Raw genomic sequence first — 55,596 nt, 5'->3', positions numbered from 1 at the left:
CCGCGGCGGCGTCGTCCCCGACCGGCAGTCCGCTGCGGTAGTCGTTCTGGTAGATGACCTCCGCTCCCTCCAGACCGGCGGCGGCGAAGAGCTCCAGCGCCTCGGGGAGGGTCTGCTCCGGTGTGCCGAGGGTGTGGCCAATGATGCGCACTACAGGTCCTTTCCGGTTCGGGAGGGGTCGGCCCAGTCGGCGGGGCCGACCAACGGGGGCGGGTTGTGGACGCGGGACCGGTCGACCAGCTCGATCAGCAGGCCCCAGGGCGCCCGGAGATAGGTCCACCGGTTGCCCGCAACCAGCGGGCTGTCGGGGCCGACCTCCTTGGTTCCGCCCAGAACGTCGGCGCCGTGCGACCGGAGATGCTCGACGGCCGCGTCGACGTCGTCCACGGTGAAGCACAGGTGGTGGCCACCGGGATCGCAGTGGCGCGGGTAGTCGCGGCGCTGGTCCGTGCTCCACCACTGGAACAGCTCCACGTTGAGGTTGGGCGGCATGCGCAGCATGGAGAGTTCCAGGCGCGCGTCGGCCGGGACCTCGAAGTGTTCGGGCATGAAGTGGGCGTCGGGCCCGCGCGTCGAGCGGTAGAGCTCCTCGGCGCCCAGCGCGTCGACGAAGAAGGCAACTGCTTCGCCCAGGTCGGGCACCGTGAAGGCGACATGGTCGACGTATTGAAATCCTGCGGGCCGGCTCATCGGGGCACCTCCGCGGTCGAGTCACGGATCAGCAGGTCGGGGGCGAGCACGACATGTGCCGTCTCCCCGTCCTTGAGGAGTTTCTCGGCGAGGTCGATGGCGATCACTCCCATGTCGGCGATGGGCTGGCGGATGGTGGTCAGCCGGGGATTGAACCGGGCGCCGAACTCCAGGCCGTCGAAGCCCATCACCGACACCTCGCTCGGGACGGACACACCTCGCACGCCCAGAGCGGAGATGAGGTCGAACGCGACCATGTCGTTGGCCGCGATGACCGCTGTCGGACGCTCCTCGGCCGTCATCCGCACGAGACGCTCGGCGGCCCGCTCACCCACGTCGGGCCCGGTACCCGCGTCCAGGATCATCGCCGGCATGTCCAGCTCCGCGGCCAGCCCCTCGTAGGCGGCCAAGCGGTCCCTGGACGTGTACGCCCCGGAGATACCGGACACGTAGGCGATGCGCCGGTGTCCCAGGCCCCGCAAGTGGTCCACGGCGAGGGCGATCCCTTCGGCGCTGTCCACCGTCACGGTCGGCACCTGTGCCTGCTCGACCCGGTCGACGACCACGACCTTGCTGCCGAGCGCGACGTTCTGCAGCTCGTCGAGGTCCACGCTGGTCGACGGTGCGACGATCCCGAAGGGCGCGTACATCTCCTGCAGGGATGTCAGATACGCATTGGTCTGGGCGACCTCGCCGCCGGTCACGCACAACACCAACTGATAGCCCCGGTCGGCCGCCGCGGCGGCCATGGTCCTCGCCAGCTCGCCGTAAAAGGGGTTGGTGATGTCCGGGACGATCAGCGGGACGAGCTTGCTCGCACGGCGGCGCAGTGCCTGGGCCAGCGGGTTCACCCGGTAACCGAGGCTCTCCGCCACCTCCAGGACATGTTTGCGGGTCGCCGCGTTCACGGCTTCCGGCCGGGAGAATGCGCGGGAAACCGTGGAGCGATGGACACCCGCTCGGGCGGCGACGTCGTCGATACTCACCTCAGCCAAGGCTGACCTCCGTGGACGCGATGGGGGACCGCTGGTACGCGGCCCAGATGAGGCTCATTGTGTCGGCGAGGTCGGCCAGGGTGGGCAGCCCGGCGAAGCCGTCCGTCCAGGTGTCGGCCACGCGTCGGACGAACACGTCGTACAGCGGGTCGCTGTCCACGTCGATGGTGCTCGACTCGGTGACACCGTCCGCGGCGTGGGTGAACGAGACGTCGCCGGAGGTGCCCACATCGACGTATCCCTCGTCGCCGGCGCTGGTGAAGGAGCAGTACCGCTTGGCGGGACTCGCCGGGAAGGCATAGCCGACCTCGATGATCGCCTCGCTGCCGTCATCACCCGCGAGCACCAGGGTGGCGTGGTCCTCGACGCCCTCGCCGTGCAGGCTCGCGGACAGGCTGGCCGCCACAAGTTCCACGCGCCGGGCGCGACTTCGCTGCAGGAACAGGTCGACGAAGTGCGGCGCCAGGTTCACCAGACACCCCCCGCCTGAGCGGGCGGGGTCGAGCATCCAGGAGCAGCCTGCCGCGTGATAGCGCTCCGGCGGGCCGGCCACGAAGCTCGACCGTAGGTAGGTCGGTGCGCCGACCAGGGACAAGGCGTGATCCACGGGGCCGCCACGCTGAACGAATGGGACGGTCGCCGCGACCCCGGCCGAAGCGGCGGCGTCCCGAATCCGCTCCACGTCCTCGGAGCTCAGGCCGCCCGGCTTCTCGACCACGATGGGGGTGCCGCGCTCGACCAGGGACAGACAGGTGTTCACCATGCGGTCGTGCGGCCCGAAAACGTAGGCCAGGTCCAATGGTCCGGCGTCCAGAGCCGCCTCGACGTCGCCGTACACGGACGCGTCGAGACGTCGGGCCATGTCCGTGATCCGGTCGGGCTCCTCGTCCTGGACCAGCACGACATCGTGAGTGTCCGCCCAGGCACTGACATACAGAGGTACGTGCCAGTGGCGGGCGCCTAGAACTGCTGTGAGCGGACGTCTCACGACGCGCCTCCCAACTTCGGTATGGGGCAACTACTGCCGATCTTCCTCTCCGAAGCCGCGACTGCAATCGATTGCTGAGATCGGTTGCATTACCGAAACAGAGGGTCCTAGGCTCTGTCAACACCCCCCAGCCCACCGATTTCCCTTGAGGTGACCGATGCGCAAGCTGCGCACCCTGAATGCCGTGGACGAGACCGGGACGGTGCTGATCGTGCGCCTTCCCACCGCCGAGGCGTCGTACGAAGTGGCCTGCGAGGCCATCGCGGGAGGCATACGCGCGGTCGAGGTGACACTCACGACGCCGGGCGCCCTGGACGTGATCCGCCGACTGAGTTCGGAGTACCCCGAGGCCGAGATCGGCGCCGGCAGCGTGCTCGACGCGACGTCGGCGTACGCGAGCATTCAGGCCGGCGCGCGTTTCCTGGTCAGCCCCCACGTCGACCTCGGCATGCTGGAGACCGCCGGCCGTTACCAGGCGGTCAGCATCTGCGGAGCCGCGACCCCCACGGAGATCGTCCAGGCAGCCACGGCAGGAGCCGACCTCGTCAAGCTGTTCCCCTCCTCGGTCCTCAACCGCGACTACGCCCGTGCGGTACTCGAACCACTCGGCCACATCCCCCTGGTCCCGGCCGGGGGCGTGTCCCCGGACAACGTGACGGAGTGGTTCGACGCCGGAGTCGCGGCGGTCGGCGTCGGAAGTTTCATCACCAAGGTGGCACAGCGGGAAAGCACCGAGCGGCACCCGGTCCGTGCGGCGGCCCGGACATTCCTCGAGGCGGTGGCCGATGCCCGCGCCTGACCCGCTGCCCCCCACCCCCGGGACACCACCGGTATTCGTCGCCATCGGACCTGCGGGATCGGGAAAGTCTCATGTCGCCCGACAGCTCGCTCAACGGCTCCGCGCGGTCTATCTAGACAAGGACTCTCTGGCTGGCGACCTCGTGGACGCCGCGCTCGAACTGGCCGGCCGGCGGGCCGGAGGCCGTGAGGACGACCCGACGTACATCGAACGGTTGATGCCGGCCGAGTACGCGGCCCTGTTCGCCACGGCGGCGGACAACCTGCGGCTGGGCCTCCCTGTCGTCCTGGACGCACCCTTCGCCGCGTACCTCGCCAGCCCCGGCTTCTTGACCGCCTCGGCCGACCGAGCTTCTTGGCCCACGGGGACACCCATCGTCGTGGTCGAGGTACGGGCCTCCGCGGAGACCGTGCGCACGCGACTGACGCAACGAGACCTGCCCCGCGACCGGGCCAAGCTTGCCGACTGGTCGGCATTCTGGCAACGACTGGGAACCCAGGGCTGCGCCTGGACCGGCGCTCGGCACATCATCGTGGACAACGACGCCGAACCGGACCTCGACGCTGTTGTGGGGCTCGCGGGCGTTACCAGGCAGGTGCCCCTTCACGCCTTCTGAGCTTGATCTTTGACCTCGGGCGTCGCCCGAGGTCAAAGATCAAGCCAAGGCCGTGACCCCAACTCCCTTAGTGACGGCGACCGGGGCACACTCTTCGACTTGGACTGGGGTGCATGGGGAGAGTTCGCCGTACCGACCTGGGACAGCAAGGGTCATACGTTGGAAACCACCGCCCTCGCCGCGCCCCTCTCGCTCCGGACCGACCTGCGCCCTGCCTTCGACGCCATCTACACCGGTCTGCACCGTGCGGCGCTGAACAGGCGTTACGACTGGTTTGAGAGGACAGGACATCCGGGTTACGTGATCTGGTGGGTCTCCGATGGCGTGATACCCACCTGGCTCGACGGGGTTACCAGGCTGGAGCACCTCCACGACCACGGCTCCGCGCCGCACGTCTTCCCTTCCACCACTCGTTCGCCCCGGATGGAACTCCGACCAGGATCACAGGTATCGGGCCGAAGAGCGACCAGGTTCGCTGACAAGGAAGCCTGAACGACTGGATTTGCTGTCAAACGCCTCGATTAAGTGCTCCTGGTCCCGCTGTGGGCCTGCGGAACCCCCCTGGGCCTCGTGCAGTTCCTCCGCCACCGAACCGCAGTCCCGTTCGACGACGAGGATCCGCTCCTGGCCCACGAGATCGCGTCCAGAGCAGCCGTGTACATCGACAACGCCCGTCGCTACACCCACGAGCGTTCCACGGCGCTCACGCTCCAGCGCAGCTTGCTCCAGCATCAGGTGCCCGAACAGTCCGCCGTCGAGACCGCCTGTCGCTACCTGCCCTGCGGATCCCGGGCAGGTGTGGGCGGCGACTGGTACGACGTGATTCCGCTGTCCGGTGCCCGCGTCGCACTCGTGGTGGGTGACGTTGTCGGCCGCGGCCTCCACGCCTCTGCCACCATGGGCCGCCTGCGGACGGCCGTCCGTACTCTCGCAGACATCGACCTGATGCCCGACGAACTGCTCACCCACCTCGATGACGTGGTCATCCAGATGCAGCGTGAGCAGGAACGGGGTGCGGACGAGTTCAGAGCCGCCTGCCTGTACGCGGTCTACGACCCGGTCTCCCGCCTGTGCTCCCTGGCCAGCGCCGGACACGTTCCACCGGCCGTCGTCACTCCCCTGGACTCCGGCGGCCGCAGCCCAGCCCTCCGGGCGGTCGGCTTCACCGAACTGTCAATCGGCCCGCCTCTGGGCCTGGGCGGCCTCCCCTTTGAAACAGCCCAATTCCAACTGCCGGAAGGCAGTCTCCTGGTCCTGTACACCGACGGCCTCATCCAAAGCCGCGCTCGCGACGTGGACACCGCACTCACGCTGCTGCGCAACGTCCTTGCCCGAGCACCCGCTTCGTTGGAGGCGGCCTGCGAGGACCTGCTGTCCGCGCTGCTGCCCGGCCGCCCCACCGATGACATCGCTCTTCTCGTGGCGCGAACCCGAGCGCTTGACGCCAGGCATGTCGCCACATTGGATCTCCCCTCCGACCCGGCGATCGTCGCCAGCGCCCGCACCTACGCATCCGACCAACTCGCCGCCTGGGGCCTGGAAGAACTGTCCTTCACCACGGAGCTCATGGTCAGCGAACTGGTGACCAACGCCATCCGCTACGGCAAAGCCCCCATACAGCTGCGGATGATCCTCCAATCCACTCTGACGTGCGAAGTCTCCGACGCCAGCAGCACCGCCCCGCACCTGCGCCATGCCAGGGTCTTCGACGAAGGCGGCCGCGGCCTGCTACTGGTCGCCCAGCTCGCCGAGCGCTGGGGCGCACGGCACAGCGGTGAGGGCAAGGTCATCTGGGCCGAACAGGCCCTCCCGGGCAGAGGCAGCTCCGAACTCAGACCTGCGACGGCGGACTTGAGACCGTAGATAGACGAGTTCACCCGGGGCCGGCTCGGGGCTCGCGGAGCACGCTCAGTCGATGAGGGCGGACTGACCTTTCGGCTCCTGTCCTTCGCGTCGCAGTCTCGAAGGTGACGTGTCGAACCACCGACGTACCGCACGAGTGAGGCTGGACTGTTCCTGCATCCCCAGGCTGGCCGCGATCTGCGAGAAGGGCAGGTCGGTCGTCGTGATCAAGTCCAGGGCCTGACTCCTGCGTACACGATCGACGACGCCGGAGAAGGTCGTGCCCTCCTTGGACAGGGACCGCTGCAGTGAACGCGGGTGGAGACTCAGCAGGCGCGCGACTTTCGACAGGTCCGGACCGCTGGATCCGAGCTGCTCGCTGAGAATCGCCGCGACCAGGTCCGACATCGGCACGTGCTGGTGGCCGAAGTGCGTTTCGAGATGGTCCATCGCGATGTCGTGAAGCAGCTCATCGCCGCCGCTGACCGGTGTCGAGAACAGTTGGCTCGGGACGCGCAGGACCGCGCTCGGACAGTCGAATCTGACCTCGGCCCCGAAGTACTTCCGGTAGGAGCTTTCCTGTGCCAGGCGAGCGTGTGGAAGCAGGACCGAACGAAGTCCGTAGGGTGCGTCGCCGTGGATCAGCGTCAGGACTCGGTGGACGATCCCGATGCCGTAGTCGATCGCCTGTGGTGATGCGTTGATGCCCGTGGTTGTGTAGCGAAGGCCGACCACACCGGGACTTCCCAGCGGATCGTCGGTTTCCTCGAGTGAGAGGGCCGGGCTGTAGACGAACAGGTACCGGCTCGCGCACTCGACGGCCTCGCCGATCGTGCGTGAGTTCTCCATGGCGATCGCCAGCGGTCCCAGCACATGCAGATCCTGCTGCGCCGCCATCCTCAACCCGAGGTCCGGAAGCGCGAATCGGCCGGCTGTCTCCTCGAGAACGCGCTCCACCAGTCGGAGACTGACGAACGAGTTGCCCTCGGCGATCCTCGCCTCGTCGCAGCCATATGCCGCGAGGAGTTCGGGGCCCGAGTCGCCGATCTCGGTGACGAGCGCGGACAGCCCCTGCAGGGCAGAGCACCGGACAGGAAGATCGGTGTCACGCAAGGACAAATCCTTGTCGCCTCAGGGCAAGTACCGGAATGTTTCGACGAAGCAAACTACGAGTCACGACCGAGAGGACAGCTTCTACCGAGCTGGAGCCGAAGTGACTGTCGCCCCATCCATGCTAAGCCCCGCCGGCCTACTGACACCCGAAGAGCTGGACGTCCGCTGGAGACTCGCCGTCCGCGACCGCCTTGCCTCCATGGACCTGCAGCCCACAGGGCCGGTCAAGCGCTTCGGATCTGTTGAGGAGCTGGACCTCGGAGACCTTCTCATCACCGACTGGGTGTGCCCGCAGGTCGAAGGGACCCGAGGCAGAAACGCAGTGCGTCAGGACGATGACGCGCTGCTGCTCCTCGCCGCCAAGGCCGGCCAACAGATCATCGAGACTTCTGACGAGACCGTCATCCTGCGACCAGGAACGGTTCTCATCATGAGCACCCGCACCACCGGGCGGTTCGTCATCCCGGATCACCTGGCCAAACGAACGGTCCGGGTGCCCATGAGCGCCCTGTCCCCGTTCGACGCGGGGGGCGGCGCACCCGGTTGCCTGCTCCTGGACACGGCTCAGAACCCTTTGGCCAACCTCCTCCACGGCTTCCTCATGAGCATGGACCGTCACATCGGGCAGATGTCCGCGGCGCAGGTCGAGGGAGCGCGCAACGCCCTCCTCGTCCTCATCGCCGGCATGATCCGTGCGAGTCGATCCCACATCGGCGACGACGACTTCCTGCAGTTGTTCCGACGGCGGCTGGAGGACTGGATCATCGACCATCTCGCCGGTGGACCGATCAGAGTCGCCGACCTCGCTGCCGCCCACAGCGTTTCTCCGAGGACGGTCCACCGGGCCTTCGCGTCGACCGGGGACACCGTCGGGACGGTCATCCGCATGCACCGCCTGGCAGCGGCCAGAGGCGACCTAGTGAACACGAACCTCTCCATTGCCGCGATCGCGCACCGGTGGGGCTTCTGCGATGCCAGCCACCTCGGACGGGAGTTCCGTCGAGAGTTCTCGCTGTCGCCCGGCGACTACCGGGAAACCCACGGATGCGCCTGACCGACTCCTCGTAGGCCGTGGCACACCCGTACCACCCCGCGGCGCGATCCTTCTATGAGCCCTCACAGGCATTCATGGATTCTGGGCCCGGCACCACTACTCGCGAGTGTCGGATCGCTCCGAGTGAACCTCCGCACGACCGACGGACCATCGCAAGCGAATCGGAAGGTCACATGAATCGAGAAGACATCGAGTTCAAGGGCGAGTTCGGCGTCACTCTCCGGGGCTGGTTCTATCCGGCCAGGAACACCAGCACGCCGGCACCGGTCGTGGTCCTGGCGCACGGGCTGTCATGCGTCAAGGAGATGCACCTCGACGAGTATGCCGTGGTCTTCGCCGAAGCCGGCCTCAACGTGCTCGTCTACGATCACCGGAACTTCGGCGACAGTGAGGGAACTCCTCGCCAGGAAGTCGACCCGGTCCTGCAGTACCGGGATTTCCGGAACGCGATCACCTACGCCACCACCCGCCCCGAGGTGGACGCGTCGAAGATCGGCATCTGGGGCTCCAGCTTCTCCGGTGGACACGTCCTCATGGTCGCGGCGATCGACAAGAGGGTGAAGGCCGTCGTCTCCCAGGTGCCGTTCATCACGGGGCCGCGCACCCTGAGCCGGTCGATCCGGCCGGACTTCATCCCAGTCTTCCGTGCGATCCAGGAGGGCGACCGACTCAACCGGTTCACCGGCGGAGAGCCCGCTATGGTCCCGGTCGTCGCGGCCGACCCTACGGCGCAGTCCGCGATGCCCGCGGCCGACGCCTACGAGTGGTTCAGCAAGACGTCGGCGGACCGGGCGCCCAACTGGAAGAACGAGCTGACGGCTCGAAGCATGGAAATGGTGACCGAGTACGCCCCGGGTACCTTCATCAGCCGCATCGCGCCGACCCCGCTCCTGATGATCGTGGCTGACAACGACAGGGTGGCACCGTTCGAGTTGGCCCTCGACGCGTACGAGGAGGCCCGGGAGCCGAAGCAGATCATCGTCAAGCAGGGCGGTCACTTCGACTTCTACAGCGGCCCCGGCTTCGACGAGCTCTCCGCAGCCGCACGGGACCACTTCGTCAAGCACCTCCGGGGCTGAGCCCCCCTCCTGAGCCGCGTCGACGAGCCGCACCTTCCGTCACCGATCCACTCATCAAGGAGCCGCAATGCCGTACTGGGAGATCTTCACCCCCGAGAACGCCTTCACCCCGGAGGACAAGGAACAACTGTCCGAGAGGATCACCTCGCTCTACACGGACTACGCCTTTGTTCTGCCGAAGTTCTTTGTCGTCGTCCTGTTCAAGGAAATGCCGGCGAACACCATGTACGTCGGTGGTAAGGCAAACAACAACTTCATACGGATCCGCACGGACCACATCGCCCGGCAGATGGACGACCCCGAGATGCGGTTCCTGTGCATGGAGATCATCGAGGAGAAGCTGGCGCCGTTGGTCAAGGAGCGCGGCTACGACTGGGAGGTCCACATCGACGAGACCCCCATGGACCTCTGGCGCACGCAGGGTCTCGTACCGCCGCCGCCGGAGTCGGACATCGAGAAGCTCTGGGTCAGGGAGAACCGGCCCGTCCCCTATGAGCAGCCGGCCGGCTGATTCCCACTTCGCCTGCCGACGTGCGCAATGCCGCGTCGGCCGGCAACACCGCAACCGGAGGTACCTCGTGACCGCTGACACCCACTCCTCGCCGGCCGCACCCATCCGCGCCACGGGCTTCGTCGGTCGCTGGCCGAACATCCCGGCCGGGGAGTTCCCCGGCGTACCGAACGGCACCTTCTCGCCCACCACGGCCACGCTCGTGAGCGGCGCCACCGAGGTGGTCCTGATCGACGCGCTCTACCTCAAGGACGACGTCCGCGACCTCGGTGACCTGATCGAGCGCACCGGCAGCGAATACACGATCGACGGTGGGGGCACGACGCTCCTCACCGTCGGCTGACCGGTCCGATCCCACCTGCAGAAAGGAAAGCTGATCATGAGCGGACTTCTCGACGGACGGGTCGCCGTCGTCACCGGCGCGGGGAAGGGCATCGGGCAGGCCATCGCCGAACGCCTCGGCGCCGAGGGGGCGACTGTCGTCGTCTCCGACATCGACCAGGCCGCGGCCGAGAAGGTGGCGGCCGGCATCCCGGGTGCCACTCACCAGGTCTGCGACGTGCGCGACGAGCAGCAGGTCGCCGCGCTCGTCGACGCGACGGTCGAGCGGCACGGCGGGCTGCACATCATGGTGCCCAACGCCGGCGTCGGAGCTCCGTGCCCACTGCTGCAGATAGACCTCGCCGCCTGGCGGGAGGCCACCTCGGTCAACCTTGACGGTGTCTTCCTGGGCATCCGCTACGCGGCACCGGCGATCATCGCCTCTGGCGGCGGCTCGATCGTCACCCTTGGCTCGATCGCGGCGACCACCGGCTCGCCGCTGATGGCGCACTACGCCGCGGCCAAGGCGGGCGTGGTCAACCTGACCAAGACCGCCGCCACCGAGCTGCGCCCGCACGGCGTGCGGGTCAACGCACTGCTGCCGGGGTTCATCGGCACCGACTTCATGACCGCGGCGGCACCGCGCTTCGATGAGATCGCCAGCCTGCCCGCGGGTGGATTCGACTCCCTGATGCGGCAGAAGCAGGGACGCTACGGCACCCCGGCCGAGGTCGCCGAAGCCGTGCTGTTCCTCGCCAGCGAGCGGTCATCGTTCTGCACGGGCAGCGGGCTGGTGCTCGACGGCGGCCTCGACGCCTCCCTTCTGTAAGACCGATCCCGGCCCAGGACAGTACGACCTACCTGCCTTGATCCGTTTGGCAGGTTCCATTCAGAGCAACGTGGCGCTCGCATACCAGCGCTCGGCGCACTCGTTCCATGAGTCACCGAGCGTGCGTTCATAACGTGACTTCGCCTGCCGACGTGCGCAATGCCGCGTCGGCCGGCAACACCGCAACCGGAGGTACCTCGTGACCGCTGACACCCATTCCTCGCCGGCCGCACCCATCCGCGCCACGGGCTTCGTCGGTCGCTGGCCGAACATCCCGGCCGGGGAGTTCCCCGGCGTACCGAACGGCACCTTCTCGCCCACCACGGCCACGCTCGTGAGCGGCGCCACCGAGGTGGTCCTGATCGACGCGCTCTACCTCAAGGACGACGTCCGCGACCTCGGTGACCTGATCGAGCGCACCGGCAAGAAGCTCACGACGATCTACATCACCCACGATCACGCTGATCACTACCTGGGCTTCGGACCGCTCCTGGAGCGGTTCCCGGAGGCGAAGGCCGTGGCGCTGCCCCACGTGGTCGAGTCCATGAAGCAGACCATGGAGCAGCAGATCGGGGAGTGGCGCATGCTGTTCGGCGACACCTGCATCATGGCGGGGCCGCTTCCGGAGCCGCTCGAAGGCGAGACGCTGTACGTCGACGGATCTCCCCTGCGCATCATCGAGGTGAAGCAGGCCGACATCCATCCCACGAGCATCGTGCACATCCCCGAGATCGACGTCGTCGTGGCCGGTGACTCCATCTACAACGAGATCCACCCGATGCTCGGCCTGTCGACGCCCGATGAGTGGCAGGACTGGCTCGAGACCGTCGACACCGTGGAGAGCCTCCGCCCGCGCATGATCGTGTCCGGACACCGCAGGCCCGACGGCGACGACTACGCGGTCGAGACCATGATCGCCCAAACCCGCGCCTACATCCAGGACTTCGCGGCTGCCTGCGAGGTCGCGAAGGATGCCGAAGAGCTGGTGGCCACCATGGTGGAGAAGTACCCGCACCACGGCAACGTCTGGACGCTCCAGTTCTCCGCAGGCGCGGCGATCGCCAAGCGCGATGCTGCTGAGTGACCGAGCCTGTCACCCGAAGCCCGCACTGTTGCCTTTGCGTTGAAACGCGCCACACCACGATAGGTCACCTCACCATGAATTTCGCCTCGCTGCCCGACCGTCGCGCCGCATCCGCTCCGGACGGTCCCGCGGTTGCCGACGGGCGTCAGTCGCTCACCAATGCCCAGTTCCTGACCCGTGTCCGGGCTGCTGCTCGTCACCTTCAGGACCTTGGGGTCGGTACTGGCGATGTCGTGGCGCTCAAGCTGAGGAACCGCGTCGAGTTCGTGCTTCTGATGTTCGCGGCCTGGCGGCTCGGGGCGACCGTCACCCCGGTCAATCCGAGCCTGACCGAGGGTGAGGTCGCACGGCAGCTCGACGACTCGGGCGCACGCGTGCTGGTCGTCGAGGACGGCACGACCGCCGCAGGCGTCGCCACGCTTGCCGTCGACGACCTGTACGGAGAGGCGGTGGGGTCGGGTCCGACGCCGCAGCTGGACTCGACCGCGCTGGCACTCCTGATCTACACCAGCGGAACGACGGGCGTACCGAAGGGCGTGATGCTCGACCACTCCAACATCGACGCGATGGCTGCGATGGGGTGCCAGGCGATCGAGACCGGGCCGACCGACCGCTGCTTGCTGATCCTGCCGCTCTTCCACGTCAATGGCATCGTGGTCAGCGTGCTCACGCCGCTGGTCGCAGGCGGCAGTGTCTTCATCGCCGACCGGTTCGACCCCGAGACCTTCTTCGATCTCGTCGAGCGGGAGCGACCCACGTACTTCAGTGCCGTGCCCACGATCTACAACATGCTCGAGGCGCTGCCGGCCGACGTTCGACCCGACACGTCCTCGCTGCGTTACGGCACGTGCGGCGCAGCACCCGCCTCCGCCGAGTTGCCGATCCGATTCGAGGCTCGGTACGGCTTCCCCATCATCGAGGGTTACGGGCTGTCCGAAGGAACCTGCACTTCCACCGTCAACCCCGTCGCGGGTCCGCGCCGGGCAGGCACCGTGGGGGTTGCCGTCCCGGGGCAGGAGCTCCGGATCGTCGACGAGCAGGGCAATGAGCTGGCGACCGGCATGGATGGTGAGGTCATCGTGCGTGGCCCCAACGTCATGCGTGGTTATCTCGGTCGGCCGGAAGACACGGCGAAGACGATCGTGGACGGCTGGCTGCACACGGGCGACGTAGGCCACCTGGACGCGGACGGCTACCTGACCCTGGTCGGGCGATCGAAAGACGTGATCATCCGTGGTGGCGAGAACATCTATCCCAAGGAGATCGAGGACGTCCTCACGGCTGACCCGTCTGTCCTCGAGGCCGCCGTCATCGGTGTGCCTGACGACAAGTGGGGAGAGGTGGTAGTCGCCTACGTACAGCCGCGGCCTGGTATGACTGTCCACCCTGCGGCTCTGGAAGCGCTGACTGCGCAACACCTCAGCGGCTACAAGCGGCCGACGTCGTTCCTCGTGGTCGACGCCATCCCCAAGAACGCTGTCGGCAAGATCGACAAGCCCTCGTTGCGGGCCGCTCACGCCGCAGCCCTGTCATCCCATTGACCACCAGCAGATGCTCGGTCATCGAGGGCTCGCCATCTTCGAAGGTCGGGTGGCCCGCGGGGCGAGATTCCCTCCCGCCACCCGATCGTCTTCGAAGGTGCCGGCCGGAGGGGCCGGAGTGACGCTTCAGGGGCATGCTCGTGCGGATGGACGACCGCGAGGCAAGGGGCGAGCACCTGGCGAACGGTTCTATGTCCCGCGCCGCGTCCGACCGCCGCAACTCACCACGGCCTGCGCGACCGACGACCCTGCCTGCATCTTGGCAGCACACATTGGCCATCGCGACGCCCACGACGGGATGGCGCGGAGGCGGTCAGGAACCGGCTCACCCAGACTGAGCGCATGCGAGCCGGTGAGACCCCCGGCAGAACTTCGGCCACCGCCGACGCCCGATCGGACGAGCTGTCTCCCTATCCGGATCGATGGTGGGCCTGGGGGTGATCGCCCTCGCGCAGCCGATGGTGTCCTTGGACACCACGATCGCGAACATCGCTCTGCCCTCGGCCCAGCGGGGACTGGGGGCGTTCGATGACAGCCGCCAGCGAGTGATGACCGCATACACGCTCGCGTTCGGGAGTCTGCCTGCGGGCGGTCGGATCGCCGACCTGGTCGGACGCGAGCGGACCTTCCTGGTCGGCTTCGCGGCAGCGTCCGCCATGGCGGCGCCGCGACGGGCCCCGGCCTGCTCTTCGCGGCGCGTGCCTGCAGGGGGTGCCGAGCAGCAGGGGGTGCTTACCCGCCCGACCGGGTGACGCTCACAGCGGCCCCGCCGGCGATGCAGGTGCCCTACCGAGCCGCTCAGCGGTGGCTGGTTGCCCATCACGCGGGCCGCTTCGATGCCCTGGATGTTTCATCGAGGGCCTGGCCTTGAGGACGCCTGGTCTCTCGACAGCGGCAATCCAACGGCAGGCGTCCGGTGTCGCGGCCCGGCGGGATCGGCCGAGCCCCCGGTAGGCACCGTGCACGAGATCGTCACCTTTGTCGATCCGGGGCCGATATTTGAATGACGGCGAACAGCAACGGGCCTGGCTCTGTTCACGAGAACCCGGCCCTCGTGAACATAGCCAAACGGCTCCGACTCCCCGTCACGGACATGTAGCCTATGAGTCGTCGCAGTTCAGAGCCGGTTCACGAGCTCCTGTGGTCGGTAAAGTGGAGTACAAGCGCTCGCGCGACCAGAACGTCGTGAACCAGGCACTCTCGTACCTGTCGTGGCTGCACGATCACCACCACGAGTTCGAGAGCCTGGTCAGGGAGGCGTTCGGCGCTAGGGCGGCTGAGGAGATCGACTGGAGCAATCCCCGAATCGTCTGTATCGCCGGGTCGTTCACGCACCACGACACTGTCGCCATCGAGATGATCGGCCGCCGGATCGACCTGGTGGGCTACCGCGTGTTCGATGACGTGCTCACGCTCCAGCTCGTAGCTTCGGTTGCCGGCGCTGCTCTCCCGTCGCGGAGGAGAGCCCAGAACACGCCTCGCCCCTCCGGGCCGGGCTCAGCAAAGTCGGTGCAGCAGTACCTCGACGAATCCCCGCAGGGCCTGCAGGAACTGTATGCGAACCTCGACGAGGTTCTCCTCTCGCACAGCGACGTGCAGAAGGAGACCCAGCTCCACTACATCGCGTACAGGCGGATCAAGAATGTCGCCACGGTGCGCGTTCAGCCTCGCAACCGAGTGCTCGTAGTCAATCTGAAGCTGGACCCCGACACGGTGGAGATGCAGGACGGCTTCTTGCGGGATATCCGCGGGTTGGGGTGCCTAGGCATCCGGGACGGCGTCGAGGTACGGATTGGATCGCGTGAGGATCTCGATCGGGCGGGTGGTCTGATCCGGCAGAGCATCGAAGCCTCCTGATTCGTCCCACGGTCAAGGGCGGTTGCGTCACACGAACCTGGTGACGCAACCGCCCTTTCTTGCGTTCTGGCCCCAGTGACGGGGCTTCTCGCTCTCACTCCTCAGGTCCGGCGAGCTCGAAGTCGTCCTGCGTCAGAGCATTGTGGAGACGCTCATTTGCGATGTCGGCGTAGTGCTTGGAGAGTTCGACCCCTATGAACTGACGACCTTCTCGCAGGGCTGCGACGCCGGTCGTCCCAGAGCCAGCGAAGGGGTCCAGGACCGTTCCGCCCGGCGGGCAGATCTTCACCAGCTCCTGCATCACCTCCACCGGCTTCTGCGTGATGTGCACGCGGCCCTTCCGGGGCTGGCTCGCCGTGTAGAGACCGGGCAGGTAGACAGGGTTGCGGTTGGCGTCCACAGATCCCTTGGTTCCCCACACGATGTACTCGCACGACTGCTTGAGCCGGCCCTTCTGCGGCCGGGAGACCGGCTTGTGCCACGACGCGATTCCCCGCCATGTCCACCCGGCGGCCTGGAGCGCGTCCGTCGTCGTCGGCAACTGCCGCCAGTCGGTGAAGACGAGCGCGGTGCCGGACTCGACGGTCGCGCGGTAGGACTCAGTGAGCAGGAGGGTGAGCCAGAAGCCATACGAGCGCTGGTCTCGGTTCTCTCCGGGGAAGTTGGCGAGGTCGTGCTCGGCGTCGGCCGAGGTGTACTTCGCGCGCGCGGAGCGGCCGGTGCGCTCGCTGCTCGTTCGGCCGCCGCTGTTGTAGGGCGGGTCGGTGATCAGGGCATCGACGCTGTTGTCAGGGATGCCGGCGAGGGCGGTCAGCGCGTCGCCTCGGTACAGGGTGTACGGCATTGCGCGGTTCTCTCTTTCGGGGAGGCGGTCGTGCGCGCATTTCTCCGCTCACGAAGGGCTGCGCACATCGATATGGGTCGCTCCGCGGAACGGCAGAAGCAGCTACCGCGGGGAGCAATGCGCTGGAGGTTAACTCCAGATTCCGGCCGCACCCAATGAGTCGGATCTCTGTGCAGAAACCCGAAACCGCCCGAAGAACGGGCCGTTTGGCGCGGCCGGATTTCGTCCCTACAGTCTCGCCGTGTTCGCAGGACAGGACCTGCTCCCCCCTGCTGAGCTGTGCAGGTGCGTGCTGTTCCGTCCGAACGGCAGCGCGCCCGGCACCCCACCGACTGGCTTCCTAATCGGCGAAGGGGACTCCCCCATGTGGAGTGTGAGATTACGAGCGCGGCTGGCTGCCGCTTTCCAGTTAGGGTCCAGCGGCCGGGAGTTAGCAGCTCCCGGCCCTGGTTTCCCTGCTTCACCCAGGGATTGCGAATTCATATCCGGCGCGGTGTCGGTGGCCTTTTCGACGAGAACGCCTGCGCCGCGCTGCCCACGAGCAAGGAGCTGTCGATGCAGCATGCCCAGGCGCACCCCTCCCCAGGGCCAGATTTTCTGTCTCGCCACTTGGCGTTCGGGCAGCGCCCGTGAAGAAGATCGTTGCCATAGCAGGGGCCGTGGCGCTCGGCCCGACGTTGTTGATCGCACCGGTCGCCGTCGCTGTCGCTGGTTCCAGCAGCGCCCAGGCCTCCTGCTCCGCGAACGGTGCGCAGGCTGTGGACAGCGCGGCGGTCGCGAAACAGGTGAAGTCAATCCTGGAGGGGCACGGGAAGAAGTCCGTGTCCGTTGCGGGGCTGGACGAACCCGAGGAGCAGATACCGAACGCCGCGACGATCCAGGCCACCGGTGCCGCGATGAAGGTTCCGGCGCGGGGACAGGTCGTTGCCCTGGCCACGGCTCTGCAGGAGTCGCGGCTGCGGAATCTGGATTACGGCGATCGGGATTCGCTCGGCCTCTTCCAGCAGCGTCCGAGCCAGGGTTGGGGTACGGCCGCGGAGGTTCGTGATCCGGTGCACGCCTCGACGAAGTTCTACGAGGGCCTGCTCAAGGTCTCGGGCTGGCGCCCCTCCAGCCCGCCAGGTCGCACCTCTTTGACAATGCGGATACCGCCTCCGTATCGTCGACAGGGATGCGGATGCGGCCTCCGTTTTCCCTCACCACGCCCCACGACAACTATGGAGAAGTGATGTCAACTCTGGGAATCATCGGCAGCGGAAACATCGGGGCCGCGGTCGCGCGACTCGCGGTGGCGGCGGATATCGACGTCGTGATCGCCAACTCGCGCGGCCCGCAGAGCCTGACGGACCTTGTCGCAGAGCTGGGGCCACGAGCCGGCGCAGGCACCGTCGAGCAGGCCGCCGGCGCCGGGGAGATGATCCTGCTCACCATCCCGCTGGCCGCGTACAGTTCGCTGCCCGAAGGCCTCCTGCGGGGCAGGACCGTACTGGACACCGGCAACTACTACCCCCATCGCGACGGCCGCATCGCCGAACTCGACGCCGAAGAGGTAACCACGACCGAATGGGCCCAGCGGCTCCTGCCGGACACTCTGCTGGTCAAAGCCTTCAACAACATCCTCGCCCACCACATTCCGCTGCTCGCCCGGCCCGCCGGAGCCCCGGACCGCAGCGCGCTGCCCATCGTCGGCAATGACCTCGACGCGAAGGGCCGGGCAACCGAACTGATCGGCCGGCTCGGCTTCGACACCGTCGACGCCGGAAGGCTCGACGAGAGCTGGCGCTTCGAGCCCGAGGCCGGCGCCTACACCCGCATCTATTGCGCCGACCCCGGTGTGCCGGACGACCGCATACTCCAGGCCCCCGCCGCGCCACTCCCGGTCGACCAGTTGCGCGCCGTACTGGAGGCAGCCCACCGGGCGAAGGTTGCCGAACGTATGTTCTAAGAGAGCCTGGGTAGTCCGCCCACGGAGCGTTGAGGCACTTGATGCGGAGCGCTGAGGGCTGCCGCCTAGGTGGGAAGCAAGAGCAACCGCAGCAGGAGGTATACGGAGGAGTTCAAACGGGACGCGATCGCGCTCGTGTACTCCTCCGGGAAGACCGTCACCGAGGTGGCCCGCCAGATCGGGGTCAGCGCCGAGGGACTGCGCAACTGGGTCAAGCAGGATGCGATCGACCGCGGGCAGGGGCCGCCGGGAGAGCTGACGACGGCCGAGCGCGAAGAGCTGCGGCGGCTGCGGAGGCTGGCCGCCGAGCAGGCGGAGACGATCGAGGTGCTGCGAAAAGCGGCGGTCTTCTTCGCGAAGGAGAGCGATCGATGAACGAGGTGTACGCGTTCATCGAGGCGGAGAAGACCACCCACAACGTTGCTCTGCTGTGCCGGCTGCTGAAGGTGGCCCGCTCCTCCTTCTACGCATGGCTGGCCGGAGAGAAGACCCGGCGGGCGAAGCAGGCCGCGGACGACGCCCTGGCCCACGAGATCACCGTGCTGCACCTCGCCTCTAGGGGCGCCTACGGGGTGCCGCGCATCCACGCCGGACTGCGGCGGCTCGGGCACCGCGTGAACCGTAAACGGATCGAGCGCGTCATGCGTGAACGCGGCATCAGCGGTGTCACGCGGCGCAGGCGAAAGGGCCTGACCCGCCCGGCCAAAAGGGCGGTGCCCGCCCCGGACCTGATCGCCCGCGACTTTCACCGCACCGGCTCCGAGGATGAAGCTGGTCGGCGACATCACCTACATCCCCACCGACGAGGGCTGGTTGTATCTGGCGACCTGGCTGGACCTCGCAACCCGCGAGATCGTCGGCTACTCGATGGCTGACCACCACCGTGCATCCCTGATCGTGGACGCGCTGAAGATGGCCGCCGGACGCGGCCGACTCCAGCCCGGATGCATTGCGCACTCGGACCGCGGCAGTGAATACACCTCAGATGAACTCCGGTGCAAGATAAGCCGGTTGGGACTGCGGCAGAGCATGGGCCGAACCGGCTCGTGCTTCGACAACGCCGCCGCCTAGTCGTTCTTCGCACTGCTGAAGGAGGAGATCGGAACCCGCCGCTGGCCGGACCGGTCCAGCGCCCGCGCGGACATCTTCGCTTTCGTCGAGACCTTCTACAAACGACAGCGCCTACGCCGCCATCCACGCTGGGGCTACCTCACCCCGCTCGAGACCCGACAGCGCCTCGAACAAGAACACGCCCTCGTGGCGTAAGCATCGAGTGTCCAAGATCACGGGGAAGCTTCACAGGCGCATCCAGACGGGGATGTCCGAGGCTTCTCGCTGCCATTTCACGGCGGCCAGGAGATCCAAGTACGCATCATGGCCTTCGCCCCGATGAGCCATCCAGACCTACGCATGATCGCGCTGGTCCGACAATGAGCGCTGTCTTCGATCTCAACATCGTCAACATCTTCTGCCGCTCCATCGTGGCGTCACGACGGGCAACCCGAGACACCCTCTTGCGCGACTCTGAAGTCTTGAGGTCTCTCAACTGCCCTCCCTGTCCGTCGATTGCCCAGATGGCAGCTCATCGACGGACGGGGAGGCGACGCGCAGACATTCGGGGGCGCAGGCCCAGAGTTCGATGTGCTTCATGTCCCTGCTGTACGGATCTCGGACTGTCCCAAGAAACCGGTCCCTGTACAGACGTGCTCCGCATTGGGCGCAGGCCCAACCGCATAGCTGATCGCCCGTGAGTGTGGCCGGGTCAGGCAGCAGGCCGGCTCGCCTCACGTGTCCTGCCCCTGCGACGTCAGCCTCAGCTCGACCACGTACGCGCGTTGCCGCTCGGCTGCGTCCGCAGGACGCACGCGATCGGGGTCGGCGTCCCACTCGCGTCCTCCTCCTGGGGGCCGGAGCTGGAGGTACGGTCCGACACTGTCCATAACCCGGCCCGTTCTGCCGGTTTCGGTGTCGACGACCAACGCACCAGTCCGCCACTCACTCTTCACGCTCACGACCTCCTCGCCGGATGACGCCTGCCAGACGTATGGCCACTGCGGGGCGGATGCGTCCCAGTTCCACCAAGTCCAGGTGCGGCCAGGTGTCATCGACGCCGAGCGAGGGGATGACGATGTCCGCCTGACTGAGGGCTTCACGCAGCGCATCCACCGCCGTCGCCGCGCAGGGTGTGACCGGGTCATCAGATGAGGCCATGAGCAGGAAGCTAGACACCGACTTCGGCTCACATCATGGAAGTTGCTCGAAGTTGCTTGACAGACTGGGTGAGTTGCTCGAAGTTGCTACTGAAGGGGTGCGGGCACCGTGGCGTTGCCCGGGGGCGTGACGCCAAGCTGTGATCACAACCCTACGAAGGGGGCAGATCATGGCGCGACGACTGCGCTGCAACGGCACCGGGAGCGGCGGAACCGGCTGTCCGACCGTCCACGAGGACCTGGACACCGGTGACGTGATCTTCCACGGACCGCCGCTCACACACGCGGATGACCTCGGACAGCTGCAACACCTCTCGCCCGGTGAAGTGGCCGTCGTGATCCCCCGTCACGTCGTCGTCGACTTCGCCCCCAAGGAGATGGAACGCGTGGCCCGGATCATCGGCCTCGACGAGTTCGAGAACCTTTTCCGTACCTTCGAGCACTCGGCATGGCGGTTGGAGAGCCGGCGCCGGTACGCGAGCGACGAGTCGACAGAGACCTATCGGGAGTTCCTCGCCACCGGATCGGCGACCTGGGACCCCCGCGATCCGTATGCCGAGCTGATCCGGCCCCAGATCGAGAACGGCCACACCATCTCCCGGGTGCGGATCCTCGACGAGCCTCCAACGGTCGGACAGCGCTATCTGCTCGACAATGCCCGCCGCAACAGCGCCCTCGGCGAGGAAATCAAGAGCCTCCCCCGGGCCGACGCCGATCGGCTGCGGCTGCCCGACGAGGACTTCTGGATCTTCGACTCACGCCTGGTCGGGAAGCTGAACTTCACCGACGCCGACGAACTCACCGACGTCGAGCTGATCACCGAACCCGCCCAGGTGGTCCGCTACTCCATGGCGCGTGACGCCGCCTGGCACCACGCGGTCCCGTTTGAACACGCCGCGACGCAGTACGCCAGGGACGCCCAGCCCGAATAGGTGCACGTCACGTGAGCACGGACTTCCAGCAAGCCCGAACGGCCCTCGGGGTACGACTGCGGGAACTGAGACTGCACCGCCCCAGCGGCCGGCTCACCGGCGAGCAACTCGCCCGACAACTCGGCTGGCACAAGTCGAAGGTCAGCAAGCTCGAAAACGGCAAACAGACAGCGACACCACAAGACCTCACCGCCTGGGCACAGGCCACCGGCCACGAGGACGCCATCGCGGGTCTCCACTCACAGCTGGCCGGGTTCGAGTCCCTCACCCGCTCCTGGCGCCGCCAGCTCGCCGGCGGCCACCGCCCCGTGCAGGAAACGCTCCTGGCCGAGCACGAACGCACCCACGCGTTCCGCATGTGGGAGAACTCCGCCATCCCCGGCGTCCTCCAAACACCGGACTACGCACGCGCCATGTTCACCCGTTACACCGAACTTCGCAGCGTTCGCCCTGACATCGAGGAAGCCGTACGAGCACGGCTCGAACTGCAGAAATGGATCTACGCGGGCACCAAGGAGTACCACGTCGTGATCTGGGAAGCCGCCCTGTACGCCCTTATCTGCTCACCCCAGGCCCTCGCCCTGCAGCTGGAGCGACTGGCCGGGCTGGTCGGGCTCAACACAATGCGACTCGGCATCGTCCCGCTCACCGCATCCCTCAAAATCCCACCAGGGAACGGCTTCTGGATCTATGACGATCGCCTCGTCGTGGTCGAGGACTGGCACGCCGAACTCTGGCTCGACACCACCGACAGTGTCATGGCCTACGAAAAGGTATGGGACACGCTCACCGAGTCCGCGGTATATGGCGCGGACGCACATCGCAGCATCCTGCGCGCCCGACTGGCTCTGGGACCACGGTGAATTGCTCGAGAGGCTCACCCCTGACGGACCGCGCCTCGCCCCCAGCAAGGGATCCCGCGCATGGGGGCGCGGCATGCCGACCTTCGAGGAGATCGCAGGCTTGCGGGCCTGCATCTCCTATCTGAACCAGGTCGGCTTCGAAGCGATCGCCGAGCAGGAGCGGGCGCTGACCAGGCGTGCGCTGGACACGCTGGCTGGCCTCCTGGGCGTTCGTGTGCACAGCAAAACCACGCTGGACGGTCGCGAGCCGATCTTCGCGCTGGCCGTCGACGGGCTCTCCCCGCAACGGGCCGCGGCACGCATGGCCGGAGCAGGGCGTCCTCGTGTCCGCAGGCACCAACTATGCGATCGAGCCCCTGCGCGCACTCGGTCTGTCCGACGTGGAGGGCGTTCTCCGCGCCGGGTTCGTCCACTACCACACGGTGGATGACGCCGACCGGACGTTCGAGGCGCTGGCTTCGGTCGCGGCCACGGTCTGAGCGCGGCTCCCCGCCGGTCCGGCATCACCATCCGGCTGCGCCGGGATGGTGATGCCGGACCCGAGTGCTGCTCTGCACGATCTACGCCAGTACTACGTGCGCCTGGACACCGACGACGGCTCGGTGCACGCCGGCTGGAAAGCACGAGATCCCGGACTGCGGACCCATTTCGGTGCGCACGCCGGAGAGGCCGTCGTCCGGCATGCGCACCGGAGCCTCGGCCGGCGCGGGTCAGAAGATCACGCCGGCGTCACGGAGGATGATGCCGCCAGCGCGTCCAGCATGCGGTGGTCAAGGAGATCCGGATCGCCCCCAGAAAGATCACCACCAGGCGCTCGATCCCGTCCACCAGCCCGGGCTACCTGCTTCGACGCGGGCCACACCTGACCAAGACCTGCTACCCGGCCACACCGAACCTGATCACGGACGTGTACACCACGCGCCGGCCACCGACCACGACGTCCGCGACCACCACGATCCCGGACAGGCTCATTGCCCGCGGCCTGACCCCGGCGAGCCGATGGACGCCGGCTACCAACCCCAGCGCTTCCAATCTCGCCGCCTCCGCCGCGCGCGCCATCACCGTGATCGCCCCGGTGACCGTTACGACCGGCCGCAACGCGGAATACGGCACCTCCACCCCGTCGGCTTCACCGTTGACTGGCAGGCTGGCCAGGCCCGCTGCCGACATTGGCCTTCAGCCATACGCACGTGATCAGTCCCAGGGCTTGAGCAGCAAGCGCAAGATTGCTATATGTCAGGATTTCGCATCCGATCCAGGTCTTCCTCGGAGCCTCGGCACGTGGTCAGCTCCGCACGCAGTCGGCGCAATGGCACGCGTTCGGTACTAAGTGTCCGTAGCGTCGTCGGCCAGATGTTCGTGCTGCAGGTGGTAGTCGTGCTGCTGCTGGCCATCGGTGCCGTCGTCATGCTCGTGCTGGCGGCCCAACGCGCCAGCACCCGCGAGGCCGACAACCGCTCATTCGCTGTCGCGCAGAGCTTCGCCAGCTCCCCGGGGCTCGTGGAAGCCCTGAAGTCACCCGATCCCACTGCGGTACTGCAGCCGCGGGTCGAGGAGGCCGGCAAACGCTCCAACATGGACTTTGTGGGCGTCATGAACCGGGACGGAATCTACTACGCCCTTACCTCGCCGAACGGGCCCGGCACACGCACCACTGCCGACATGGCTCCCTTGTTGGCTGGGCGGACGGTAAGGGACCAGGGCGTTGGCTCTCTCGGCCCTGCGATCCGGGCCTATGTCCCCGTCAAGGAACCCGATGGCAGTGTGGTCGGTGTGGTCGGTGCCGGGGTCACGATCAAGCATGTCGGCGACAGGGTCGCAGAGCAGCTCCCTGCCGTGCTGGGCGGTACCGTCGGCGCGGTGGCCGTCACCATGGGCGGAGCGGGGCTGCTCAGCCGGCGGCTGTTGCGCCAGACCCGGGGCCTGGGCCCCGCCGAGATCACCCGAATGTACGAGCACCACGATGCGGTGCTGCACTCGGTGAAGGAAGGCGTCCTTGTCCTCGACGAGGACGGTCGGTTGCTGCTGGCCAACGACGAGGCGCAGCGCCTGCTGGACCTGTCCGAAGACGCGGAGCGACGCCTCGTCTCGGACCTGGGCCTGGACCCGCGCATGGCCGAATTGTTGATCTCCCAGCGGATGGCCACCGATGAGGTACACCTGGCCGGAGACCGCTTGCTGGCGGTGAACGTGCGGCCGACCGTGCCCTCCGGGGAGCCGGCCGGGATCGCGGTAACGCTGCGGGACACCACCGAGCTGCGCGCGCTGGCAGGCAAGGCGGAGGCCGCCCGGGACCGCTTGAAGTTGCTCTACGATGCCGGGGTGCGGATCGGCACCACGCTGGACGTGGTGCGCACCGCCGAGGAATTGGCCAAGGTGGCGACCCCGCGGTTCGCCGACGTCGTCACCGTCGAGCTGGCCGAGCCGGTGCTGCACGGCGAGGAGCCAGCCGAGGGGAACACCGAGATGCGCCGCACCGCCGCCAGCGGCGTCCGGCAGGACTCGCCGCTCTACCCCGTGGGCGAACTCATCAGATTCGCACCCAGCACACCGATGGTGGCGAGCGTGGCGAGCGGTCACCCGGTTCTCGAGGCCGACCTGCGCACCGCGGACGGCTGGCAGGCCCAGGACCCCGAGCAGGCCCGGCGGGTCCTGGACCACGGCATCCACTCGCTGATCACCGTGCCGCTGCAGGCCCGCGGCGTGGTGCTGGGGCTGGCCAACTTCTGGCGCCTGGAGAGCACCGGGCCGTTCGAGGAGGAGGACCTGTCCTTCGCCGAGGAGCTGGCCGCCCGGGCCGCGTTGGCCATCGACAACGCCCGCCGCTACACCCGCGAGCACGCCCTGGCCATCACCCTGCAGCGCAGCCTGCTCCCCCACGACCTGCCGGAGCAGACCGCGCTGGAGGTCGCCCACCGCTACCAGCCCGCGCAGGCCGGGGTCGGCGGCGACTGGTTCGACGTCATCCCGCTGCCCGGCACCCGGGTAGCCCTGGTCGTCGGCGACGTCGTCGGCCACGGCCTGCACGCCGCCGCCACCATGGGCCGACTGCGCACCGCGGTGCACAACTTCTCCGCCCTGGACCTGGCTCCCGACGAGTTGCTGGCCCGCCTGGACGAGCTGGTTGCCCACCTGGACACCGACCAGGCCACCGAAGAGGACGGACAGGGGATCACCGGGGCAACCTGCCTGTACGCCATCTACGACCCGGTCTCTGGGATGTGCACCATCGCCCGCGCCGGCCACCTGGGCCCCGCCCTGGTCCACCCCGACGGCACCGTCACCTACCCCGACACCCCCGTTTCACCGCCCCTGGGCCTCGGTGGCGGCCTCCCGTTCGAGGCCGCCGCACTGGAACTGCCGGAGGGCAGCCGGCTGACCCTGTTCACCGACGGGCTGATCGAAAACCGCCACCGCGATATCGACACAGGCCTGGACCTCCTGCGCACCGCCCTGACCGGCCACCCGGACCGCACCCCGGAAGCCACCTGCCAGGCGGTCTTCGACGCCCTGCTGCCCGAGCGCCCCACCGACGACATCGCCCTGCTGGTGGCCCGCACCCACCTGCTGGACCCCGGCCAGTTCGCCGACTGGGACGTGCCCGACGACCCAGCCGCCGTCTCCCGGGTCCGCGCCGATGTCACCCAACGGCTGGAGGCCTGGGGGCTGGCGGAGATCGGATTCGCCACCGAGCTGATCCTCAGCGAGCTGGTCACCAACGCCATCCGCTACGGCGCCGAGCCCATCCACGTCCGGCTGCTGCACGACCGAAACCGCCTGATCTGCGAGGTCGCCGACGGTTCCAGCACCTCGCCGCACCTGCGCCGGGCCAAGAACACCGACGAGGGCGGCCGCGGCCTGTTCCTGGTCGCCCAGTTCGCCCAGCGCTGGGGCACCCGCTACACCCCCCGCGGCAAGATCATCTGGACCGAGCAGGCCCTCCACGACGGCGCCACAGAACCCGGCACCGACCTGACCGACATCCTCCTTGACCAATGGGACGAATCTCCGCGTACTCGTTGAAGGACTCTGTCGCTGGTCTTGTGATTGGGCTGCGGTCAGGTTCTGAGAGGGCGTTTGATCTAGGCGAATTGACCTTTCCGTCCTAGTAAGTACCTCGCCAGGTTGGAGTAGTCTCGTCTGTTATGCGCTTGGCGAGGTTGTCGATCGACGCGACGTGGATCATGGCCTCGGAGCTGGCAGTGAGGGTCTCGTAGTCGCGGGCGAGACGACGGTGCAACATGATCCAACCGATACTTCGCTCTACAACCCAGCGTCTTTTCACGACGTGAAATCCGCGAACTCCCGGGTTTCTGTTGACGACTTCGACGTCGATGCCCAGGTTGGCGCCGTGTTCGATGACGGCATTCTTGAATCCGGTGTCGACCCAGGACTTGGAGATGGTGGGGTAGGTCTTCTTGGCTTGGTCGAGGAGTTGTATCCCGACGGCGTTTTCGGAGAGGCTCGCGGCGGTGACGGTCACGGCAAGGAGCAGCCCGATCGTGTCGGTGAGGATGCCTCGCTTCCGGCCCACGATCTTCTTGGCGGCATCGGTTCCTTGGCCGGTCACGGGCACGTTGGTGGAGGTCTTCACACTCTGGGTGTCGATGACGGAACCGGTCGGTTCGGGCTTGCGCCCCTCCTTTACCCGGGCCAGTCCAACGAGGTCGTAGTTGAGAGTCATGGCCGACCCCTGCCAACGCGATGCGGTGCCGTTGTAGGCGCGCACCTACACCTCGTCGTCGACGACGACGGACCAGACCCAGGTCGGTGTGCCAGGGAGTGACGCCGTCGTCGCGGTACGGGGAGACGTGGAAGCCGTCAGTCGAGCGGATCGCTTCGAGCTGCTCATGGGGCCAGGCCGTCATGGGGCAGCGCTCGTCGGCGTCACTTGCCGCTGTAGACGGGGAACGCGCTGTGCTCGCCGTAGTCCACGTCGCGCAGGCCCCGCAGGGCGTCCATGTCGTCGCCGGAGATCTCGAAGTCGACCTCGGCGTTGGAGCGCATGTGTTCGGGGTTCGCCGTCTTGGGCAGCGACACCGTGCCCAGCTGCAGGGTGTAGCGGATGCACAGCTGCGGGACAGACACGCCGTACTTCTCTGCCATCGCCTTGACCTCGGCGTTCTGCAGGATCGCTCCGTGCGCGATCGGCGAGTACGCCTCGACGAGGATCTGCTTGTCCTCGCAGTCGTCCAGGAGCTCCGAGGGGGTGTTGCCGGCGTGGACGAGCAGCTGGTTCACGTGCGGCACGACGGTCGCGCCCTGCAGGACGTTCTCCAGGTCCTGCTGCTGGAAGTTGGACACCCCGATGGAGCGGATCTTGCCGGCCTCATGCGCCTCTTCGAGCGCGCGCCATGCTTCGCGGTTGCCCTCGGCGTAGTCGCCGCCGCGGAAGTCGTCCCACGGCTGCGGGCTGTGGATGAGCATCAGGTCGATGTACTGGATCCCGAGTTTCTGCAGTGACTCGTCGATCGAGTCGACCGCCTGGCCGTAGTCCTTGATCTCCGCGGCGAGTTTGGTCGACACGAACAGCTCGTCGCGGGGCACGCCGGCGGTGCGCACGCCCTCGCCGACGCCGCGCTCATTGCCGTAGGCCTGGGCGGTGTCGATGTTGCGGTAGCCGATCTCCACGGCTGCGCGGACCGCCTCGGCCGCCTTGTCGTCGTCGATGAACCAGGTGCCGAGCCCCAGCTTGGGGATCTCGACGCCGCCTGCCAGCGTGTAGGTCTCGTCCAGGATGGTCATGCGTGTGCTCCGTTCTTCAGCAGCTCGCCGTACACCTCGTCGGTGACGGGCTCGAGCCATTCGTTGCTGACGTCCTCGCCCGGGGTGATGAAGGCGACGTGGGAGAACCACGAGTCCGCCTTCGCGCCGTGCCAGTGCTTCGTGCCCGCCGGGACGCGGACCACCGTTCCCGGCTCCATGCTGATGGGATCCTCGCCCTCGGCCTGGTACCAGCCACTGCCCGCCGTGCACAGCAGGATCTGGTCACCGCCGCCGCCCGTGCCGTGGTGGATGTGCCAGTTGTTGCGGCAGCCCGGCTCGAAGGAGACGTTGCTGACGGGAACGCTTCCCGAGGCGAGCGGAGCCAGGTAGCTCTGGCCGATGAAGTACTGCGCGAAGGCGTCGTTCTTCTCCCCGAGCGGGAAGATCTGGTCGAATCCGTTGACAGTCATTTCGTTCTTTCCTTCTGTTTCAGCGCGTCCAGCACTAGCGATTGACGTAGCCCATGTGCTCGGCGTTGTAGCGATCGCCGCTGACGCCGACCCGCTGGGCAAGGCCGTCGAGGTCTGCGACCTCGTCCGCGGACAGCGCAACAGCCGTCGCGGCGGTGTTCTCCTGGATGCGTGCCGAGCGGCGGGTGCCGGGGATCGGCACGATCCACGGCTGCTGCGCGAGCAGCCAGGCCAGGGCGATCTCGCCCGGCGTCGCGCCCTTCACTTCGGCGAGCTGCCGGACATGGGCGACGAGCGCCTGGTTCGCGGCCAGGTTCTCCGCCTCGAAGCGCGGAACCCGGTGGCGGATGTCCCCGTCGGCGAAGGTCGTGGACGTGTCGACGGTGCCGGTGAGAAAGCCCTTGCCGAGCGGGCTGAACGGCACGAACCCGATGCCGAGCTCGGCGAGCGTGGGCAGCACCTCAGCCTCAGGGTCCCGTGTCCACAGCGAGTACTCGCTTTGGACCGCGGTCACGGGGTGGACGGCGTGTGCGGCGCGGATGGTGGCGGCCGAGGCCTCGGAGAGCCCGAAGTGCCTGACCTTCCCCTCAGCAATCAGCTCGCCGACCGTGCCTGCGACGTCCTCGATCGGCACATCGGGATCGACGCGGTGCTGGTAGAACAGGTCGATCACCTCGGTGCGGAGCCGCTTCAGAGACTCCTCCGCGACGCGGCGGATCTGCTCGGGACGGCTGTTCAGGCCGACGCTCCGGCCGTCTTGGATGTCCCATCCGAACTTGGTGGCGATCACGACCTGGTCGCGGATCGGCTCCAGCGCCTCGCCGACCAGCTCCTCGTTCACGTACGGCCCGTAGACCTCGGCGGTGTCGAAGAAGGTCACGCCCTCGTCGACCGCGGAGCGCAGCACCGCGATCATGTCGCCACGACTGCCGGGGTTGGGGCCGTAGCTCTGGGACATGCCCATCGCGCCGAGCCCGATCGCGGACACATGCAGGCCGTGTCCGAGTGTTCTGGTGTGCATGGTCAACTTTCTTGGATCGTGGTCGGGTGCCCGCTCCGGTGCGATCCCGCCGTGGACGTCGCGGCGAGGCTCGCGAGCAGCTGCAGGCGCTCCTGGCTGGGCGAGCCGGGCTCGGCGGTGTAGATCAGGAAGGACAGCCCGGGCTCGGCGGTCAGCTCCATCCCCTCGTAAGTCAAAGTGAGGTCGCCGACCTCGTGGTGGTGGAACTCCTTGGTGCCCGATCCGTGGCGGCGCACATTGTGTGCTCCCCACCGGGTGCGAAATTCGTCGCTGCACGTGGACAGCTCGCCGATCAGGTCGTGCAGCTGCTTGTCCCGTGGATCCCTGCCGGCTTCGGTGCGCAGGATCGACACGGTGACGTCCGCGGCCGCCTCCCAGTGCGGGTAGAACGCCTTGGCCCGTTCGTCGAGGAAGCAGTAGCGCGCCAGGTTTCCTTGCCCGGGACCGTCGAACACCTCGTCATAGAAGGCGCGCCCGAGGGCGTTGGTGGCGAGGACGTCCATCCGGCCGTTGCGCACGAACGCGGGCCCGAGGGCGATGGTCTCCAGCGCACGGGTCAGGCTGTCCCTGGGCACCCACTTCTTCGACCTGCGCCTGCGGACGGGCCGGGCCGCGCCATTGGCCGCCCGGGCGAGGTCGAAGAGGTGCTCGCGCTCGGCGTCGTCCAGCTGCAGCGCCCGTACGAGCGACTCCAGGACGGCGTCGGAGACACCCGCCAGGTGGCCGCGCTCGATCTTGGCGTAGTACTCCGGGCTCACGTCCGCGAGCATCGCCACCTCGCCGCGGCGCAGGCCCGCCACCCTCCGGTGCCCGGAGACCGGCAGGCCAGCCTGCTCGGGAGTGAGGTTCGCTCGTCGGGACATGAGGAACTCCCGTGCTTCGTTCCTGGCGTCCATGCGTTCCACGCTAAGGCGCGAAGCCACTGTGAGGGATGCCCTGCCAGTACGCCCCTCACCGGAGACTCCCTCGCTCGGCATGTGCGGCGATGTCATTGGCATTGCACCTACAGAGATCGATCGACGCACGTCGACGTGGACAGGGAGAGATCATGGCTGAGAACAAGAGCACCGGCTGGAGCGGCGGGAAGAACGCCTTCGGCGACTTCGCACCGGGGATGGTCCATTACACCGACAGGGTTCTCTTCGACGAGGTCTGGGAGCGCGAGGGCCTGTCCAAGCGCGACCGCAGCCTCGTCACCATCTCCGCGCTGACCGCTCTCGGGAAGATGGACCAACTGCAGTTCCACCTCAGGTTCGCCCGCCAGAACGGCGTCACCGACGAGGAGCTGCAGGAGGCCCTGCTGCACTTGGCGTTCTACTCCGGCTGGCCCAACGGCATGGGAGCGACGAGCGTGCTGAAGAGCCTCGTCGAGCAGCAGCCCTGAGCAGGCCCCCAGGCGCGGCCGCCGCATCGACTGGATTGTCGACGGTACGCCCTGTTCGCCGCACTGCACCACTCCTGCCGGTCCCTGCCGGACCGCATTGGCGCGAAGCGGCTCCTCCTGGCGGGGATGGGGCTGTTCGTTCTGGCGTCGGCCGCCGGCGGCATTCTCGCCGAGCATGCCCGTGCTGATCGCCGCCCCGTTCGTGCAGGGCACGGATGGATCGTCCCGGACGCGGACCACGTCGACCTGCACGACCGCAAGGACCTCATTCTCTTAGACAAGCTCGACGGTTCCTTCACCAAGAATTTGACGTGATCGGGCGCAGCCCCACGGGCCGGCCCCCGACGCCGGGCGCCGCGGCCCCCTCGATCACCGAGACCGACGCGGCCGACGTTCGTTCCATGATGGAGTCCCACGTGCTGCCGGCCGTGGACGTGACCGGCAAGGTGATTCCGGGGATGATCGAGCTCGGCGCGGGGGGCAGTTGATCGCCAACGGGGGCAACACTCACAAGCCGCTGCCCGCGTTCGGCCCCACGGCGCCATTGGCGGCGGCAGGTGCGGTGCGCACCTACACGCTCACCCTGAACGCGGGGCTTGAGAGTACTGGTGTGTATGCCGACGCCCTGTCGATCGGCGGCATGATCGAACGCAGCGCCACCTATGAGGCCACTTCGGCCTACGGGGACACCGGCGCGGCGCTCCCCACGTTCGATCCGGAGGACCTCGCCGAGTGCGCCTGGAAGCTGTTCACCGAACGCGACCGCGCCGAGGGCGTCTTCACTGCCTCGACCTCATGAAAACTTGAGTGCGTTGCCGATTTCATACGATGGCCGAATGCCACCGAAGTCCAGACCTCCGCGCACTGACGCCCTCCGTAACCGCGACAAACTGCTGGTCGCCCCGCCCAGTTGTTCACCGAGCGAGGCCTGGACGTGCCGCTCGACGAGGTCGCGCGCCGCGGCGGCGTGAGCATCGGCACGCTCTGCAACCACTTCCCGACTCGCAACGACTTCTACGACGCAATCTTTCCCGAGCGCATCGCGGCGGTCGGCCGGAACCACCAGGCCGCGTTCGACGCCGCGGACCCCTGGAAGGAATTCGTCGGCTATCTGGAGGGACTGTTCGCCCTGCAGGCGGAGGATCGCGGCCTCAACGACGCGATGGGCGAGCGGATCCCAGTCAGCAACAACGTGGGGGCGGCATGCCGCACCTGTCTCGAGGAAAGCTCGCGGATCATCGAGCCCGCCCACGACGCCGGCAGGCTGCGCCGGGACTTCAGGGTGAAGGACTTGATGATGCTGCTCTGGGCCACGTCACAGGTGATCCAGAGCGCGGGCGACTGGCGCCGCTTCGTGTCGTTCCGCATCGACGGGCTCAAGGCGTAGCCGACACTTTAGGGTCCGGCCGTACGCATCCTGTCCCAGCCAAAGGGGGGAAGATTCCTTCCCTGCCGCGGGTTGGGCTGGTGCTTCGAGACTCACAGTTCGACCGTCGGCGACTGCCCAGTCGGCAACCAGCGCTGCGCCCGCTCAGTCGTCTCGTCCGCAACGCAGAGGCGTCTGCATGCCCATACAACTGCCTGAATCAGCCGTACCGCCCTCCCCCGAGCCGAACAAAGCCTCTTCCGGCTCGAGCAGGCACACCGGTCCTCGCCGCCCCCTCAGCGGTCGGCGGAGTGGTGGCGGGCGGAGTGGCCGGGGGCACTACTGACCGACCTCGAGGAGGTCGCCGCCGCAACGGTGCCACCAGCCCGTATACCCTGCCAGTCAACAGCACCCGGAGGACGGTGACGGTGGACAACCGCGCCTCGCTGCTCGACCTGCTGCGCGAGCAGTTCGGCCTCATCGGCTCGAAGAAGGGCTGCAACGCCGGTGCCAGTGGCGCCTGCACGGTCCTCGTCGACGGCCCCCGCAGAGCGTCTGACTGACGCTCGCGGTGCACCTGGGCGGGGCCGAGGTCACCACGGTCGAGGCCCTCGCAGACGGCGAGCAACTGCATCCGCTGCAGCAGGCGTGCATCCGGCCAGCGACGTGGCCGTCTACCTCAGCTACCCGCCTGGCACGCGAGGCCATCCGGCAGACCTGCCCGTGGAGCTCCGTCTCGTGGCCACCGGCTCCGCAGCCGGCTGGCAGAAGCCGACGGCACTCGTCGCTCTGCGCGGCAGTGACGACACCATCTACGTACCCAGCTGGACCCCGGACCGATCGCCGTTCGCGTTCGTCGACTACCTGCTCCGCCGGGAGATTCCGCAACCCGGTCAGTGACCGGTTGTGGCGTCGCGCTGGCCCGCGGCGAGAACACGGACGATCTCCGTGGCGTCATCGGACGTGTCGAGATCACGGACCAGTCGGACCGTCATACGGGCCTGCCGAACGGAGGGCGCGGTCATGGCGACGGCCACGCAATCCTCGAACTTGCGGGTGAGGTCGTCCCATGTCAGGGGCGCTTCGGTGCTGCCGGGTACGTTTATGCCGGTTCGGGTCATGACGCGTCCACTGCGGAGCCGCAACTCCACGCGTCCGGGCGGGAGTTCCATCGTCCAGTCGAGGCTCTTGTCGGGTACGGGGACGACCCTGCGAGCCACGTCCAGTACCTCGGTGTCACGCAGCGCCTCGGGCAGGAAGTCCGACACCCGTACCGTGCGGCGGACGGCGGCGACGGCCACCAGGAACGGGAGGCTGAACTTCGCGTCGACGAGCGTGGACGGGGCGCGTCGGGCGTCGAGCGGGCGGCACATCAGGTCGTGGTAGTCACCGACATGGACGCGGATCTCGTCGATGTCGTCCGTGGCCAGGCCGTGGTCGGCCATGAGGCCGATGGTGGCGTGGATGTGGCTGTGGGAGGTGCCGACCGCGGGCCAGGGCTTGTAGAGCGTTCCGCCGCCCTGGTAGTCCGTGCCCAGCTCGCCGAGGATGGCCTCGCGGTCGTATGTGCCACCGAAGTATGTGCGGAAGACGCCGTGTTCGCCTTCGAAGAGGTCCGGGACACCTGTGATGCCCTTCTGGGCGAGGAGGGCCGCGGTGACCGCTCCCCTGGCGGAGAATCCCGCGTACATGGCTCGCAGGTCGCTGCCTGTTCCCGCGACCACCTCCATGACACCGCTGGACTGCATACTCGCGATGCCCAGGGCGTCGGCCAGGCGCTCGCCGGGCAGGCCGAGGACGCGGCCCGCCGCCGCGGTCGCGGCGAATACTCCCAGCACGGTCGACAGGTTCCAGTCCTTGCGCCAGCCGACGTTGCGGCGCAGCCGGGCGAACAGGTCCTGCCCGGCCGCGACAGCGGCGATGAGGTCGGCGCCACGGACACCGCCCTGCCGTTCGGCGACCGCGAACACGGCCGGGACGATCGAGCTGGAGCAGTGCTGGCCCCACGGGGTCTGGTCGTCGTAATCGAGGCAGTGCGCCATGGCGCCGTTGGCGAACGCTGCCGCCATAGCGGGAACCTTCCCGCCGAAGGCGAGGACGGATGCCTCCGGGCGGCCTCCGCCCTCCCGGACCAGGTCGATGACACCGCGCACGGCCGGCTCCGTGCCGCTGGCCGCGAGGATCACTCCGAGCGTGTCCAGGATGCTCTTCTTGGCCGCTTCGGCGGCTTCGGACGGAAGGTCCTCGTACCGGGTCTCGGCAGCGCACGCCGCCAAGTGGTGGACGATGTCGGTGGTCGGGAAGGCCATGTGTGTACCTCGGTGTGGGGTGGTTCATTCGTCAGGGCTGTTCACGCGGGCGACCGTCGGGGCCTTACGCGAGCCGGTTCGCCACGTCCTGTGGCAGGCCGATCGACTTCAACTCCGTGTACGTTGCCAGGCCTTCGGGTCCGTTCTCCCGGCCGAGACCGCTCCCCTTGAAGCCGCCCATCGGGGCTCCGGGCCCGGACGGGTTGCCGTTGAGCTCGACCATGCCGGTCCTGATCCGCCGCGCGATGTCCAGGCCGTGATCGGTGTCGGTGGTGAAGACGGCGCCGCTCAGGCCGTACGTGGAGTGGTTGGCGATGGCGACGGCGTCGTCCTCGTCGGCGTAGGTGAGGACCGAGGCGACCGGGCCGAAGATCTCCTCCTGCGCGATGCGCATGCCCGGCTCGACCCCGGTGAGCACCGTCGGTTCGACGTACCAGCCCCGAGAAAGATCCTGGGGGCGGCCGCCGCCGATCACCGCCTTGGTCCCCTCGTCGCGGGCGATCGACAGGTACTTCTCCACCACGCCACGCTGACGCGCACTGACCAGCGGGCCGATGTGGGTCTCGGGGCGTCCGGGGTCGCCGAGCGGCATAGACTCGACCAGGGCCACGAATCGGTCGAGCAGTTCCTGGTGGCGGCGCGGCGAGACGAGGATGCGTGTCTTCAGGGTGCAGATCTGCCCGCTGTTGCGGAAGGACCCGAGGCGCAGCGCCTCGACGGCCTGGTCCAGGTCGGCGTCGTCGAGGATCAACGCGGCTGATTTGCCGCCCAGTTCGAGGCTGACGCGCCGCAGGTCCTGGCCGCACAGGGCGGCGATGCGGCGGCCTGCGACCGAGGATCCGGTGAATGACACCTTGTCCACGTCGATGTGGGTGACGAGGTATTCGCTGGCCTCGCGGTCGGCGGGGACCATGTTCACCACACCGGGCGGCAGACCGGCCTCGGTGAGCAGCTCGACGAGACGGTAGGAGCTGAGCGGCGCCTCGGGCGAGGGCTTCAGCACCACGGTGCAGCCGGCCAGGAGCGCGGGTGCGATCTTCTGGACTGCGATGGACAACGGCATGTTCCACGGGATCACGGCGGCGACCACACCCACCGGTTCCCTAGTGACCAGCGCCGCCGCCCCGTTGAGGGACCGCCGCACCTCTTCAAAGCGGAAGTCGCGCGCGAGGCGCAGGTAGGTGTCGATGACGCCGAGCGGCGCGACCACCTGGATGGTGCGTGACTGCGTGATCGGGCAGCCCATCTCCTGGGTGATCAGCTGGGCCAGTTCCTCGCTGTTCGCCTCGATCGCATTGCGCAACCGCTGCAGGACGCCGATACGTTCCTCGATCGGGCTGGTCGCCCACCCGCCGTCGAACGCGGCACGGGCCGCCGCCACGGCGCGGTCCATGTCGGCCGACGAACCGGACGGAATGGAAGCGATCGGCTCCTCCGTTACCGGGGAGATCACCTCGATCCGCTCTGCGGTCGCGGGCTCGACCCACTCACCTCCGATGAAGAGACGGTCGTAGCGGGTGTGCCGGTGCATCGAGTTCCTCCATGGTGCGGTGTGGGGGTTGGTTCCTGATCAGGTGGGGCCGAGCGTGGTGTCAGCTAGCTTGAGTCGGCTCCTTTACCGAGCTGTCCTCGTGGCACACACCGGGCGCCCTGACGCGCGAGTGCCGGAGGTCGAAGTCCTTCGTCTCTGGTGTGAACAGCACGACGACGAAGGCGAACACGCTCACGCCCATGATGTAGAAGGCGGGCGCCACGGAGGATCCGGTCGCACTCACCAGCACTCCCGAGATGAGTGCGACGGTGCCACCGAAGAGTGCGTTGCCGACGTTGGTGGCAATCGCATGCCCGGAGTAGCGCATCGACGTCGGGAACAGCTCTGTCTGGACGGCGAATTGTGGTGTGGTGGTGAGCGCCGTGCCGATCATCAGGATGGCGGCGGCGCCGCAGGCGGCGGCGACGGAGCCGCTGGAAGCGAGTGCGAAGGCGGGGTAGATGCCCGCCACTGTCCAGAGGGTGCCCGCGATGAGCAGCGGTTTGCGACCGTAGCGGTCGGCCATGGCGCCGGTCACGGGGTACAGGATCGCGCCGCCCGCGATCCCCGCGGAGGTGACGAGCAGCGCCGGGATCTCGTCCAGGCCGACGACGGTGAGCAGATACGTGTACAGGTAGCCGTTGAGTGCGTAGGTGACAAGGCCGTTGGCCGAGGAGAGCAGTCCGGCGTTGAGCATGGTGCGCCGCTGGGTCCTGAAGACGGCCCGCAGCGGGTCCTTGACGTGTTCCGTCTTCCGCGCCTCGACGAACTCCTCGGGGTCGCTGAGGCGTGCGCGGAGTAGGACTCCGATCAGTCCGAGCAGACCGCCGAGGATGAAGGGGATGCGCCAGCCCCAGTCCTGGAACACATCGTCGCCCATGGCACTGCGCAGGCCCACGATGAAGAGGCCGACGATCGCGGCGGGCGCGAAAGCCATGGCGGCGCCGTACCCGAGCCACCTGGCACGCCGGCCCTCGGGCGCCGATTCGAGCAGGAAGCTGTAGGCGCCGCTGGTCTCTCCGCCCATCGACAAGCCTTGGCCGAGGCGCGCGGCGACCAGGAGCACGGTGGCTGCGATGCCGATGTGTTCGTAGGTCGGCACCAGACCGATGACCATGGTGCAGGCGCCCATGGTCACCACGGTGACCACCATCATCCTGACCCGGCCGAGGCGGTCGCCGAGCCGGCCGAAGAGGATGCCGCCGACGGGGCGCATCAGGAAAGCGGCAGCGTAGACCGCGAACGTACTGAGCAGTCCTGAGGTGGAGTCACCTGCTGGGAAGAAGTGCGAGGCCAGGATGGGCACCGAGAAGCCGTAGACGAAGAAGTCGTACAGCTCCACGAAGTTGCCGAAGGACCCACCGATGATCCTTCGTCGGTCGCTTGCGTCTGTCATGCGGACTCTCCTCGTTGAGGCCCTGTAGAGGGGTGTCTGCTACGCGGCGTCGTCGAAGACGATGGCTGCCTTTCCGGCTGCCTGCCGGTCGAACTCCTGGTAGGCCTCCACGACTTGATCGAGGCGCCAGCGGTGGGTGAAGAGGTCGTCGACCGGGAGCTTGTTGCGGGCGATGAAGGCGGCGCACTGGCGCTGCTGCACGATGGACATCGTCCAGGAGGTCATGAGGGTCATCTGGCTGCGGTGCACGTCGACCGTGCCGAAGCGGGCCTCACCGCCGAGTCCGACCAGGCAGACCTTCCCCCACGGTGCGAGGGCCGCGATTCCGTCCCTGATCGCCGATGAGGCGCCCGAGGTCTCCAGGACCAGCGGCACACCGTCTCCCCCGGTCAACTCCCGTAGCGCCTCCGGGGCTTGGCCGGCCGTCGGGTCTATCGCGGCGACCGCTCCGAATCGTTGGGCGTGGGCGCGCCGCGCCGGCTCCGGGTCGATGGCGACGACCCGGGCGCCGCGTGCGGTGGCGAGCATGGTCGCGGAGAGTCCGACCGGGCCCTGGCCGAACACGGCGAGCGTCCTGCCGCCGATGTCACCGAGGCGCTCCAGGCCACCCCAGGCGGTGCCGGTGCCGCAGCCGATGGCGGCGCCCGCCTCGAAACTCAGCGTGTCATCGAGGGGGACCAGGGCCGCAGCGGGCACCCGCATGAACGGCGCGTGTCCGCCGTGCTCTTGAGTGCCGAAGGCGCGGAACGACTGCCCGGTACACATCTGCGGCCAGCCGGACCGGCAGTGGTCGCACCGCGTACAGCCGATGTAGTGGTGGACCATGACACGGTCACCGACGCGGGCGGCGTCCGATGGCACACCAGGGCCCACGGCGTGGACAACTCCGGCCGGCTCGTGTCCGTTGATGTGTTCCCCGGACGTGGTGGCCCGACCTGCCTGTTCTCGGTACACGTGCAGGTCGCTGCCACACATGCCGGACGCCTTGATGGCGACGACGACCTCACCGGGGCCGGGCTGCGGGTCGGGGAAGTCCCTGAGCTCAACGATGCGGTCGCCCAGGAAAACTGCGCCCTTCATTCTTACTCCTTAGGGTTGTTGGGATGGACGGAATCGTCAGTCGGCGAAGCCGGTGTTGCCCTCCTTGGCCACCTTTCCGATGAGCAGCAGCCCGACGAAGCCGAAGACATCAGGGAGCCGACACGATGGGTGGGGCCAGTGCTGTTGCGTCCGCGCTGTGCTGCCCTCGTCCCAGCCGCTCGGCGTGACCTGCACAACTGCCATCGGTGCGGAGGGCGTTGGAGTAGGCGGTTGTGACGACGCGGCGCTTGCGGCGGAGAAATCGCGGCTCCGTTCTGCCGCGTGCCCCAGCCCGTCCTGGCACAGGTGGAGATCCCGTACCAGCGAAGCCAGCGGAACCATGCTTAGCCGGCAGCCCTCTTGCCGTCGAATATGAACTTGACGAAACGCTCGACGAGATACTCGGAGAAAATGCCGTGCACGAAGAACGGATCGTTCTCGATGTATTCGACGGCTTCCGCCCTGGTGTCGACGTCGAGGATGATGATCCCGCCGACAGGAAAGTCACCATCGTCAGGGAACGTGCCTCCACTCACGATAATGCGCGACCTGTTCGATTCGACGTATTCGAGATGTTCCGCACGGAGCGCTTTCTTCATTTCGCGAACTCCGTCACGGTCGGTGAATCTGATTGCGAACGGCACGAATACCCTCCTTCATCGTGGCAACAATTTTCTGGGTGGATCCGAAGATCCCCGGCCGGACGCGGAAGCCTCCCCCGCTGGGTTCCTCACCCAATCCGGACGAGGCCGCCACCAAAAGCGGACTTAACGCCCTCTCAGAGGGCGTTTACGTAGGTTTAGCCAGAGAAATGGCTTTGCTGGAGGTCCAGGTTTGCGGTCTATCTCCGGAATCCATCGGTACGCTCCGTTGGACCCTGCGAACGGTGCCGCCCGTCTTGTCTGGTTCTGATGACTGGATTCCGTCTGACGTAGGAGCACCCCAGAAACGCCACAGGCTGCCGGAACGCGGCCCTCCGGACCGCAGTTGATCACGTGGGGCCGTGACCGCACGGAAGCCGTACCCCAGCGACCTGTCCGACGCCCGATGGGCCCTAATCGAACCGACGTTGACGGCCTGGAGAAAGGCCCGGCTCGACCGCAGGCCCACCGGAAAGCCGGCCATGGTCGACCTCCGCGACGCGTTCAACGCAATTCTCTAGGTAAACCGCACCGGAATACCCTGGAAATACGTTCCGCACGACTTCCCGAGCTACGGCACCGTCTACTTCTACTACGCGGCCTGGCGCGACGAGGGCATCTTCGCCCAGCTCAACTATGACCTCACGGGGTTGGCCCGTGTGAAGGAGGGGCGCAAGCCCGAACCGACCGGCTCCGTCATCGACACCCAGAGTGTGAAGACCTCCACCAACGTGCCCGTGACCAGCCAAGGAACCGATGCCGCCAAGAAGATCGTGGGCCGGAAGCGAGGCATCCTCACCGACACGATCGGGCTGCTCCTTGCCGTGACCGTCACCGCCGCGAGCCTCTCCGAAAACGCCGTCGGGATACAACTCCTCGACCAAGCCAAGAAGACCTACCCCACCATCTCCAAGTCCTGGGTCGACACCGGATTCAAGAATGCCGTCATCGAACACGGCGCCAACCTGGGCATCGACGTCGAAGTCGTCAACAGAAACCCGGGAGTTCGCGGATTTCACGTCGTGAAAAGACGCTGGGTTGTAGAGCGAAGTATCGGTTGGATCATGTTGCACCGTCGTCTCGCCCGCGACTACGAGACCCTCACTGCCAGCTCTGAGGCCATGATCCACGTCGCGTCGATCGACAACCTCGCCAAGCGCATAACGGACGAGAATACCCCAACCTGGCGAGGTACTTACTAGGACGGAAAGGTCAATTCGCCTAGATCAAACGCCCTCTCAGCCGGTCACCGTCGAGATCTGGGGAGCCTCATGCACAGAGGCGCCGCCCCGCCGCAGACACACCATCAGCACGATGGCGACGGCCAGGCTCACTGCCGGCACGATGAGGCCGAACGCGGTGTTGCCCTCCTTGGCCACCTTTCCGATGAGCAGCGGCCCGACGAACCCGCCGAGGGAGGCCACCGAGTTGATGACTGCGAACCCGACAGCGCTCTGAGCACGGCTGAGCACTTCAGTGGCCAGGGCGAAGAAGGGCGGGATGTACGAGACGATGCCGATGGCGAACAGGCACAGGCCGATGAGTCCCGGCACGGGAACGTTGCGGAAGACCATGGTCAGGACGAGTCCCGCGACGGCGGTGAGCAGGCAGCCGATGACCGCGGCCTTGCGTTGGCCGGTGCGGTCGGAGAAGCGTGCGACGAACAGCATGGCCAGCGCCGCGCACACGTAGGGCAGGGCCCCGATGAAGCCGATGTTGGTGGGGGAGTATCCGGGGTCGAGCTGCGCGACGATCTGCGGGAGAAAGAAGGTCATGCCGTAGGTGCCGACACCGCCGAGGAAGGACACGACGGCCAGGTGGAGGACCCTAGGGTTCTTGATGGCGCGCAGTTCGGGATGGCTGGCTCCTTCCGCGCCCGCGCCGTCCCTGGACTGGTAGTCGGCGTTGATCTCGTTGTCGAGCCAGCTGGATTCGGCGCTGCTCAGCCAGCGGGCCTTGGCCGGGCGGTCGGCCATGCGGAAGAAGGTCCACAGGCCCAGGAGGATCGGCGGCAGGCCCTGCAGGACGAACAGCCACCGCCAGGAAGCAAGCCCGAACCAGTCGACGTGGTCCAGGATCAGGCCGGCACTCACACTGCCGACGATGAGTCCGACAGGCTGAGCGAACACCATGCCGGCCAGCGCGCGGCTGCGGTCCTGGCTCAGGAACCAGTAGGTGAGATAGAGAACGAGGCCCGGGAAGAGTCCGGCCTCCGCGATGCCCAGGGCGACCCGGGCGATGTACAGGTGGGTCGTGTTGGCGATGAAGCCGGTGAGCAGGGTTACGAGGCCCCAGGTGACGGCGATGCGCGAGAGCCAGGCGCGGGCGCCGACCTTCGCCATGATGATGTTGCTCGGTACTTCCAGGAGCACGTAGACGATGAAGAACACGGACGCTGCCGCCGCGTAGGTGGCGAGGCCGATGCCGAGGTCCTTCGACATCGTCAGCTCCGCGTAGCTGATGGTGGAGCGGTCCATGTAGCTGAACATGTAGAGCAGGAACGCGATCGGCAGGACGGATCGCTTCACCTTGCGGATGACGCCTGGGCCATCGACACCTGGAGGGGTGGGTGTTGTGTCGCCTGTGGTCATGAGATCCGTCCAACTTCGTTGTTGTCGAGGACATTCACGAGGGGCGAAGGGCTACCGGGAAGACTCAGTGCCCGTTCGGGGTTTCGGTGAGAGAGCGGATCAGGTGTGCCGCGTCGTCGGCTGATTCGAGGTCTGCCGCTGCCCGCTGGGTCGCGGCGATCTGCTCCGGCGACGGCGGTACGGCGGCCAGGGCGGCGCAGTTTGCGAACTTCTCCCTGATGTCCGTCCAGGTCAACGGCCTGGTGGCGGAGCCAGGCGTGTGCTCACCACTCTGCTCGAGGCGGCGGCCGTCCCTGGTGACGATCCCGACGCGCCCACTGGGAAGTTCGTCCTTCCAGTCGAGAGCGGGGTCGGACACGGTCACGACCTTGCGTGCGAGATCGAGGACACGATCGTTCTTCAGCGCCGCTTGCGTGAGATCGCCTGCCTTCAGGTCACCGTGCACGGCGGCCATCGCCACCAGGAACGGCAGGCTGAATCGGGCGTCCATGAGCGTGGCGGGCGCCCGCCGTGCGTCCAGTGGTGCGCACAGTCCCTCATGGCAGTCGCCGGCGTAGACGCGGAGTTCCTGGATGTCGTCGCTGTTCAGGCCGTGGCGGGCCATGGCCTCCAGCGTCGCGTGGATGTGGCTGTGCGCGGTGCCGACGGCCGCCCATGGCTTGTAGAGAGTGGCGGCTCCGTAGTAGTCGCCACCGAGGTTCTCGAGGATCTTCTCCCGGTCGTAGCTGCCGCCGAAGTAGGTGGCGAAGAAGCCGTTCTTCCCCTCGAAGAGGGTGTCGGTGCCCTTGGCCCCCCGCTGCGCGAGGAGGGCGGCGAGTACGCCGCCCTTGGCGGAGAACCCGGCGTACATGCCGCCGAGTTCACTACCGGGACCGCTCACCATGTCCATGAAGCCGCCGGACTGGATGGCACCAAAGCTGAAGGCGTGGGCGAGCCGGTCGGGTGGGAGGTTCAGTAGCCGTCCGGCCGTGGCGGTGGCCGCGAGGACACCGATAACGGACGACAGGTTCCAGTCCTGACGCCAGCCGACGTGCCTGCGCAGCCGGGTGAAGAGGTCCTGTCCGACCGCGACGGCCGCGATCAGGTCCTTGCCAGGAATCCCGCCCTGCCGCTCCACGACGGCGAGGGCGGCGGGGACGATGGAGGTGGCGGAGTGCTGGCCCCACGGCGTCTGGTCGTCGAAGTTGAGGCAGTGTGCCATGGCGCCGTTGGCGAAGGCCGCCATGACCGCCGACGTCCGGAAGCCGTGGCCGAGGACGGTCGCCTGCGGCTGCCCACTGGCATCCCTGACGACGTCGACGGCGGCGCGCGCCGCGGGCTCGGTCCCGCTGGCGGCAAGGATCACGCCGAGCGTGTCGAGGAGTGACTTCTTGGCACCGTCGACGGCGGGCTGCGGCAGCTTCTCGTACACGGCTTCTGCTGCGAACTCGGCCAGAACGCTGGACAGTTCGTCGGGATGGTCCGAGACGCTGGTGGAGTGCGTCATGTGTCTCCTCCGGTTCGATGTGTGCGGGGGGTTCCGGCCCGGCCGCACCCGGGCCGGAACACCGTGAGGGGGCCGATTGGCGGACTACCGGACCATGTAGCCCGCGTCGGCGGTCAGCACCGAGCCGGTCATGAACGCCGAGTCCTCCGAGGCGAGGAAGAGGGCGACGCGCGCGATGTCCTCGGGCTCGCCCAGCTTGCGCAGCGGGGTGCCCTGCGCGTAGCTCTCCCGCCAGGCCTCATCGGCGAGGATGTTCGCCACGAGTTCGGTCTGGATCAGGCCGGGCGTGATGACGTTGGCGCGAATTCCGTTGACGCCGTAGGTCTGGGCCACGGCCCGGGTCATGCCGATCACGCCCGCCTTGGCGGCGGTGTAGGCGTGGTTGGGGGCGCCGATCCAGTGCCCGGCCAGGGAAGCAATGTTGATGACCGATCCGCCGCCACCCTCGATCATGTGCGGCAGCACGTACTTCCCCATCAGGAAGACGCTCTTGAGGTTGACTGCGATGGACTTGTCGAACAGCTCCTCGGTGAGGTCGATCGTGGGACCGTCCTGGGAGTCATCGCGCGGTCCGGGCTTGCGGAAGTTCGCGCCGGCGTTGTTGTAGAGGACGTCGATCCGGCCGAACTCCTCCATGACGCGCGCCACCGCCGTGCGGACACTCGCTGCGTCGGCGACGTCGCAGGCCAGCGGAAGCAGCCCGGGCACGCCGAGCTCCCCTGCCGCCGCGGCGGCCTTCTCGCCGTCGAGGTCCAGCATGGCGACCTTGGCGCCCTCCGCCTGGAAGATGCGGGTCGCGGCGAGGCCCTGGCCGCGCGCCGCTCCGGTGATGATCGCGACCTTGCCGTCGAGCCGTCCAGACATGGGTGTACTCCTCAACTTGGGTGTGGGAAAGCGAACTTGGGCCACAAGGCAGGACAACAGGCCGGCCCATCTGGGTGCCGCGGTCCTGGGTGGGGTGAGGGTGTGCTGCGGCGGGGCGGAGTCGTACGCCGACTTCGGGGCCCCAATGACGTCACACGTAGATGTGTCCGTGACGCGGCATCTGGTTGTCGCCTTGCCGTCGGGTGTGTACGGCGGCGGAGCCTGCCGCCGCCGAGCGGCGGCAGGCCAGGTTCTCAGTGGAACGCGCGGCCTCCGTCGACGCCCAGCACCGAGCCGGTGACGTAGGAGGCATCGGTGCTCGTGAGGAAGAGGAGAGAGGCCGCGATCTCGGTCGGGTCGGCGATGCGCTGCAGCGCGTAGGTGGACGCGGCGGCGTCCCGGTGGCCGTCGGCCATGGCCGTGTCCACCATGCCCGGGGCGATGCAGTTCACCCGGATCCGCGGGGCCAGTTCGGCCGCCAGCGCCTTGGTCAGGGCCACGATCCCGCCCTTGGACGCGGCGTACGCCGTGTAGCCCGGGGAGTTGGGCAGCAGGCCCTGCCCCGAGGCGATGTTCACGACGCTGGCAGCGGTCTCGCGGGTCAGCCAGGGAAGGAAACTGCGGGTCACGAGGTACGTGCCGGTCAGGTTCACCTCCAGGACGCGGCGCCAGTCGGCCGCCGGTACGTCGGCGGCCAGGCCGCGGAACATGATGCCGGCGGCGTTCACCACGCCGTCGATACCGCCCAGCTCCACGGCCGCGCGCTCGGCGGCGGCCGCCACCTCGTCCTCCGCGGTGATGTCCACCTCGAAGGCGGACCCAACGGTCTCCTGGGCGGTCTCCTTCAGGCCGTCCGGGTCCCGGTCCAGGAGGGCGAGGGAGGCGCCTTCTTGCGCGAAGAGGAGGGCGGTGGCCCGGCCGATGCCGGATGCCGCGCCGGTCACCGCGATGCGGCGTCCGCGCAGTCGGCCGCGCGGGGCATCGTCCGGTATCGGTGCGCTGCTCATGCTTCTGCTCCATCCAGTAGATGTGTGAGAGGGGGCGGCCTGCCGGTCGTGGGCAGGGGCACGGCGGTGAGGTCAGCGCATGACGAACGCGTTGGCCGGGGCGTCGTCGTTCGTGGACAGGACGATGCTCTTGGTCTCCAGGTACGCGTCCACGGCCTCGATGCCGTGTTCACGCCCGAGCCCGGAGCGCTTCATGCCGCCGAAGGGCACCATGTAGCTGTACGTCCGATAGGTGTTGACCCACACGCTGCCCGCCTTGAGCGCCTTGGACATGCGCATGGCCCGGCCGATGCCGCGCGTCCATACCCCGGCGACCAGTCCGTACGGGATGTCGTTGGCGATGCGGACCGCTTCTTCCTCGTCGTCGAAGTCGAGGACGGAGAGGATCGGCCCGAAGACCTCTTCCTGGGCAATCCGCATGTCGTTGGTGACATCGGTGAAGATCGTGGGCTCGACGAACTGGCCCCCGGTCAGGCCGGGTCCGGTCGCGGGACTGCCGCCGAGGATGCGGCGGGCGCCGTCCTGCTCGGCCACGTCGATGTAGTGGAGGACCTTCTCGTACTGGGCGGGGGTGGAGATCGGGCCCACGTTCGTGGCCGGGTCCATGGGATCGCCGAGCCGGATGCCCTTGGCCACGTCGACGATCTTGGCGAGGAACTCCTCCTTGATGGAGGAGTGGACCAGGAGGCGGGAGCCCGCGGCACACATCTGGCCGCCTGCGCCGAAGATCCCCGAGACGACACCGACCGCGGCCAGGTCGAGGTCGGCGTCCTCGAAGACGATGTTCGGGGACTTGCCGCCCAGCTCCAGGGAGACCCGCTTGACGTTGCGCGCGGCCGTCTCGTAGAGCTTCGCGCCGGTGGTGTCGGAGCCCGTGAAGGCGATCTTGGCTACGTCGGGGTGCTCCACGAGGGGCGCGCCCACGTCCGGGCCCAGGCCGGTGACGACGTTGAACACCCCGTCGGGCACGCCCGCTTCGGCGAGCAGGCCGGCGAGTTCCAGTGTGCTGGCGGAGGCGTACTCCGAAGGCTTGACGACGACGGCGCAGCCGGCGGCCATGGCCGGCGCGGCCTTCACGGTGGCGAACCACAGCGGGGAGTTCCACGCGGTGAGCGCGGCGACGACACCGACCGGTTCACGGCGTGTGAAGGCGACCGAGTCGGCCTTCTCCAGCGGGATCGAAGAGCCTTCGATCTTGTCGGCGAGACCCGCGTAGTAGTACCAGCAGTCGGCCACGGCCTTCATCTGGCCGGTGACCTCCGCGAGCAACTTGCCGTTGTCGCGCACCTCGGTCTCGATCAGGGTCTGGGCGTGCTCGGTGATGGCGTCTCCGATACGGCGCAGCACCCTGCCTCGTTCGGAGGCGGTCACGGTGGACCACGGCCCCTGCGTCATGGCGCGGTGGGCCGCGGTGACCGCGCGCTCCGCGTCGGTTGCGTTGCCGCGGGCGATGCGGGCCCAGGTCTCGCCGCGGTAGGGGTCCGTCGAGTCGATCCAGGCGCCGCTGTCCGGCTGCACCCAGGCGCCGTCGATGTAGTGCAGGTACTGCTTCATGTTGCGTGTCCTTACTGGCGGTTCACTACTGCGGGGTGTTGCTGGCGGTCATTGCGGGTGAGGTCTCGCGCCGGCCGGACGGTCGCACAGCTTCCGTGTCCGAACCCAGGTCGCGGTGTCCGCCCTCGCGGCACGTCGAGACGGCGACGGCGGACACCACCAGCACGAGAAGGTTCACGGCCATGACGAGCTTGCTGCCGCCGAGGGCCGTCAGGCCGGCGGCGACGAACGGTGCCGGGGCCGCGAACAACACGTTGGCTCCGGTGTAGGCGAGCGCCATGCCGGTGAATCGGACCTGCGTGGGGAACTGCTCGGCGAACAGTGCGGGTTGAGCGCCGCTGAGGAACTGGATGGAGCACATCACGAGGGCGACGATGGCTCCGGTGACGACCGGGTTGGGGGTCGCGGCGGTGAAGAAAAGAACGATGCCGACGAAGCATCCGCCGAGGCCGATGTGCCAGACGCGGCGCCGCCCGATGCGGTCACATACGTACCCTCCGGCGATCGCGAAGCCGGCGGAGAGGCCATTCGCGACCACCATGATGACCGTCGCCGTCTGGGCGGACATGCCGGTCGCGGAGGGCAGATAGCTGAGCCCGTACACCGCGATCAGATAGAAGCTCAGCGTCGTACCTGCCCAGGCGAGCATCAGTCCGATCACCTGGCGTGGATGCGTCTTGAGCACGCGGATGCCGGCGCCGCGGGAACTGCCCTCGGCGGGCGTCGCGATCTCGGCGTCCTTATTGTCCGCGAAGGCCGGCGTCTCCTCCAGCTTGAGACGGATGAACACCGCGGTCGCGACGATCACGATGCTCCCGATGAACGGGACGCGCCAGCCCCAGGCCAGGAACTGTTCCTCGGTCAGTGACGCGCTCAGGGCGGCGATGACGACGTTGCCCAGCACCTGGCTCAGCGGAGACCCGATCACGACGAAACTGCCCATGAGGCCGCGGCGGCTTCTGTCGCAGCTCTCCACCGACAGGATCTGGCCGCCGGTCGCCTCGCCCCCGAGCGACACCCCCTGCACGAAGCGGAGCGCGACGAGAAGGACGGCGATGCCGACTCCCCTGCCTGTCGGCAGGAAACCGATCAGGATGGACGAGGCGCCCATCAGCGCGAGGGTGACGAATAGGATCGGCTTGCGGCCGATCCGGTCACCGAGGTGCCCGAAGAGAACCGCTCCGAGCGGTCGTGCCGCGACTCCCACTCCGAAGGTGGCGAACGAGGCGAGCAGGCCGCCGGTCGACCCCAGCTGGTGGAAGAACAGCTGCGGGAAGACCGTCGCGGACAGGATCCCGTAGGTGGCGAAATCGAAGTACTCCAGGGCGGAACCGAGGGTGCCGCTGGCGACCGTGCGGACTTCCATCGACTTCAGGGGCTTCTTGCCGACGGTGGTGCTGTGCGGCTCTGGTGGTGCGGAGGCGGACGTCATCGGCTGCTCCTAGTCGGGGTCCCGTGCCGGGAGTTGGGGGCGGTTTAGGGGTTGAGGGCGTCGATCAGGTTTTTGGTGACTTCGTCGGTGGAGGCCGTGCCGCCGACGTCGCGGGTGAGGGTTCCAGCGCCCGTGACGGTCTCGATCGCCTTGTTCAGGCAAGCCGCCTGGTCGGGCAGGCCGAAGTGCTCCAGCATCAGCGCCGCGCTGCCCACCGCGCCGATCGGGTTGGCAAGGCCCTGCCCCGCGATGTCGGGGGCCGAGCCGTGCACCGGCTCGAACATGCTCGGGAAGCGCCGCTCGGGGTTGAGGTTGGCACTGGCCGCGAGACCGAGGCTGCCGGCGAGCGCGCTGCCGAGGTCGGAGAGGATGTCGGCGTTGAGGTTCGAGGCGACGACGACGGACAGGTCCTCGGGCTTGAGCACGAACTTCGCCGACATGGCGTCGACCAGCACGCTCTCCGTCTCCACGTCCGGGTACTCGGCGGCCACCCGCTTGAACACGTCGTCCCACAGCACCATCCCGTACTGCTGGGCATTGGACTTGGTGACCGAGGAGACCTTGCGGCGGCTGCGGGTGCGGGCCAGGTCGAAGGCGAAGCGGATGATGCGCTCACAGCCCACCTCGGTGAACAGCGAGGACTGCACGGCCACTTCGCCGCCTGGGCCGCGCCCGGAGAGGTTGCGGCCGCCGAGACCCGCGTACTCGCCCTCGCTGTTCTCGCGGACGACGACCCAGTCGAGTTCGGTGTCGTCGGCCTTGCGCAGCGGGCTGACCACGCCGGGCAGGAAGTGCACCGGCCGGACGTTGGCCCACTGGTCGAAGTTCTGGCAGATCTTCAGGCGCAGGCCCCACAGGCTGACGTCGTCGGGAACGGTGGGCCAGCCGACCGCTCCGAAGTAGATGGCGTCGAAGTCCTTGAGCTGGTCGAGTCCGTCGTCGGCCATCATCTTGCCCGTACGGGCGTAGTACTCGCAGCCCCAGTCGAACTCCTGCCAGTCGAAGGCAAACGCTCCGGCGCTGTCCGCGGCGAGCGCATCGAGCACCTGGCGTCCGGCGGCCACGACCTCCTTGCCGATGCCGTCCGCGGGAATCGCCGCGATGCGGAAGGTGCGGAGAGTGGTCACGAGATGGCTCCGTCCAGTCGAACCAGTAGCCCGGCGTTTCAGCCAGGTCGTGTTACAGGTGATTGAACGGCTGACGTCGCGAGTGTGTCCAAGACCGGTTCGCTTCCCGGCTTGGAGGCAGCGCCTATCGATGGATGCGATGGCCCTCGGGGGCAGCAGGTGGGACAGCTAAGCGCGCTCTCGCTCAAGCGCCTCGGATACGGGAGCGTTGTCCACGTAAATGCGCTGGTCGACGAACTTGCCGTCAACGATGGTGATCTTGGAGGCCGCCTTGATCTCGATCACGACCCCGCTGTGGAGTGTCCAACGGCCGATGGACTCGAAGAAGACCACCCCGCCCTCTTCCTCCCACACGTTCACGAGGTCGTGTCCGAGCGATGCGACATCGTCAAGGGCGTCACGGAAGGCCGAGACGACGTTTTCTCGCCCCTTGACCTCGGGGCTGTTCCCGAACGTGAGCGTCATGTCCTCCGCGTAGTACGAGCCGAACTCATGGGGGCGGTTCGCCTCCATCACGGCGTAGTACTCGGTGAGCAGCCTGAGTGTCTCGGTGCTTGCGTGCATGGTGATTCAGACCCTTGCCTCGGGAACGTGGCCGGGCTGCCGGTGATTCAACAAGGCCACCCGGGTTTCATTGACTGAATCTCACATTGCAGGATATTGTCCAGGACGCATCCGAGAAGTGTGTGCGCCGTCACACTAGAGCCGCCGGCGCGAAACACCAGATGGTGCGGATTTCAGCGACGCTCGGGCACCGCGTGCTCGACGCCCCCTCGTAACGCCGACTGCGGCACCACGCGCTGCGGCGCCCACCCGTCGGCACACACACCAGCCATCACCTGCGGTTACGGGACGACCTCCAGGGAGACTGCATGTCTGACAATCCACCGTCCACGCGCGTCCTGCCCCGCCCAAGCGGTCGTGAGGACCCGAGGACCTTCTTGTTCCGGCTGACGGCGATCGCCAGCCTGGGCGGCCTTCTCTTCGGGTTCGACACCGGGGTGATCTCGGGCGCACTCGTGTATCTCCGCGAGGACTTTCAGCTGACCGCGGTCACCGAGGGGCTGGTGGTCACTTCGCTGCTCTTCCCCGGCGCGACGGCAGGCGCGCTTCTGGGCGGACCCGTCGCCGACCGGGTGGGACGGAAGAAGTCGCTGGTGATCGCCAGCGTGATCTTCGTCGTCAGCACGATCGCATGCGCTCTGGCTCCCAGCGTCGCCATCCTGATCGTGGCCCGCATCGCGCTCGGCTACGCCGTCGGTGTCGCCTCCGTCGTCGTACCGCTGTATCTCGCCGAGATGGCGCCGGCTTCACAGCGAGGCCGCATCGTCACGATGAACCAACTCATGCTGACGATCGGCCTGTTCCTGGCATTCGTCGCCAACGCGGTACTCGCCAATCTGATCAACGACCCTGTCGTGTGGCGCTACATGGTGGGCGTCGCTCTCATTCCGGCCGTCGCACTTCTCCTCGGCATGTCGCCGCTGCCGGACACACCTCGCTGGTACGCGAGCAAGCAGATGTGGTCGAAGGCGCACCACACGCTGCAGCGGGCACACCTCGCCGACCGGGTCGAGGCCGAGTACGAGCAGATCACAGCGGTCGTCACAGCGGACGCGGCCAAGGGCAAGGCCTCCGTCCTCGCCGCCCTTCGCCGTGAACCGTGGATGAAGCGGTTGATCCTGGTCGGCATCGTCTTGGCAATGGCCCAACAGACCACTGGCATCAACGTGGTCATGTACTACGCGCCGACCGTGCTGCAGAGTTCCGGCCTCACCCGGTCCGCATCGCTGCTTGCCTCCGTCACCGTCGGAATCTCGATGATCGTCTTCACGGTGGTGGGCATGTGGGTTCTCGGTGTGATGGGGCGCCGCAGGATGATGCTGCTCGGATTCGGCGGTGTGGCCGCCTCCCATCTGGGGCTCCTCATCACCTATCTGCTGCCGGACTCGAGCCTGCGCTCGTACCTGATCCTGCTCTTCATGCTGCTGGTCACGGCATTCATGCTGACCTTCCTGGCCACCACGGGCTTCCTCGTGCTATCGGAGCTGTTCCCGTTGCCGATCCGCGGGTTCGCCATGGGCGCTTCGCTCGGCGGTCTGTGGGTCGCCAACTCCCTCATCTCCTTCCTGTTCCCGATCCTCGCCGAGCGGTACGGCTCGGCGGCGGTGTTCTCCGGATTCATGGTGCTCAACGTGCTGGCGACGCTGTTCGCGTATCGCTGCGTCCCGGAGACGAAGGGACGCACCTTGGAAGAGCTCGAAGGTGAACTGCGGGACCGCTACAGCGGCATGGCCACCGAACGCCCCCTGGTCTGACCTCGACACCTTCCACACCCCTGGTTCACGACAGAAAGCGAGACCGAGAATGACTGCACAGAGGTTTGCCGGCAAGGTCGCCTTCGTGACCGGCGCCGGTAGCGGCATCGGCCGTGCCACGGCGAGGGCCTTCGCCGCCGAGGGTGCTGATGTGGTCGTGGCCGACATCGACTCGGCCGGCAACGAAGAGACCGCCCGACTCGCCGCCGAGCACAGCGGCCGGGTGCTCACCGTCAAGTGCGACGTCACGTCTTCCAGCGAGATCCGTGCTGCTGTCGAGCAGACGGTCCGCGAATTCGGCCGTCTCGACATCGCGTTCAACAACGCCGGGATCGAGCAGCCCCCGGCGCCTCTCGTCGACATCGCGGAGGAAGAGTGGTCGCGGCTGCTCGACATCGACCTGCGCAGCGCGTTTTTGTGCATGAAGTACGAGATCCCCGCCATGCTCGAGAACGGCGGCGGCTCCATCGTCAACACCTCGTCCGGCGCCGGCGTGGCCGGGATCCGAGGCCAGGCCGCGTACGTCGCCGCCAAGCACGGGCTGATCGGCCTGACGAAGTCGGCGGCACTGGACTACGCCGCGCAGGGCGTCAGGGTCAACGCGATCTGCCCGGGCATCATCGAAACGCCCATGATGAACAGGTTTTCCGGCGGCACCCCCGAGGGCCGCGCCCGAGTGATCGGCCAGGAGCCCGTCGGCAGGATGGGCAGCCCCGAGGAGATCGCTTCCGCCGTGCTCTGGCTCTCGTCCGACCTCGGCGGGTTCGCGACCGGCCACGCGATGGTCATCGATGGTGGCCAGACAGTCGGCATCTGACACCCCACCGCACATCCCACCAACGCATACATCCCACGGACGAACACATCACCACATGGAAAGGGACACCAGCATGGCTGGAGAGCACCGTGAATTTCAGTCGCGTCTGATCGTCACCGGACTTGATGACGACGGCAGATCGACCTTCGTCAGCGACGGTCCGACGACCGACCGCCTTGTCGCGGATGGCTACACCCGGAACCACCTGTGGCAGGCGACCCAGGTGCCCACACCGGTGATGGCTCCGAACGGCCCTGGCGACGCCGCGGTCATCCCGCCGCCACCCGCCGGCTACAACTACGTCATCACAGCCTTCGCCCCTGACAATGAATGGGACTACGCAGGGGGCTACGCGCGCATCCTGGCAGAGTCGGGCGCCGCCGACGCGGTGGATCCGACGGATGCACCCGGCATGCACACCACGGACACCATCGACATCGTCACCGTCATTTCCGGGGAGGCGTGCGTGCTGCTCGACGCAGGAGAGACGACCATGCGGCAGGGAGACACCATCGTTCAGCGCGGCACCAAGCACGCCTGGCGGAATCGGACCGACGAGCCCGTCGTGGTCTCGGCCGTCCACATCAGCGTGATCCGCTGACCGCGCGACCAGAAAGGGAAGGCGCCATGCAACGCGAGGACCTCGACATGCCCGCCTCTGCTCGTCGCGTGATCGTGGGTGTCAACAGCACGGGCGCCTCCACGGTCGTCACCGACGAGCGAGCCGTGCCCCGCACCCGGCTCTCCAACGGGATCCTGCTCCAGGAGGTGTGGCAGCAGCGGGACATCCCCGCCGGGCCGGACGATCGGCCGGATCCCGACTGGACGTTGGGGCCGGCCGCACCGGCCGAAGGAGCCGTGGTTCGGATCCTCACAGTGCCGGCCGCGAATGCCGACGGGCCCGCAGAACCAGACCTGCACACAGACCCCTCTCTACATGTGATCACGATGCTCAGCGGTGAACTGGTCGTCGTGCTGGAAGACGGTGAAGTGACGCTCGGCGTCGGAGACTCGGTCGTATTGCGGGACAGCATGCATGACCTCCGAAACCTGCGCCCCCGGCCGGCAACGTTCGTGTACACCTCCTTCCCCCTCACCAAGAGCGGGTAGGAGCGCTGACGTTCTTCACGCTTCGATGCGCAGCCAGGTGTCACCCGTGCGGAGCCAAAGGGAACCGTCGCGGCCTTGCCCGCACTTCATGACGACTCGGCCGGGCACACGTAGCCGACGGCGGCTGGTGACGGTCCAGGTGGTGCCGTCGAGTTCGGCACGTATGAGGTCGACGGACCGCTTGTTGTGGTGACGGCTGGTAAGAACTGCCCTGTTGCCGCGGATCGCGAGCCCGTCGGGGTCGGGAACGGGGCTGCGGTAGCTGGCGACATCGCCAGTGGACGGAGTGATCCGCGTCAGGAAGGTGCCGCCTTTGCCGTTGCCGGAGTACCAGACGAGCCACACGTGTTCGTTCTCGGTCGCGGCGGTGCAGCCCTCCAGTGGATGGTCGGGCAGTCTGCCCTGAGGAGCCCACGAGGCCCGGCCCTGGGTGTCCCATCCTGCGAGGCCCGCTCCCGACTCGGGGTGACCGCCGTAGATGCCCTCATCCCCGTAAGCCGTCCAGATACCTCCGTGGGCGTCGGTGACCAGGGCCGGAATGTCGTCACCGACACAGAACTCGGCCTCAGGCGTTCCGGACGGCGAGAACACCACCGCGTTGGAGGCCCAGGCCCCCTCGGGCTCGCTGCGGGACGTACGCCCCTTCACCAGCAGGAAACGGCGATCCGGGAGCAGGGCCAAGTGGCTGGGCCACATCCGAATGTCCTTCACCAGGATGCGCCGCTCCTCCTGTCCCGCGACAGTGACCAGCTCCCCCGTGAACGGGATCTCCGGCCTCCACCCGATCCACCCCTTCATGTAGCGGGAGCGGTTCAGATATCGCCGGTGGACCAGTAGGACAGCAAGCTCACCGGCGGGGCCGATGGTCCACCAAAGGGCTCGGTGGCCGCGCATCGCATCAGCGGCGGGAAGCCGCCACACAGCGTGTATCGCGTCATCGGAACCAGCCGTCAGGGGGCGGAGATTCATGGGCAGTCGCCTCTGGGACTCCGGAGCCGAGCAGCCCGAAGAGCACTACCCTACCGGCCCTTGCCCAGAGGCGAGTTGCTGTTCAGACGGGCAACGAAAACTACGACGCCCAGGAGAATTTGCGGAGCCCGTCGAGGGTGACCAGCCGGCCGAAGGCCAGCTCCGGGAAGTGGGCCGGCGCAAAGGGGTCGCCGGAGTCAGCCAGCTCATCGGCGATGCGCTGGCGCATGATGCCGGCCGCAACAGGGTCGACGTCCCACATGCCCATCCACTCGGGCTCGGTCAGCTCACCCACGGTGTGGAGAGTGTCCCCGAGCAGAAGGGCTCGCTCGCCCTGGTCGTGGATCACGTAGATGGTCGTGCCGGGTGTGTGACCAGGTGCGGGACGCGCGATCAGGCCGGGAAGCAGCTCGGCCTCGGCATCGATGGGCTCGACTCGTGACTCGATCGGCATGAGCAGGTCGCGGATCTTCGGCACAGCGGTCGGGCCGGTCATGAAGTAGGCCCAGTCGCTCTCGTGCATCCGGTACGTCGCGTTCGGGAAAGTGATGTCACCGTCGGTTGTCGACCAGCCGACGTGGTCCCAGTGCATGTGAGTGAAGCAGACATCCGTGACGTCCGTCGGATCAACTCCGGCACGACGGAGGTTGTCGACAAGCGCACCGGTCCGTGTTCCCTCGTCCGCGAACACACCGCCACCCGCGTCGATCAGGACGGTCCGGTTCTTGATCCGGACGAGGAAGGAGCCGATGTCCAGACGGATGCGCCCGTTCTCATCGGTGGGGTGGTCCACGCAGTCCCAGATCTTGCCGTCCGGGTGCGACACCGCGTTCTCTATGGGTTCGTGGGAAGTGCCGTCGACGATCGGCACGATCTCGAGGTTTCCGACCTTCATCTCACTGCTCCCGCTTGTCGATGTGCTCGGAGGGTGGTGACGGTCCGTTCCGTCGGGAGATCTACTTCAGTACGCAGTCCAGGAACGACTGGGCCCCCGGGGTGAGCGGTGCGCTCCTGCACACCAGAGAGACATGCAGGTACTCCGGCGGCTCCAGGTCCAGGACGAGCGCGCCCGCCTTGCGTGCCAGGTCCGCCCACGCCTCGGTCAATACGGCGACCCCGGTGCCCTGGAGCACCAGCGACAGGATCGCCTCACGGTGCCCGGCCTCCACCCCGTAGCGCACGGGCACACCACGTTCTTGCAGTTCGTCGAAGAGTTGACGGGCCCTGGTGCCCCGCGGCGCGACGATCGCCGTCAGACCGGCCAGATCCTCCAGGGCCACCGCCCGGCCCGGTGGCAGCGGGCC

The 55,596-nt window shown here is 67.4% G+C and carries 58 protein-coding genes and 7 pseudogenes (2 of these 65 only partly in view); 35 read left to right on the top strand and 30 right to left on the bottom strand.

What is annotated here, in order from left to right:
- The 4 genes in view from OG456_RS32400 to OG456_RS32385 are tightly spaced (at most 1 nt apart) and all read right to left on the bottom strand, a layout consistent with a single transcriptional unit that may run on beyond the window.
- Nucleotides 1–151, bottom strand: the beginning of a protein-coding gene (locus tag OG456_RS32400) for a sugar phosphate isomerase/epimerase (protein WP_266567226.1). It extends 761 nt beyond the left edge of the window; only the first 151 of its 912 coding nucleotides appear in the window; its start codon is at nt 149–151; its stop codon lies off the left edge, out of view.
- Nucleotides 151–690, bottom strand: a complete 540-nt coding sequence (locus tag OG456_RS32395) for a VOC family protein (RefSeq protein ID WP_266567224.1) — start codon at nt 688–690, stop codon at nt 151–153. Before OG456_RS32395 ends, OG456_RS32400 begins: the two co-directional genes overlap by 1 nt.
- Nucleotides 687–1,676 (bottom strand): LacI family DNA-binding transcriptional regulator, encoded by a 990-nt coding sequence (locus OG456_RS32390; RefSeq protein ID WP_266569504.1) that lies wholly within the window; start codon nt 1,674–1,676, stop codon nt 687–689. The genes OG456_RS32395 and OG456_RS32390 overlap by 4 nt, the downstream gene beginning before the upstream one ends.
- 1 nt (nt 1,677) lies before the next feature.
- Entirely contained in the window at nt 1,678–2,673 is a 996-nt protein-coding gene (locus OG456_RS32385) for a Gfo/Idh/MocA family protein (RefSeq protein ID WP_266567222.1), read from the bottom strand.
- Between the two features lie 157 nt (nt 2,674–2,830).
- On the opposite strand from OG456_RS32385, the gene OG456_RS32380 reads away from it, so the two are divergent.
- The 4 genes and pseudogenes from OG456_RS32380 to OG456_RS32365 form a co-directional block, all read left to right on the top strand.
- On the top strand, nt 2,831–3,472 hold the full coding sequence (locus OG456_RS32380) for a bifunctional 4-hydroxy-2-oxoglutarate aldolase/2-dehydro-3-deoxy-phosphogluconate aldolase (RefSeq protein ID WP_266567220.1): 642 nt from the start codon (nt 2,831–2,833) through the stop codon (nt 3,470–3,472).
- Complete coding sequence (locus OG456_RS32375; protein WP_266567218.1) at nt 3,459–4,088, top strand: ATP-binding protein; 630 nt, start codon at nt 3,459–3,461, stop codon at nt 4,086–4,088. Before OG456_RS32380 ends, OG456_RS32375 begins: the two co-directional genes overlap by 14 nt.
- 69 nt (nt 4,089–4,157) lie before the next feature.
- Nucleotides 4,158–4,567: pseudogene (locus OG456_RS32370) on the top strand (DUF3291 domain-containing protein); the annotation flags it as partial.
- Nucleotides 4,568–4,613: 46 nt separating this feature from the next.
- Nucleotides 4,614–5,951 (top strand): annotated as a pseudogene (locus OG456_RS32365) (SpoIIE family protein phosphatase); the annotation flags it as partial.
- A 45-nt stretch (nt 5,952–5,996) separates the two neighbouring features.
- Here OG456_RS32365 and OG456_RS32360 read toward each other — a convergent pair.
- Nucleotides 5,997–7,043, bottom strand: a complete 1,047-nt coding sequence (locus tag OG456_RS32360; RefSeq protein WP_266567217.1) for an AraC family transcriptional regulator — start codon at nt 7,041–7,043, stop codon at nt 5,997–5,999.
- Here OG456_RS32360 and OG456_RS32355 point away from each other — a divergent pair.
- From OG456_RS32355 to OG456_RS32315, 9 genes and pseudogenes are all read left to right on the top strand, one after another.
- Entirely contained in the window at nt 6,982–8,097 is a 1,116-nt protein-coding gene (locus OG456_RS32355; protein ID WP_266567215.1) for an AraC family transcriptional regulator, read from the top strand. The genes OG456_RS32360 and OG456_RS32355 overlap by 62 nt on opposite strands.
- 173 nt (nt 8,098–8,270) lie before the next feature.
- Entirely contained in the window at nt 8,271–9,176 is a 906-nt protein-coding gene (locus OG456_RS32350) for an alpha/beta hydrolase (RefSeq protein WP_266567213.1), read from the top strand.
- A gap of 67 nt (nt 9,177–9,243) precedes the next feature.
- Nucleotides 9,244–9,687 carry a tautomerase family protein gene (locus OG456_RS32345; RefSeq protein WP_266567211.1) on the top strand — a complete coding sequence of 148 codons (444 nt, stop codon included), beginning with the start codon at nt 9,244–9,246 and terminating at the stop codon, nt 9,685–9,687.
- Nucleotides 9,688–9,754: 67 nt separating this feature from the next.
- Nucleotides 9,755–10,030, top strand: a complete 276-nt coding sequence (locus tag OG456_RS32340; protein ID WP_266567209.1) for a hypothetical protein — start codon at nt 9,755–9,757, stop codon at nt 10,028–10,030.
- A 36-nt stretch (nt 10,031–10,066) separates the two neighbouring features.
- Nucleotides 10,067–10,837: an SDR family NAD(P)-dependent oxidoreductase gene (locus OG456_RS32335; RefSeq protein ID WP_266567207.1), complete on the top strand. Its 771-nt coding sequence runs from the start codon at nt 10,067–10,069 to the stop codon at nt 10,835–10,837.
- A gap of 199 nt (nt 10,838–11,036) precedes the next feature.
- Entirely contained in the window at nt 11,037–11,921 is an 885-nt protein-coding gene (locus tag OG456_RS32330; protein WP_266567205.1) for an MBL fold metallo-hydrolase, read from the top strand.
- Nucleotides 11,918–13,462, top strand: a complete 1,545-nt coding sequence (locus OG456_RS32325) for a class I adenylate-forming enzyme family protein (RefSeq protein ID WP_266567203.1) — start codon at nt 11,918–11,920, stop codon at nt 13,460–13,462. The genes OG456_RS32330 and OG456_RS32325 overlap by 4 nt, the downstream gene beginning before the upstream one ends.
- A 342-nt stretch (nt 13,463–13,804) precedes the next feature.
- Nucleotides 13,805–14,174: pseudogene (locus OG456_RS32320) on the top strand (MFS transporter); the annotation flags it as partial.
- 440 nt (nt 14,175–14,614) lie between these two features.
- Nucleotides 14,615–15,319 carry a DUF5655 domain-containing protein gene (locus OG456_RS32315; protein WP_266567201.1) on the top strand — a complete coding sequence of 235 codons (705 nt, stop codon included), beginning with the start codon at nt 14,615–14,617 and terminating at the stop codon, nt 15,317–15,319.
- Between the two features lie 94 nt (nt 15,320–15,413).
- Here OG456_RS32315 and OG456_RS32310 read toward each other — a convergent pair whose 3' ends face one another.
- A complete protein-coding gene (locus OG456_RS32310; protein WP_266567199.1) occupies nt 15,414–16,163 on the bottom strand; it encodes a site-specific DNA-methyltransferase in 750 nt (249 codons plus the stop codon).
- Nucleotides 16,164–16,792: 629 nt separating this feature from the next.
- Between OG456_RS32310 and OG456_RS32305 the strand changes: the two are divergent.
- The 5 genes and pseudogenes from OG456_RS32305 to OG456_RS50855 form a co-directional block, all read left to right on the top strand.
- Nucleotides 16,793–17,269: pseudogene (locus OG456_RS32305) on the top strand (hypothetical protein); the annotation flags it as partial.
- A 122-nt stretch (nt 17,270–17,391) separates the two neighbouring features.
- Nucleotides 17,392–18,108, top strand: a complete 717-nt coding sequence (locus tag OG456_RS32300) for an NADPH-dependent F420 reductase (RefSeq protein WP_266567198.1) — start codon at nt 17,392–17,394, stop codon at nt 18,106–18,108.
- Nucleotides 18,109–18,177: 69 nt separating this feature from the next.
- Nucleotides 18,178–18,483 carry a transposase gene (locus OG456_RS32295; protein WP_266567197.1) on the top strand — a complete coding sequence of 102 codons (306 nt, stop codon included), beginning with the start codon at nt 18,178–18,180 and terminating at the stop codon, nt 18,481–18,483.
- On the top strand, nt 18,480–18,983 hold the full coding sequence (locus OG456_RS32290; protein ID WP_266567195.1) for an IS3 family transposase: 504 nt from the start codon (nt 18,480–18,482) through the stop codon (nt 18,981–18,983). Before OG456_RS32295 ends, OG456_RS32290 begins: the two co-directional genes overlap by 4 nt.
- Entirely contained in the window at nt 18,874–19,179 is a 306-nt protein-coding gene (locus OG456_RS50855) for a DDE-type integrase/transposase/recombinase (RefSeq protein ID WP_354006140.1), read from the top strand. Before OG456_RS32290 ends, OG456_RS50855 begins: the two co-directional genes overlap by 110 nt.
- A 924-nt stretch (nt 19,180–20,103) precedes the next feature.
- Here OG456_RS50855 and OG456_RS32285 read toward each other — a convergent pair.
- Entirely contained in the window at nt 20,104–20,319 is a 216-nt protein-coding gene (locus OG456_RS32285; RefSeq protein WP_266569503.1) for a hypothetical protein, read from the bottom strand.
- 169 nt (nt 20,320–20,488) lie between these two features.
- Between OG456_RS32285 and OG456_RS32280 the strand changes: the two genes are divergently transcribed.
- The 4 genes and pseudogenes from OG456_RS32280 (at nt 20,489) to OG456_RS32270 (ending at nt 22,592) form a co-directional block, all read left to right on the top strand.
- Nucleotides 20,489–21,250 (top strand): DUF6879 family protein, encoded by a 762-nt coding sequence (locus OG456_RS32280; protein WP_266567193.1) that lies wholly within the window; start codon nt 20,489–20,491, stop codon nt 21,248–21,250.
- Nucleotides 21,251–21,261: 11 nt separating this feature from the next.
- Nucleotides 21,262–22,113, top strand: coding sequence for a helix-turn-helix transcriptional regulator (locus OG456_RS32275; RefSeq protein WP_266567191.1), 852 nt, complete (start codon nt 21,262–21,264; stop codon nt 22,111–22,113).
- Nucleotides 22,055–22,396, top strand: a pseudogene (locus tag OG456_RS50850) (aminotransferase class V-fold PLP-dependent enzyme); the annotation flags it as partial. The gene OG456_RS32275 and the pseudogene OG456_RS50850, both read left to right, overlap by 59 nt.
- 40 nt (nt 22,397–22,436) lie before the next feature.
- Entirely contained in the window at nt 22,437–22,592 is a 156-nt protein-coding gene (locus OG456_RS32270) for a hypothetical protein (protein WP_266567190.1), read from the top strand.
- 397 nt (nt 22,593–22,989) lie between these two features.
- On the opposite strand, the gene OG456_RS32265 is transcribed toward OG456_RS32270, so the two are convergent.
- Nucleotides 22,990–23,283, bottom strand: a complete 294-nt coding sequence (locus OG456_RS32265) for a hypothetical protein (RefSeq protein WP_266567188.1) — start codon at nt 23,281–23,283, stop codon at nt 22,990–22,992.
- Nucleotides 23,284–23,466: 183 nt separating this feature from the next.
- Between OG456_RS32265 and OG456_RS32260 the strand changes: the two genes are divergently transcribed.
- Nucleotides 23,467–26,136 (top strand): SpoIIE family protein phosphatase, encoded by a 2,670-nt coding sequence (locus OG456_RS32260; protein WP_266567186.1) that lies wholly within the window; start codon nt 23,467–23,469, stop codon nt 26,134–26,136.
- Nucleotides 26,137–26,218: 82 nt separating this feature from the next.
- On the opposite strand, the pseudogene OG456_RS32255 reads toward OG456_RS32260, so the two are convergent.
- The 5 genes and pseudogenes from OG456_RS32255 to OG456_RS32235 form a co-directional block, all read right to left on the bottom strand.
- Nucleotides 26,219–26,791: pseudogene (locus OG456_RS32255) on the bottom strand (transposase); the annotation flags it as partial.
- Between the two features lie 209 nt (nt 26,792–27,000).
- Nucleotides 27,001–27,858 carry an aldo/keto reductase gene (locus tag OG456_RS32250; protein WP_266567185.1) on the bottom strand — a complete coding sequence of 286 codons (858 nt, stop codon included), beginning with the start codon at nt 27,856–27,858 and terminating at the stop codon, nt 27,001–27,003.
- Complete coding sequence (locus OG456_RS32245) at nt 27,855–28,289, bottom strand: cupin domain-containing protein (RefSeq protein WP_266567184.1); 435 nt, start codon at nt 28,287–28,289, stop codon at nt 27,855–27,857. The genes OG456_RS32250 and OG456_RS32245 overlap by 4 nt, the downstream gene beginning before the upstream one ends.
- A gap of 34 nt (nt 28,290–28,323) precedes the next feature.
- Entirely contained in the window at nt 28,324–29,310 is a 987-nt protein-coding gene (locus tag OG456_RS32240) for an aldo/keto reductase (RefSeq protein ID WP_266567182.1), read from the bottom strand.
- Between the two features lie 2 nt (nt 29,311–29,312).
- Nucleotides 29,313–30,206, bottom strand: coding sequence for a helix-turn-helix transcriptional regulator (locus tag OG456_RS32235; protein ID WP_266567180.1), 894 nt, complete (start codon nt 30,204–30,206; stop codon nt 29,313–29,315).
- 152 nt (nt 30,207–30,358) lie between these two features.
- Between OG456_RS32235 and OG456_RS32230 the strand changes: the two genes are divergently transcribed.
- From OG456_RS32230 to OG456_RS32200, 7 genes are all read left to right on the top strand, one after another.
- Complete coding sequence (locus tag OG456_RS32230) at nt 30,359–30,694, top strand: carboxymuconolactone decarboxylase family protein (protein ID WP_266567178.1); 336 nt, start codon at nt 30,359–30,361, stop codon at nt 30,692–30,694.
- Between the two features lie 126 nt (nt 30,695–30,820).
- Nucleotides 30,821–31,009, top strand: coding sequence for a hypothetical protein (locus OG456_RS32225; protein ID WP_266567176.1), 189 nt, complete (start codon nt 30,821–30,823; stop codon nt 31,007–31,009).
- Nucleotides 31,006–31,182: a hypothetical protein gene (locus OG456_RS32220; protein ID WP_266567174.1), complete on the top strand. Its 177-nt coding sequence runs from the start codon at nt 31,006–31,008 to the stop codon at nt 31,180–31,182. The genes OG456_RS32225 and OG456_RS32220 overlap by 4 nt, the downstream gene beginning before the upstream one ends.
- A complete protein-coding gene (locus OG456_RS32215) occupies nt 31,179–31,493 on the top strand; it encodes a hypothetical protein (RefSeq protein WP_266567172.1) in 315 nt (104 codons plus the stop codon). The genes OG456_RS32220 and OG456_RS32215 overlap by 4 nt, the downstream gene beginning before the upstream one ends.
- Before the next feature lie 135 nt (nt 31,494–31,628).
- Nucleotides 31,629–32,081 (top strand): TetR/AcrR family transcriptional regulator, encoded by a 453-nt coding sequence (locus OG456_RS32210; protein ID WP_266567170.1) that lies wholly within the window; start codon nt 31,629–31,631, stop codon nt 32,079–32,081.
- Between the two features lie 407 nt (nt 32,082–32,488).
- Nucleotides 32,489–32,623 carry a hypothetical protein gene (locus OG456_RS50555; protein WP_323136368.1) on the top strand — a complete coding sequence of 45 codons (135 nt, stop codon included), beginning with the start codon at nt 32,489–32,491 and terminating at the stop codon, nt 32,621–32,623.
- A 175-nt stretch (nt 32,624–32,798) separates the two neighbouring features.
- Nucleotides 32,799–32,960 carry a hypothetical protein gene (locus OG456_RS32200; protein WP_266569572.1) on the top strand — a complete coding sequence of 54 codons (162 nt, stop codon included), beginning with the start codon at nt 32,799–32,801 and terminating at the stop codon, nt 32,958–32,960.
- Here OG456_RS32200 and OG456_RS32195 read toward each other — a convergent pair.
- From OG456_RS32195 to OG456_RS32170, 6 genes are all read right to left on the bottom strand, one after another.
- Nucleotides 32,954–34,369, bottom strand: coding sequence for an MmgE/PrpD family protein (locus tag OG456_RS32195; protein WP_266567168.1), 1,416 nt, complete (start codon nt 34,367–34,369; stop codon nt 32,954–32,956). The two genes, OG456_RS32200 and OG456_RS32195, sit on opposite strands and share 7 nt — an antisense overlap.
- Nucleotides 34,370–34,433: 64 nt before the next feature.
- Nucleotides 34,434–35,900, bottom strand: coding sequence for an aldehyde dehydrogenase (locus OG456_RS32190; RefSeq protein ID WP_266567166.1), 1,467 nt, complete (start codon nt 35,898–35,900; stop codon nt 34,434–34,436).
- A 61-nt stretch (nt 35,901–35,961) separates the two neighbouring features.
- On the bottom strand, nt 35,962–37,296 hold the full coding sequence (locus OG456_RS32185) for an MFS transporter (protein ID WP_266567164.1): 1,335 nt from the start codon (nt 37,294–37,296) through the stop codon (nt 35,962–35,964).
- 39 nt (nt 37,297–37,335) lie between these two features.
- A complete protein-coding gene (locus OG456_RS32180) occupies nt 37,336–38,376 on the bottom strand; it encodes a zinc-binding dehydrogenase (protein ID WP_266567162.1) in 1,041 nt (346 codons plus the stop codon).
- Nucleotides 38,377–38,412: 36 nt separating this feature from the next.
- Nucleotides 38,413–38,580: a hypothetical protein gene (locus OG456_RS32175; RefSeq protein WP_266567160.1), complete on the bottom strand. Its 168-nt coding sequence runs from the start codon at nt 38,578–38,580 to the stop codon at nt 38,413–38,415.
- 140 nt (nt 38,581–38,720) lie between these two features.
- Nucleotides 38,721–39,020 carry a YciI family protein gene (locus tag OG456_RS32170; protein ID WP_266567159.1) on the bottom strand — a complete coding sequence of 100 codons (300 nt, stop codon included), beginning with the start codon at nt 39,018–39,020 and terminating at the stop codon, nt 38,721–38,723.
- A gap of 359 nt (nt 39,021–39,379) precedes the next feature.
- Between OG456_RS32170 and OG456_RS32165 the strand changes: the two are divergent.
- Nucleotides 39,380–40,219: pseudogene (locus OG456_RS32165) on the top strand (IS5 family transposase).
- A gap of 36 nt (nt 40,220–40,255) precedes the next feature.
- Here the strand turns inward: OG456_RS32165 and OG456_RS32160 are convergent.
- The 8 genes from OG456_RS32160 to OG456_RS32125 form a co-directional block, all read right to left on the bottom strand.
- On the bottom strand, nt 40,256–41,545 hold the full coding sequence (locus tag OG456_RS32160) for an MFS transporter (RefSeq protein WP_266567157.1): 1,290 nt from the start codon (nt 41,543–41,545) through the stop codon (nt 40,256–40,258).
- 127 nt (nt 41,546–41,672) lie between these two features.
- Nucleotides 41,673–43,094 carry an MmgE/PrpD family protein gene (locus tag OG456_RS32155; protein ID WP_266567155.1) on the bottom strand — a complete coding sequence of 474 codons (1,422 nt, stop codon included), beginning with the start codon at nt 43,092–43,094 and terminating at the stop codon, nt 41,673–41,675.
- An 84-nt stretch (nt 43,095–43,178) separates the two neighbouring features.
- Nucleotides 43,179–43,958 (bottom strand): SDR family NAD(P)-dependent oxidoreductase, encoded by a 780-nt coding sequence (locus OG456_RS32150; protein WP_266567153.1) that lies wholly within the window; start codon nt 43,956–43,958, stop codon nt 43,179–43,181.
- Between the two features lie 254 nt (nt 43,959–44,212).
- A complete protein-coding gene (locus OG456_RS32145; protein WP_266567151.1) occupies nt 44,213–44,965 on the bottom strand; it encodes an SDR family NAD(P)-dependent oxidoreductase in 753 nt (250 codons plus the stop codon).
- A gap of 72 nt (nt 44,966–45,037) precedes the next feature.
- Complete coding sequence (locus tag OG456_RS32140) at nt 45,038–46,519, bottom strand: aldehyde dehydrogenase (RefSeq protein WP_266567149.1); 1,482 nt, start codon at nt 46,517–46,519, stop codon at nt 45,038–45,040.
- 25 nt (nt 46,520–46,544) lie between these two features.
- A complete protein-coding gene (locus OG456_RS32135) occupies nt 46,545–47,951 on the bottom strand; it encodes an MFS transporter (RefSeq protein ID WP_266567147.1) in 1,407 nt (468 codons plus the stop codon).
- 44 nt (nt 47,952–47,995) lie between these two features.
- Nucleotides 47,996–49,078, bottom strand: coding sequence for a tartrate dehydrogenase (locus tag OG456_RS32130; protein ID WP_266567145.1), 1,083 nt, complete (start codon nt 49,076–49,078; stop codon nt 47,996–47,998).
- A 168-nt stretch (nt 49,079–49,246) separates the two neighbouring features.
- On the bottom strand, nt 49,247–49,642 hold the full coding sequence (locus OG456_RS32125; protein WP_266567143.1) for a nuclear transport factor 2 family protein: 396 nt from the start codon (nt 49,640–49,642) through the stop codon (nt 49,247–49,249).
- 308 nt (nt 49,643–49,950) lie between these two features.
- Between OG456_RS32125 and OG456_RS32120 the strand changes: the two genes are divergently transcribed.
- From OG456_RS32120 to OG456_RS32105, 4 genes are all read left to right on the top strand, one after another.
- Entirely contained in the window at nt 49,951–51,396 is a 1,446-nt protein-coding gene (locus OG456_RS32120; protein WP_266567141.1) for a sugar porter family MFS transporter, read from the top strand.
- 49 nt (nt 51,397–51,445) lie between these two features.
- Nucleotides 51,446–52,213: a glucose 1-dehydrogenase gene (locus OG456_RS32115; RefSeq protein ID WP_266567139.1), complete on the top strand. Its 768-nt coding sequence runs from the start codon at nt 51,446–51,448 to the stop codon at nt 52,211–52,213.
- Nucleotides 52,214–52,286: 73 nt separating this feature from the next.
- Nucleotides 52,287–52,814, top strand: coding sequence for a cupin domain-containing protein (locus OG456_RS32110; protein WP_266567137.1), 528 nt, complete (start codon nt 52,287–52,289; stop codon nt 52,812–52,814).
- 26 nt (nt 52,815–52,840) lie between these two features.
- The gene (locus tag OG456_RS32105; RefSeq protein ID WP_266567135.1) at nt 52,841–53,323 is read left to right on the top strand and encodes a hypothetical protein; all 483 of its coding nucleotides are present in this window, start codon (nt 52,841–52,843) and stop codon (nt 53,321–53,323) included.
- A 15-nt stretch (nt 53,324–53,338) separates the two neighbouring features.
- Here the strand turns inward: OG456_RS32105 and OG456_RS32100 are convergent, their stop codons facing one another.
- The 3 genes from OG456_RS32100 to OG456_RS32090 all read right to left on the bottom strand — a co-directional run.
- Nucleotides 53,339–54,217 (bottom strand): hypothetical protein, encoded by an 879-nt coding sequence (locus OG456_RS32100; RefSeq protein ID WP_266567133.1) that lies wholly within the window; start codon nt 54,215–54,217, stop codon nt 53,339–53,341.
- Between the two features lie 175 nt (nt 54,218–54,392).
- Entirely contained in the window at nt 54,393–55,187 is a 795-nt protein-coding gene (locus tag OG456_RS32095) for an MBL fold metallo-hydrolase (RefSeq protein WP_266567131.1), read from the bottom strand.
- Between the two features lie 61 nt (nt 55,188–55,248).
- On the bottom strand, nt 55,249–55,596 hold the end of the coding sequence (locus tag OG456_RS32090; RefSeq protein WP_266567125.1) for a LysR family transcriptional regulator. The gene runs 525 nt beyond the window's last position; only the last 348 of its 873 coding nucleotides appear in the window; the start codon falls outside the window, past its right edge; its stop codon occupies nt 55,249–55,251.

The sequence above is a fragment of the Streptomyces sp. NBC_01446 genome, assembly GCF_026340095.1.
In the GTDB taxonomy this organism is placed as follows: Bacteria; Actinomycetota; Actinomycetes; order Streptomycetales; family Streptomycetaceae; genus Streptomyces; species Streptomyces aureus.
This window is presented reverse-complemented; position numbering and strand designations above follow the sequence as displayed.

Excerpts from the sequence above, each read along its gene's own strand:
- OG456_RS32140 (WP_266567149.1), bottom strand. The coding sequence starts at position 46,519 with ATGAAGCAGTACCTGCACTACATCGACGGCGCCTGGGTGCAGCCGGAC.
- OG456_RS32175 (WP_266567160.1), bottom strand. The coding sequence starts at position 38,580 with ATGGCAGTTGTGCAGGTCACGCCGAGCGGCTGGGACGAGGGCAGCACA.
- OG456_RS32345 (WP_266567211.1), top strand. The coding sequence starts at position 9,244 with ATGCCGTACTGGGAGATCTTCACCCCCGAGAACGCCTTCACCCCGGAG.
- OG456_RS32260 (WP_266567186.1), top strand. The coding sequence starts at position 23,467 with ATGTTCGTGCTGCAGGTGGTAGTCGTGCTGCTGCTGGCCATCGGTGCC.
- OG456_RS32135 (WP_266567147.1), bottom strand. The coding sequence starts at position 47,951 with ATGACGTCCGCCTCCGCACCACCAGAGCCGCACAGCACCACCGTCGGC.
- OG456_RS32280 (WP_266567193.1), top strand. The coding sequence starts at position 20,489 with ATGGCGCGACGACTGCGCTGCAACGGCACCGGGAGCGGCGGAACCGGC.
- OG456_RS32110 (WP_266567137.1), top strand. The coding sequence starts at position 52,287 with ATGGCTGGAGAGCACCGTGAATTTCAGTCGCGTCTGATCGTCACCGGA.
- OG456_RS32310 (WP_266567199.1), bottom strand. The coding sequence starts at position 16,163 with ATGCCGTACACCCTGTACCGAGGCGACGCGCTGACCGCCCTCGCCGGC.
- OG456_RS32285 (WP_266569503.1), bottom strand. The coding sequence starts at position 20,319 with ATGGCCTCATCTGATGACCCGGTCACACCCTGCGCGGCGACGGCGGTG.
- OG456_RS32105 (WP_266567135.1), top strand. The coding sequence starts at position 52,841 with ATGCAACGCGAGGACCTCGACATGCCCGCCTCTGCTCGTCGCGTGATC.
- OG456_RS32250 (WP_266567185.1), bottom strand. The coding sequence starts at position 27,858 with ATGACCATCCTGGACGAGACCTACACGCTGGCAGGCGGCGTCGAGATC.
- OG456_RS32195 (WP_266567168.1), bottom strand. The coding sequence starts at position 34,369 with ATGGCCTTCCCGACCACCGACATCGTCCACCACTTGGCGGCGTGCGCT.
- OG456_RS32230 (WP_266567178.1), top strand. The coding sequence starts at position 30,359 with ATGGCTGAGAACAAGAGCACCGGCTGGAGCGGCGGGAAGAACGCCTTC.
- OG456_RS32190 (WP_266567166.1), bottom strand. The coding sequence starts at position 35,900 with ATGCACCGGCACACCCGCTACGACCGTCTCTTCATCGGAGGTGAGTGG.
- OG456_RS32350 (WP_266567213.1), top strand. The coding sequence starts at position 8,271 with ATGAATCGAGAAGACATCGAGTTCAAGGGCGAGTTCGGCGTCACTCTC.
- OG456_RS32095 (WP_266567131.1), bottom strand. The coding sequence starts at position 55,187 with ATGAAGGTCGGAAACCTCGAGATCGTGCCGATCGTCGACGGCACTTCC.
- OG456_RS32145 (WP_266567151.1), bottom strand. The coding sequence starts at position 44,965 with ATGAGCAGCGCACCGATACCGGACGATGCCCCGCGCGGCCGACTGCGC.
- OG456_RS32155 (WP_266567155.1), bottom strand. The coding sequence starts at position 43,094 with ATGACGCACTCCACCAGCGTCTCGGACCATCCCGACGAACTGTCCAGC.
- OG456_RS32125 (WP_266567143.1), bottom strand. The coding sequence starts at position 49,642 with ATGCACGCAAGCACCGAGACACTCAGGCTGCTCACCGAGTACTACGCC.
- OG456_RS32395 (WP_266567224.1), bottom strand. The coding sequence starts at position 690 with ATGAGCCGGCCCGCAGGATTTCAATACGTCGACCATGTCGCCTTCACG.
- OG456_RS32115 (WP_266567139.1), top strand. The coding sequence starts at position 51,446 with ATGACTGCACAGAGGTTTGCCGGCAAGGTCGCCTTCGTGACCGGCGCC.
- OG456_RS32245 (WP_266567184.1), bottom strand. The coding sequence starts at position 28,289 with ATGACTGTCAACGGATTCGACCAGATCTTCCCGCTCGGGGAGAAGAAC.
- OG456_RS32235 (WP_266567180.1), bottom strand. The coding sequence starts at position 30,206 with ATGGACGCCAGGAACGAAGCACGGGAGTTCCTCATGTCCCGACGAGCG.
- OG456_RS32335 (WP_266567207.1), top strand. The coding sequence starts at position 10,067 with ATGAGCGGACTTCTCGACGGACGGGTCGCCGTCGTCACCGGCGCGGGG.
- OG456_RS32225 (WP_266567176.1), top strand. The coding sequence starts at position 30,821 with ATGGGGCTGTTCGTTCTGGCGTCGGCCGCCGGCGGCATTCTCGCCGAG.
- OG456_RS32240 (WP_266567182.1), bottom strand. The coding sequence starts at position 29,310 with ATGCACACCAGAACACTCGGACACGGCCTGCATGTGTCCGCGATCGGG.
- OG456_RS32375 (WP_266567218.1), top strand. The coding sequence starts at position 3,459 with ATGCCCGCGCCTGACCCGCTGCCCCCCACCCCCGGGACACCACCGGTA.
- OG456_RS32290 (WP_266567195.1), top strand. The coding sequence starts at position 18,480 with ATGAACGAGGTGTACGCGTTCATCGAGGCGGAGAAGACCACCCACAAC.
- OG456_RS32100 (WP_266567133.1), bottom strand. The coding sequence starts at position 54,217 with ATGCGCGGCCACCGAGCCCTTTGGTGGACCATCGGCCCCGCCGGTGAG.
- OG456_RS50855 (WP_354006140.1), top strand. The coding sequence starts at position 18,874 with ATGAAGCTGGTCGGCGACATCACCTACATCCCCACCGACGAGGGCTGG.
- OG456_RS32120 (WP_266567141.1), top strand. The coding sequence starts at position 49,951 with ATGTCTGACAATCCACCGTCCACGCGCGTCCTGCCCCGCCCAAGCGGT.
- OG456_RS32300 (WP_266567198.1), top strand. The coding sequence starts at position 17,392 with ATGTCAACTCTGGGAATCATCGGCAGCGGAAACATCGGGGCCGCGGTC.
- OG456_RS32185 (WP_266567164.1), bottom strand. The coding sequence starts at position 37,296 with ATGACAGACGCAAGCGACCGACGAAGGATCATCGGTGGGTCCTTCGGC.
- OG456_RS32150 (WP_266567153.1), bottom strand. The coding sequence starts at position 43,958 with ATGTCTGGACGGCTCGACGGCAAGGTCGCGATCATCACCGGAGCGGCG.
- OG456_RS32380 (WP_266567220.1), top strand. The coding sequence starts at position 2,831 with ATGCGCAAGCTGCGCACCCTGAATGCCGTGGACGAGACCGGGACGGTG.
- OG456_RS32180 (WP_266567162.1), bottom strand. The coding sequence starts at position 38,376 with ATGAAGGGCGCAGTTTTCCTGGGCGACCGCATCGTTGAGCTCAGGGAC.
- OG456_RS32265 (WP_266567188.1), bottom strand. The coding sequence starts at position 23,283 with ATGTCGGCAGCGGGCCTGGCCAGCCTGCCAGTCAACGGTGAAGCCGAC.